At 38.0% G+C, this 57671-nt stretch carries 55 protein-coding genes, 6 tRNA genes and 1 pseudogene (1 of these 62 running past the window's edge); 20 read left to right on the forward strand and 42 right to left on the reverse strand.

Annotation, left to right across the window (positions count from 1 at the left end; all coding sequences use genetic code 11):
- Positions 1-172 precede the first annotated feature (172 nt).
- From EXE09_RS07145 to EXE09_RS07230, 18 genes are all read right to left on the reverse strand, one after another.
- A tRNA-Thr gene (locus EXE09_RS07145) sits at positions 173-247 on the reverse strand.
- A gap of 14 nt (positions 248-261) precedes the next feature.
- Positions 262-337: transfer RNA gene (locus EXE09_RS07150), tRNA-Gly, on the reverse strand.
- 37 nt (positions 338-374) lie between these two features.
- Positions 375-458, reverse strand: a tRNA-Tyr gene (locus EXE09_RS07155).
- A 53-nt stretch (positions 459-511) separates the two neighbouring features.
- Positions 512-587: transfer RNA gene (locus EXE09_RS07160), tRNA-Thr, on the reverse strand.
- Between the two features lie 97 nt (positions 588-684).
- Positions 685-2178, reverse strand: a complete 1494-nt coding sequence (gene trpE / locus EXE09_RS07165; RefSeq protein ID WP_130116821.1) for an anthranilate synthase component I — start codon at positions 2176-2178, stop codon at positions 685-687.
- Positions 2179-2331: 153 nt separating this feature from the next.
- Positions 2332-3000, reverse strand: coding sequence for an HAD-IA family hydrolase (locus tag EXE09_RS07170; RefSeq protein WP_068972940.1), 669 nt, complete (start codon positions 2998-3000; stop codon positions 2332-2334).
- A gap of 94 nt (positions 3001-3094) precedes the next feature.
- Complete coding sequence (locus EXE09_RS07175; RefSeq protein WP_130116822.1) at positions 3095-3814, reverse strand: FHA domain-containing protein; 720 nt, start codon at positions 3812-3814, stop codon at positions 3095-3097.
- Positions 3815-3957: 143 nt separating this feature from the next.
- The gene (gene gspD / locus EXE09_RS07180; RefSeq protein ID WP_130116823.1) at positions 3958-6231 is read right to left on the reverse strand and encodes a type II secretion system secretin GspD; all 2274 of its coding nucleotides are present in this window, start codon (positions 6229-6231) and stop codon (positions 3958-3960) included.
- Positions 6232-6272: 41 nt separating this feature from the next.
- Complete coding sequence (locus EXE09_RS07185) at positions 6273-7136, reverse strand: type II secretion system protein N (RefSeq protein ID WP_068972943.1); 864 nt, start codon at positions 7134-7136, stop codon at positions 6273-6275.
- Positions 7136-7879 (reverse strand): type II secretion system protein N, encoded by a 744-nt coding sequence (gene gspN, locus EXE09_RS07190; protein WP_130116824.1) that lies wholly within the window; start codon positions 7877-7879, stop codon positions 7136-7138. The genes EXE09_RS07185 and gspN overlap by 1 nt, the downstream gene beginning before the upstream one ends.
- 164 nt (positions 7880-8043) lie before the next feature.
- A complete protein-coding gene (locus tag EXE09_RS07195) occupies positions 8044-8370 on the reverse strand; it encodes an H-NS family nucleoid-associated regulatory protein (protein WP_130116825.1) in 327 nt (108 codons plus the stop codon).
- 214 nt (positions 8371-8584) lie between these two features.
- On the reverse strand, positions 8585-9019 hold the full coding sequence (locus EXE09_RS07200; RefSeq protein ID WP_130116826.1) for an acyl-CoA thioesterase: 435 nt from the start codon (positions 9017-9019) through the stop codon (positions 8585-8587).
- Positions 9020-9026: 7 nt separating this feature from the next.
- Complete coding sequence (locus EXE09_RS07205; RefSeq protein WP_130116827.1) at positions 9027-10220, reverse strand: heme biosynthesis protein HemY; 1194 nt, start codon at positions 10218-10220, stop codon at positions 9027-9029.
- Between the two features lie 4 nt (positions 10221-10224).
- Complete coding sequence (locus EXE09_RS07210) at positions 10225-11058, reverse strand: hypothetical protein (RefSeq protein WP_130116828.1); 834 nt, start codon at positions 11056-11058, stop codon at positions 10225-10227.
- Positions 11055-11834: a uroporphyrinogen-III synthase gene (locus EXE09_RS07215; RefSeq protein WP_130116829.1), complete on the reverse strand. Its 780-nt coding sequence runs from the start codon at positions 11832-11834 to the stop codon at positions 11055-11057. Before EXE09_RS07215 ends, EXE09_RS07210 begins: the two co-directional genes overlap by 4 nt.
- A gap of 13 nt (positions 11835-11847) precedes the next feature.
- Positions 11848-12771: a hydroxymethylbilane synthase gene (hemC, locus tag EXE09_RS07220; protein ID WP_213071529.1), complete on the reverse strand. Its 924-nt coding sequence runs from the start codon at positions 12769-12771 to the stop codon at positions 11848-11850.
- Positions 12772-12878: 107 nt separating this feature from the next.
- On the reverse strand, positions 12879-13616 hold the full coding sequence (locus EXE09_RS07225; protein ID WP_068972950.1) for a LytR/AlgR family response regulator transcription factor: 738 nt from the start codon (positions 13614-13616) through the stop codon (positions 12879-12881).
- Positions 13617-13665: 49 nt separating this feature from the next.
- Entirely contained in the window at positions 13666-14826 is a 1161-nt protein-coding gene (locus tag EXE09_RS07230; RefSeq protein WP_165382046.1) for a sensor histidine kinase, read from the reverse strand.
- Here EXE09_RS07230 and argH point away from each other — a divergent pair.
- Both argH and EXE09_RS07240 read left to right on the forward strand, forming a co-directional pair.
- Positions 14817-16247, forward strand: coding sequence for an argininosuccinate lyase (argH, locus tag EXE09_RS07235; protein ID WP_171478620.1), 1431 nt, complete (start codon positions 14817-14819; stop codon positions 16245-16247). The genes EXE09_RS07230 and argH overlap by 10 nt on opposite strands.
- Before the next feature lie 41 nt (positions 16248-16288).
- The gene (locus EXE09_RS07240; protein ID WP_068972953.1) at positions 16289-16558 is read left to right on the forward strand and encodes an oxidative damage protection protein; all 270 of its coding nucleotides are present in this window, start codon (positions 16289-16291) and stop codon (positions 16556-16558) included.
- 634 nt (positions 16559-17192) lie between these two features.
- On the opposite strand, the gene EXE09_RS07245 is transcribed toward EXE09_RS07240, so the two are convergent.
- The gene (locus tag EXE09_RS07245) at positions 17193-17831 is read right to left on the reverse strand and encodes a sterol desaturase family protein (protein WP_130116830.1); all 639 of its coding nucleotides are present in this window, start codon (positions 17829-17831) and stop codon (positions 17193-17195) included.
- Between the two features lie 231 nt (positions 17832-18062).
- Between EXE09_RS07245 and EXE09_RS07250 the strand changes: the two genes are divergently transcribed.
- Together EXE09_RS07250 and aqpZ are read left to right on the forward strand one after the other, a co-directional pair.
- Entirely contained in the window at positions 18063-19082 is a 1020-nt protein-coding gene (locus tag EXE09_RS07250; protein WP_130116831.1) for an AraC family transcriptional regulator, read from the forward strand.
- A 260-nt stretch (positions 19083-19342) separates the two neighbouring features.
- Entirely contained in the window at positions 19343-20035 is a 693-nt protein-coding gene (gene aqpZ / locus EXE09_RS07255) for an aquaporin Z (protein ID WP_130116832.1), read from the forward strand.
- A 132-nt stretch (positions 20036-20167) separates the two neighbouring features.
- On the opposite strand, the gene EXE09_RS07260 is transcribed toward aqpZ, so the two are convergent.
- The 3 genes from EXE09_RS07260 to EXE09_RS07270 form a co-directional block, all read right to left on the reverse strand.
- Positions 20168-20413, reverse strand: a complete 246-nt coding sequence (locus tag EXE09_RS07260) for a hypothetical protein (RefSeq protein ID WP_130116833.1) — start codon at positions 20411-20413, stop codon at positions 20168-20170.
- Between the two features lie 76 nt (positions 20414-20489).
- Positions 20490-21551 (reverse strand): DNA/RNA non-specific endonuclease, encoded by a 1062-nt coding sequence (locus tag EXE09_RS07265; protein WP_130116834.1) that lies wholly within the window; start codon positions 21549-21551, stop codon positions 20490-20492.
- A gap of 376 nt (positions 21552-21927) precedes the next feature.
- On the reverse strand, positions 21928-23808 hold the full coding sequence (locus tag EXE09_RS07270; protein WP_087553926.1) for a potassium transporter Kup: 1881 nt from the start codon (positions 23806-23808) through the stop codon (positions 21928-21930).
- A gap of 119 nt (positions 23809-23927) precedes the next feature.
- Here EXE09_RS07270 and EXE09_RS07275 point away from each other — a divergent pair.
- Positions 23928-24017: transfer RNA gene (locus EXE09_RS07275), tRNA-Ser, on the forward strand.
- 190 nt (positions 24018-24207) lie between these two features.
- Here EXE09_RS07275 and EXE09_RS07280 read toward each other — a convergent pair.
- Positions 24208-24561 (reverse strand): hypothetical protein, encoded by a 354-nt coding sequence (locus EXE09_RS07280; protein ID WP_228257181.1) that lies wholly within the window; start codon positions 24559-24561, stop codon positions 24208-24210.
- Positions 24562-24857: 296 nt separating this feature from the next.
- Here EXE09_RS07280 and EXE09_RS07285 point away from each other — a divergent pair, with 296 nt between their 5' ends.
- From EXE09_RS07285 to EXE09_RS07295, 3 genes are all read left to right on the forward strand, one after another.
- On the forward strand, positions 24858-25085 hold the full coding sequence (locus EXE09_RS07285) for a hypothetical protein (RefSeq protein WP_068972961.1): 228 nt from the start codon (positions 24858-24860) through the stop codon (positions 25083-25085).
- Positions 25086-25502: 417 nt separating this feature from the next.
- The gene (locus EXE09_RS07290; RefSeq protein ID WP_130116835.1) at positions 25503-26015 is read left to right on the forward strand and encodes a tetratricopeptide repeat protein; all 513 of its coding nucleotides are present in this window, start codon (positions 25503-25505) and stop codon (positions 26013-26015) included.
- Between the two features lie 345 nt (positions 26016-26360).
- Positions 26361-26436: transfer RNA gene (locus tag EXE09_RS07295), tRNA-Thr, on the forward strand.
- Between the two features lie 103 nt (positions 26437-26539).
- Here the strand turns inward: EXE09_RS07295 and EXE09_RS07300 are convergent.
- The 5 genes from EXE09_RS07300 to EXE09_RS07320 all read right to left on the reverse strand — a co-directional run bounded on the left by EXE09_RS07300 (position 26540) and on the right by EXE09_RS07320 (position 31822).
- On the reverse strand, positions 26540-27355 hold the full coding sequence (locus EXE09_RS07300) for an SAM-dependent methyltransferase (RefSeq protein WP_130116836.1): 816 nt from the start codon (positions 27353-27355) through the stop codon (positions 26540-26542).
- Between the two features lie 31 nt (positions 27356-27386).
- Positions 27387-28685, reverse strand: a complete 1299-nt coding sequence (locus EXE09_RS07305; protein ID WP_130116837.1) for an FAD-dependent oxidoreductase — start codon at positions 28683-28685, stop codon at positions 27387-27389.
- A gap of 718 nt (positions 28686-29403) precedes the next feature.
- Entirely contained in the window at positions 29404-30282 is an 879-nt protein-coding gene (locus tag EXE09_RS07310) for a pirin family protein (protein ID WP_130116838.1), read from the reverse strand.
- Between the two features lie 188 nt (positions 30283-30470).
- A complete protein-coding gene (gene ahpC, locus EXE09_RS07315) occupies positions 30471-31034 on the reverse strand; it encodes an alkyl hydroperoxide reductase subunit C (RefSeq protein WP_130116839.1) in 564 nt (187 codons plus the stop codon).
- A 155-nt stretch (positions 31035-31189) separates the two neighbouring features.
- Positions 31190-31822, reverse strand: a complete 633-nt coding sequence (locus EXE09_RS07320) for a TetR/AcrR family transcriptional regulator (protein ID WP_171478621.1) — start codon at positions 31820-31822, stop codon at positions 31190-31192.
- A 132-nt stretch (positions 31823-31954) separates the two neighbouring features.
- On the opposite strand from EXE09_RS07320, the gene EXE09_RS07325 reads away from it, so the two are divergent.
- Positions 31955-32425 (forward strand): hotdog fold domain-containing protein, encoded by a 471-nt coding sequence (locus EXE09_RS07325; protein ID WP_068972968.1) that lies wholly within the window; start codon positions 31955-31957, stop codon positions 32423-32425.
- Positions 32426-32495: 70 nt separating this feature from the next.
- Here EXE09_RS07325 and EXE09_RS07330 read toward each other — a convergent pair whose 3' ends face one another.
- Positions 32496-32945 carry a hypothetical protein gene (locus EXE09_RS07330; protein WP_130116841.1) on the reverse strand — a complete coding sequence of 150 codons (450 nt, stop codon included), beginning with the start codon at positions 32943-32945 and terminating at the stop codon, positions 32496-32498.
- A 436-nt stretch (positions 32946-33381) separates the two neighbouring features.
- Between EXE09_RS07330 and EXE09_RS19040 the strand changes: the two genes are divergently transcribed.
- The 4 genes from EXE09_RS19040 to EXE09_RS07345 all read left to right on the forward strand — a co-directional run bounded on the left by EXE09_RS19040 (position 33382) and on the right by EXE09_RS07345 (position 38124).
- On the forward strand, positions 33382-33768 hold the full coding sequence (locus EXE09_RS19040; protein WP_228257182.1) for a hypothetical protein: 387 nt from the start codon (positions 33382-33384) through the stop codon (positions 33766-33768).
- Positions 33769-34632: a hypothetical protein gene (locus EXE09_RS07335; RefSeq protein ID WP_228257183.1), complete on the forward strand. Its 864-nt coding sequence runs from the start codon at positions 33769-33771 to the stop codon at positions 34630-34632. It abuts the gene before it with no gap.
- Positions 34633-34694: 62 nt separating this feature from the next.
- Positions 34695-37424 carry a type VI secretion system Vgr family protein gene (locus EXE09_RS07340; RefSeq protein WP_130116842.1) on the forward strand — a complete coding sequence of 910 codons (2730 nt, stop codon included), beginning with the start codon at positions 34695-34697 and terminating at the stop codon, positions 37422-37424.
- Between the two features lie 4 nt (positions 37425-37428).
- Entirely contained in the window at positions 37429-38124 is a 696-nt protein-coding gene (locus tag EXE09_RS07345; protein ID WP_130116843.1) for a hypothetical protein, read from the forward strand.
- On the opposite strand, the gene EXE09_RS07350 is transcribed toward EXE09_RS07345, so the two are convergent.
- From EXE09_RS07350 to EXE09_RS07370, 5 genes and pseudogenes are all read right to left on the reverse strand, one after another.
- Complete coding sequence (locus tag EXE09_RS07350) at positions 38075-39241, reverse strand: IS3 family transposase (protein ID WP_130116844.1); 1167 nt, start codon at positions 39239-39241, stop codon at positions 38075-38077. The genes EXE09_RS07345 and EXE09_RS07350 overlap by 50 nt on opposite strands.
- 69 nt (positions 39242-39310) lie before the next feature.
- Positions 39311-39535: pseudogene (locus tag EXE09_RS07355) on the reverse strand (site-specific integrase); the annotation flags it as partial.
- 151 nt (positions 39536-39686) lie between these two features.
- Positions 39687-40250: a single-stranded DNA-binding protein gene (gene ssb / locus EXE09_RS07360; protein WP_130116845.1), complete on the reverse strand. Its 564-nt coding sequence runs from the start codon at positions 40248-40250 to the stop codon at positions 39687-39689.
- Positions 40251-40301: 51 nt separating this feature from the next.
- Entirely contained in the window at positions 40302-41666 is a 1365-nt protein-coding gene (locus EXE09_RS07365; RefSeq protein WP_130116846.1) for an MFS transporter, read from the reverse strand.
- A gap of 172 nt (positions 41667-41838) precedes the next feature.
- The gene (locus tag EXE09_RS07370) at positions 41839-42924 is read right to left on the reverse strand and encodes a DUF475 domain-containing protein (RefSeq protein ID WP_068972972.1); all 1086 of its coding nucleotides are present in this window, start codon (positions 42922-42924) and stop codon (positions 41839-41841) included.
- A gap of 220 nt (positions 42925-43144) precedes the next feature.
- On the opposite strand from EXE09_RS07370, the gene tenA reads away from it, so the two are divergent.
- The gene (gene tenA, locus EXE09_RS07375) at positions 43145-43816 is read left to right on the forward strand and encodes a thiaminase II (protein WP_087554238.1); all 672 of its coding nucleotides are present in this window, start codon (positions 43145-43147) and stop codon (positions 43814-43816) included.
- 61 nt (positions 43817-43877) lie between these two features.
- Here tenA and EXE09_RS07380 read toward each other — a convergent pair whose 3' ends face one another.
- From EXE09_RS07380 to EXE09_RS07390, 3 genes are all read right to left on the reverse strand, one after another.
- The gene (locus EXE09_RS07380) at positions 43878-44231 is read right to left on the reverse strand and encodes a DUF1304 domain-containing protein (protein ID WP_068972974.1); all 354 of its coding nucleotides are present in this window, start codon (positions 44229-44231) and stop codon (positions 43878-43880) included.
- Positions 44232-44378: 147 nt separating this feature from the next.
- The gene (locus tag EXE09_RS07385) at positions 44379-45344 is read right to left on the reverse strand and encodes a hypothetical protein (RefSeq protein WP_068972975.1); all 966 of its coding nucleotides are present in this window, start codon (positions 45342-45344) and stop codon (positions 44379-44381) included.
- A 203-nt stretch (positions 45345-45547) separates the two neighbouring features.
- Positions 45548-47389 (reverse strand): choice-of-anchor I family protein, encoded by a 1842-nt coding sequence (locus tag EXE09_RS07390; RefSeq protein ID WP_130116847.1) that lies wholly within the window; start codon positions 47387-47389, stop codon positions 45548-45550.
- Between the two features lie 176 nt (positions 47390-47565).
- Here EXE09_RS07390 and mdtD point away from each other — a divergent pair, with 176 nt between their 5' ends.
- The 5 genes from mdtD (at position 47566) to dinB (ending at position 53000) form a co-directional block, all read left to right on the forward strand.
- Positions 47566-48957 (forward strand): multidrug transporter subunit MdtD, encoded by a 1392-nt coding sequence (gene mdtD / locus EXE09_RS07395; protein ID WP_130116848.1) that lies wholly within the window; start codon positions 47566-47568, stop codon positions 48955-48957.
- A 68-nt stretch (positions 48958-49025) separates the two neighbouring features.
- Positions 49026-49994 carry a hypothetical protein gene (locus EXE09_RS07400; protein ID WP_130116849.1) on the forward strand — a complete coding sequence of 323 codons (969 nt, stop codon included), beginning with the start codon at positions 49026-49028 and terminating at the stop codon, positions 49992-49994.
- Positions 49995-50014: 20 nt separating this feature from the next.
- On the forward strand, positions 50015-50779 hold the full coding sequence (locus EXE09_RS07405; protein ID WP_416332363.1) for a GH25 family lysozyme: 765 nt from the start codon (positions 50015-50017) through the stop codon (positions 50777-50779).
- A gap of 59 nt (positions 50780-50838) precedes the next feature.
- Positions 50839-51876: an MBL fold metallo-hydrolase gene (locus tag EXE09_RS07410; protein ID WP_130116850.1), complete on the forward strand. Its 1038-nt coding sequence runs from the start codon at positions 50839-50841 to the stop codon at positions 51874-51876.
- A 68-nt stretch (positions 51877-51944) separates the two neighbouring features.
- The gene (gene dinB / locus EXE09_RS07415; protein ID WP_130116851.1) at positions 51945-53000 is read left to right on the forward strand and encodes a DNA polymerase IV; all 1056 of its coding nucleotides are present in this window, start codon (positions 51945-51947) and stop codon (positions 52998-53000) included.
- A 35-nt stretch (positions 53001-53035) separates the two neighbouring features.
- Here the strand turns inward: dinB and EXE09_RS07420 are convergent, their stop codons facing one another.
- Complete coding sequence (locus tag EXE09_RS07420) at positions 53036-53950, reverse strand: DMT family transporter (RefSeq protein WP_068972981.1); 915 nt, start codon at positions 53948-53950, stop codon at positions 53036-53038.
- Between the two features lie 186 nt (positions 53951-54136).
- Between EXE09_RS07420 and EXE09_RS07425 the strand changes: the two genes are divergently transcribed.
- A complete protein-coding gene (locus tag EXE09_RS07425; RefSeq protein WP_130116852.1) occupies positions 54137-54994 on the forward strand; it encodes a helix-turn-helix domain-containing protein in 858 nt (285 codons plus the stop codon).
- A gap of 19 nt (positions 54995-55013) precedes the next feature.
- Here the strand turns inward: EXE09_RS07425 and EXE09_RS07430 are convergent, their stop codons facing one another.
- The 4 genes from EXE09_RS07430 to EXE09_RS07445 form a co-directional block, all read right to left on the reverse strand.
- Complete coding sequence (locus tag EXE09_RS07430) at positions 55014-55622, reverse strand: alpha/beta fold hydrolase (protein ID WP_087552586.1); 609 nt, start codon at positions 55620-55622, stop codon at positions 55014-55016.
- 6 nt (positions 55623-55628) lie between these two features.
- Positions 55629-56270 (reverse strand): glutathione S-transferase family protein, encoded by a 642-nt coding sequence (locus EXE09_RS07435; RefSeq protein ID WP_130116853.1) that lies wholly within the window; start codon positions 56268-56270, stop codon positions 55629-55631.
- Between the two features lie 96 nt (positions 56271-56366).
- On the reverse strand, positions 56367-56765 hold the full coding sequence (locus tag EXE09_RS07440) for an OsmC family protein (protein ID WP_130116854.1): 399 nt from the start codon (positions 56763-56765) through the stop codon (positions 56367-56369).
- 49 nt (positions 56766-56814) lie between these two features.
- Positions 56815-57671 carry the 3' portion of a pirin family protein gene (locus EXE09_RS07445; RefSeq protein ID WP_130116855.1) on the reverse strand. It continues 91 nt past the right edge of the window, so only the last 857 of its 948 coding nucleotides appear in the window; the start codon falls outside the window, past its right edge; it ends in the stop codon at positions 56815-56817.

A 57671-nucleotide genomic window follows, 5' to 3' on the forward strand; every position in this document is an offset into this window, starting at 1 on the left:
CTTATTACGTTCAAACTTAGCCTTAGCCATTTGTTCTTCCTCGTTTATGTCGAACACGAGTTAAACAACTCAGCATCGACAGTCGTCTAAAAAACTAGACACCTAATACTTGAAAAGCAGACTAATAAGCCTGCTTTTGGAATCTTTTGCGAATAATCGCTAAACTGTAATCTGGAGCTCTTATCGAGATTTGAACTCGAGACCTCTCCCTTACCAAGGGAGTGCTCTACCACTGAGCTATAAGAGCAAAATCATCTTCGATGGAGCGGGAGACGAGGGTCGAACTCGCGACATGTAGCTTGGAAGGCTACCGCTCTACCAACTGAGCTACTCCCGCTTAATGTTGGTAATTACCACTTATCGAAGTGAAGTAATGGTGGTGAGAGAAGGATTCGAACCTTCGAAACTTTCGTGGCAGAGTTACAGTCTGCTCCCTTTGACCGCTCGGGAATCTCACCATTTACACTTACTTTCAGTGTTGTTCTTTTACTACATGCTTGAAACTTTAAGATGGTGCCGGCACACGGATTCGAACTGTGGACCTACTGATTACAAGTCAGTTGCTCTACCAACTGAGCTATGCCGGCGTTTCTTTTGTTTCGTACGTTTCGTATCGGAACGGTGTGCAGTTTAGCAAAACTCAGAATCCTTGCAAGTGTTTTTTTTAAAAAAACTGTCAAAAACTCATAAAATCAATCCGTTTGACGATAATTCAACCGCTTTGATCACTGCGCGAGCTTTTATTTGGGTTTCATTCCACTCAGATTCAGGATTAGAGTCAGCAACAAGCCCTGCACCAGCCTGTACATAGACTTTATTTTCACGAATGACACAGGTACGAATCGCAATCGACATGTCCATTTCACCATGCCAGCCTAAATAACCGACAGCCCCACCAAAAATACCACGTTTTACAGGCTCGACTTCATCAATAATTTCCATCGCACGAATTTTTGGTGCGCCAGAAAGCGTTCCTGCTGGGAATGTTGCTTTAAAAACATCCAAAGCATCGACATCATCACGAACCTCACCTTGCACATTGGACACAATATGCATGACATGTGAATAACGTTCGATCACCATTTGATCAGTCACTTGCACTTTACCAACTTTTGAGATGCGACCAACATCATTTCGACCTAAGTCAATCAACATTAAATGCTCTGCAATTTCTTTTTCATCAGAAAGCAAATCTTTTTCGAGCGCCAAATCTTCTTCTTTGGTTTTCCCACGCGGGCGCGTACCTGCAAGCGGACGCACAGTTGCAATGCCATTTTCCAGACGTGAAAGAATCTCTGGTGATGAGCCTACAATGTGAAATGGCTTTTGATCTGAAATGGTTTGACCTTGCACCAAGAATAAATAAGGCGATGGATTGAGGTGACGTAAGGCACGATAGACTTGCAATGGCTCACCATCAAAATCAGATACCATACGATGCCCAGGCACGACTTGCATCACATCCCCTGCACGGATGTATTCTTTCACTGTTTCAATTGAAGCAAGGTAATTTTCTTTACCTGTCAAAGATTCGAAATGTGGTGCTGTGTGCTTCTGTGCCACCAAACTGATTGGTGTCGCCAACAGAGCTTCAATTTGATCTAATTGTTGCTGTGCTTTTGCATAAGCATCTGAATCTTGAATATCCGCATGTACGATAAGAAATAGCGTATCTTTTAAATTATCGAAAACGATCACTGTTTTAGACAGCATCATCCACAAATCCGGCAAGCCCACAGGATCGGCTTCAGGCACATTTTTTAAACGTGGCTCGATATAGCGTACTGAGTCATATCCAAAGTAACCGACTAGCCCACCTGTAAAGCTTGGTAATGCTGGTAAATCTGCTTGTGTAGGTACTTTAAACTGCGCTTGGAAATCACGAATGAACTGAAATGGGTCACTACAATCCTGTGTTGCAACCTGTCCATCTGGTGATTGAATGGTAAGCTGCCCAGCATTACACGAGAAAACCGTTGATTCGCCCAATCCAATAATAGAATAGCGCGCCCAATTTTCCCCACCTTCAACTGATTCAAATAAATAAGCTTGTTGATGTTCTTTCAATCGTGCAAATACAGATAATGGTGTATCTGTATCTGCCAATCGCTGGCGATAGACTGGGATTAAGTTATAGCCAGCAGATTTTAATTGTTCAAATTGCGCTAAAGTTGTCATGAGGAATTCTCTCTATTTTCGATATTACTAAGTTTGATTGCGATAGATCTAACTTAGTGACGCCATCGAAAAGCAGTTTTGCTGTTCATTCCTCTTTCCTTTTCTCACAACTTATTTAAAAACTTAATTCAAAAATCAATTTACACAGCCAATTTAAGCCAAAAGTTCAGTCAAATTATCGACCACTTGCTGCGGTTGGCATAAATGAATGTCTTCACCATGATTATAACCATAGCTGACCACAATACAATCAACCTCTGCACGGCGCGCTGCCTCAACATCATTACTTGAATCACCCACCATGAGGGTTTTTTCTTTGCTCGATTGATAATGCTCTACACAATAGTTCAACTGAATCGGGTCAGGTTTACGCTTTTCAAAACGATCACCACCAATCACATCGACAAAATAGTGATCCATGTTTAAAACTTCTAGAATTTTTCGAGCAGGCTGTTCTGGCTTATTGGTCACACAGATTAATTTTTTATTATTTTGAATTCCCCAATCCAAGAATTCTAAAATCCCATCAAATGGACGGGTATCTACACAAGGTTCAGCATTGTAAATTTCTAAAAAAGTATCTAAGAGCTGTTGATGTAAAACTGGATCAACCTCACCTTTTAAATACTTCAAGGTACTTTCACAAAATAATGAGGTGCCTTTACCAATCCAAACACGCACTTGTGCTTCTGTGACCAAAGGTAAATCTAAACGCGCTAGACTCAAATTCATCGCACGATATAAATCAAAAGCAGAATCGACCAATGTTCCATCCAAATCAAATAAAATTAAGTCGCGTTGGGCCAATTTTGCTACATTCATGATTTACACCCCGTATTTATTCACATTCAAAAAAATCAAAGTACAGACAACAAAGGCATGCGATTGCATGCCTTGAGTGTATCGCATTCAAAACTTATTTAAAGAATAGCCATGCAATAATTGCCAAAATAACCAAGGCAATAATGGTATATAAACCCAACATTGCATTTTTTTGGGTAGTCACTTCTTCTTTTGCACATTCATCTGAAGTTTTAATATCACATGCTTCTGGTACTGGCGCAGCATGAAAATCAACATTCGCAGGGATTGGTGCTGGTTTTGGCACCCCCATACCTGTTGGCATTCCGTCTTTTGAAACTTGCACATTAGCATCACGTGCAGAAAGTTCTGGCATACCTTGCTCATTCATTTGTTGAGCAGGTGTTTTTTCAACAGGTGCTTGTTGAACCTCAGCGGTTGCAATCGCTTCTGACGGCTGTTGAATTGACTGTTCAATTGGTGTCGAAACTGGCTCGACTTCAATCTCTGGTACTTCTGTTCCTACAATATTTTCAACAGGTTTTGCAGGATCAAGCACACTAAATTTAATACTGGCAAATTGAACAATATCACCATCCATCAACAGCTTATCTTGATCGATACGAATATCGTTCACAAAAGTACCATTGGATGATTTTAAATCTTGAACCCAAAGCGCCTTGTCTTTAAGCAAAAATGCAGCATGACGACGTGAAATTTCAGCAGCTTGTAATTGAAGATCGGCATCTTGGTGACGTCCAACCAACATATCACGGTCAACCGTAACTTCCTGCCCTTCAAGTTCACCTGTAATTGCTTGTAGTTTCCAAGTCATGATATTTTCTCATTTCCAATTCATTTCTAGTTTAGCACGACGCATTCATCCGTCCACTGTCTAGGGTCAAATAATACGCATCACATAGTCTGGAACTTTATTTGTAAATAGTAAAAAGCTACACCGCTTGAGAGTTAAGCCCACTATGAACCTTTTGATTGTTGCCTAATAATATTGCTCGATTCTTCAGCAACAGGTGTGGTGATAGCCCCTTGAGGTGTTGATTTTGTCACACCACCTGATGGTACTTTCTGATACTGGCTTGGTTGCTGTGCAGGTTGCGTAGGTGTTTGAATGATAGGTTGTGATCTTTTAGGGCTTTCGATGGGTAGCCGCTGTTGGAATACGTCATCGACATTAGCTGGAAGTTTGGCAAAGTTACCCTCTTTATCGAGCGCCAATTGCAAACTATACAATTGATCATAACGCCCTTGAGAAAGACGACGCATTTCGTTGTTATCCGTCACAATCGTTGGGTGAATAAATACAAGTAAATTGCGCTTTTTGTTCGACTTTCCATCAGCTCTAAATAAGCGACCAAGACCTGGAATATCACCCAATAATGGTACTGACTGGCGCGTATGCTCAGAATCATCCGAAATCAATCCACCTAAGACCACAGTCTGCCCATGATCAGCCAACACCGATGTTTTAATCGAACGTTTTTTAGTAACTAAATCCTGCGCCTGCCCCTTATTGTCAGTTACCGCAGAAACTTCTTGTTCCACTTCTAGACGAATCGAACCACCCTCACCAATATGTGGAACAACTTTTAAGGTCACACCGACATCTTTACGCTCAATCGAGGTGTAAGGATTAACCGTCCCACCTGTACCCGTACTGACTGAACCCGTAACAAAAGGAACGTTCTGACCCACCACGATATAGGCTTCTTCATTGTCCATCGTCAAAATCGACGGTGTAGACAATAGATTCGACTTAGTACGTTCTTTGAGTGCTTGAATCAAAGCACCATACAAGCGTCTTGAACCATTTGCACCTTCTTTATAATCACCTAAAACCAGTGATGTACCTGAAGGTGTCAATTTAGATGCCGCACCTGCCGCACCACCTGTTAAATAGCCTGCTGCGATACTCGCCAAACTTGACCCGACATTATCAAAACTCATCAAGCCGACACCACTGCTCAAATCACCCATTGCCCATTGCACACCAAGTTGATCTGCATCATTTCCTTCAACTTCAATAATGGTGGCTTCAATCAACACTTGCTGACGACGGATGTCTAGTTGCTGAACTGCTGCATCAATTTCTCGCATCAACTGTGGTTCAGCTTTGACGATCAATGCATTCTGAGTACTGTCCGCAATAATGCTGACCCCGTTAGCATTAAAACTAGAAACATTGTTTTGATTGTTGTTATTTGAGTTTCCACCAAGATTAATACCCGGTGTTGAAATACTACTGCCTAAACTTGATGAACTGCTGTTATTTGAATTATTTGAGTTATTAAAATTATTGAGGCTACTTGAGCTATTGCTTGATGAACCATTCGATGAATTATTAGCACTTGAATTCACCGCTTGTCCTGTAACTAGGCCTTGTAAAATTTCAGATAAGTTTTTCGCACTGGCATATTTAAGTTTAAATACTTTTAATCCACCCAAACGATCTGCCGATGGCACATCCAACATTTCAATCATGTTGCGAATGCGCTTACGAGAACCCGTATCACCTTTGATGAGAATACGATTGGTACGTGCATCAGCAACGATACGCACTCGTGCACCTGCATAATCTTTTGAAGCACCTGTTGCACTCATCGCTTCAAGTTGTTTAATAATTTCTTCAGCTTGGCTTTGTTGTAATGGCACAGCTTCAATATCATTCTGACCTGTACCATCCAAATTACGGATAATAGTTTCAAGCTGATAAATGTTGGCAGCACGATCAGACACAATTAAAGCATTTGTCCCTTGGATTGCAGCAAGGTGTGCAAATTGTGGCATCAAAGGACGTAAAGCAGGGATCAAATCATTTGGATTGGTATTTTCCAACCAAATCACACGAGTGACGACCTGATCACCTCGTGCATTGTTACGCGGATCATATGGCACACCTGAGTTTTTCACATTGCTGTCAGGTACAAGGCGAATGGTATTCCCTGATGGCACAGCCACCACACCATTGACATTTAAAACCCCTAAGAACAAATCATAAACTTCATTTTTATTAAGCGGTTTATTTGAAATAACCGTAACGTTGCCACGTACACGTGGATCAACCGCAAAGTTTTTACCTGTAATGTCTGCAACTTCATTAATAAAAGCAGTGAGATCAGCATCGCGTAAGTTGATTTTCCACGTTTGTGCATGTGATGCAGTGCTCACCGCCATCATCATCGGTGTAGCAGCGACTAAAGCCCAAAGTGGTCGATTGTGATTCAAAAAAGCCATAACTTATTATCTATCCTAATTTTATTTGTAGTCCTAGCCACTTACAAACTTTGCTGTATGGTCATCACCTGATCACCACGCTTAATTTCAATTTTAACTTTGCCTTCACGTTTGGCTTGTTCTAAGAGTTGAACATCACTCTGTCCTTGCCCAACAGCCTGACCATTCAGCGAAAGAATACGATCGCCTGAGCGAAGCCCCAATTTATTCCGAAGCGCTGCGGGGGTTTGATCTGTCACTTCGTAGCCTTGACCGCCACTGGTGCTTACCCCCATGTTCTTTAGGTATTGTTCCCTATTTTCATTCATTCGATCAATAGCCTGCCCTAAAGCATTTTGACTCGAATTTTGCGGTACTTGTGGCGTTGATTCAGGATTACTGGATGGTGAAGGCATAGATGAATTTTGATTCTGTCCATCGGCATTCTGCGGTATGGGTTGATACAAACTATCTAATTTATTAAAACGTAATTCCTTAGAGTTATTACCATTCTGACTTAAAACAACATGATCCCAATAGACTTCTGATAGTTGATAACTTGTTCCCTCAAGCGTATCCCCCACCGCATAACGGTCTGCAACCTCTTTAACTTTAATCACTGCCGAAGAAGCGCGCGAAGGATAAGCAACCATAACACCTTGCAACTGCATCGGAATACTGTCATCAGCCGCAGCATTAGAACCCACTTCATTAAACAATGAAAATCCTGAAATATTCGGCACCTGAACTTGTTGTGACCCCAAACTCACTTGTTCAGGCTGCATCACTTGTGGCGGGGCAACCACCCACCAGAAAATAGATGCCAACTTCCAACACAGCGCCAAAATTAATATGAATAATACAACTGGAGCAAGTTGATCCGTTTTCTTCCACGAGATATTTTCAAATTGTTGTCTTAAATTCATTAGAAACCACCTTGAATCAGGGGTTGTCTAGTACTGATCACGTAAGTGTCTAGTCCTGCTTTTCCATCATAAGATGGTACATTCAATAACATGCGCTGTGTTAACTGCACATCAAGCATCATGCTCGGGTCTAGGCTAATATTTGCCATCTTCTGACTACGTTGATCTTGAATGTCAAAAATCAATTTACCTGCTTCATCTTTGAGCTGACCATTCAAGGATGGGATATTCATCTGATCTTGACGTTGCCCAAAGGTATAGCGAAGTTCACCACCACCCCATTGTAACTTACCTTCAGTATCACTAAAGCCCGTATCTTTTTTAAATCGAAGTGTCATATCTGAAATTTGAATTGAATTGGCTGGCCACTGCCAATTGGCAACATTTTTTAATGTCTCTGGTGCAATTTGTCCCTGCATCTTATTGATAATAATCTTTTTCCCAAAGCCATAACCAACTACCCCATTCAGTTGAGTTTGACCGCTATGTACTTCAACATTGGCACCGACACGTAGTAAAAGCAAATCCCAAGGACGTGTTCGCCAAGAGACTGAACCTCGTAAATTACCTTTATGCCAATCTGCTTGACCCTGCCAAATATTGCCACTGACATTCTGTAATGTCTGATTATTTTTATAAAATTTAGAAATTAGCCATGTTGCAGGGACTTGTAAAAGTATAAAAATTAAAAAAGTGATAACCCCAGTAATCCACCAAGTGATCTGTTTTGATTTTTTATTCATCCAGCTTTACCATAATTCATTTATTCTTCCGTGCGAGATGATGCCCTCTTTCTCTATACATTATGCATAATTTTTTCACGTCGCCAATTCACTCTTATAAAAAAACCAAGCTGTTTTGCTTGGTTCTTTCATTTTATGGGTCTTGAATGACACTTCGATGAAGATTAGATCAAGAAATCTTCTAATTTTGCACCTTTTTCAATTTCTGCAACTAACCAGCGTGGTTGTTTACCACGACCCGTCCAAGTATCTGCAGCGTTATTTTTATTACGGTAACGTGGCTCTACAACTTTACGCGTCGTTTTTTTGCGTTTTTGCGCGCCATACTCAATGAACTGCTCTAAAGTAAAACCTGCAGACTCTGCAATTTTAATAATTTGATTATATGCGTCTTCAACAGCTTGATCTTTTTTAGATTCAATTAATGCTTCTGCTTCAGCTGTTAATTTCCTTAACTCTTCGACCGATAAATTACTAATATCAGGCATCATTAACTCTCCACTTAAATTCATAATAATTATTTAAAATAATTTCTCAGCAATAGTATTTTTATTTAACTCAATTAGCAATAGATAGCTTTACTTATTAATACATAAAAAAACAAAAAATAGATTATTAGCTAAATCATTATATATCACCTTAAAGAATATATATGTGATTTAGCTACACTTCGCTATTTAAAATATATTTCAGTTTTCATTCCCATTAAGCAAGGTTATTTTCTACGGTCGCTTCTAAATCAATAATAACTTTACGTAAATGCTCAGGAATCAAAGTTTTTTTCATTTCATCTTTATCAACAAATACAATCACAGCATCGCCTTCAGCAACGATCTGCTGTTGTTGTTGACTAAATAAAACATAATACATGCGAATCGCGCTATTGCGCATTTCTTCAATACGTGCACCGACTTCTAATACATCGGGATAAAATACAGGCTTTAAATATTTACACTGACTCGAAGATACAACGGTTAAAACTTCTTGTTCAAATACATTTAGACGATCAAAATATGCGATACGTGCACTTTCGATATAGCGATAATACATTACATTATTTACATGACCAAAAGCATCCATATCTCCCCAAGCAACTTTTTGCTCATAAACTACAGGGAATTTCACTAAATCATTGTTCATAATTTTCTCAGATTTTAAATTGAATATAATTGCTGTCTTTTTCAACAATTGAATTCAATTGTTGAATTAATGCCTCATTACCATTCAATGTCGCTTTAATTCTCAAATAGTTCATCAAAATATCATTTGGATATAATGTTAAAAGTTGATCTGCTTCATTATCTCGTTGTGTCGCTGTATATATATGCCACATTGCAAAACTAAATACAGGAATATTCATATACTTGGTTTCTAGTTTTATAATTTGTTGCTCTAATTGCTCATAATCAGGGTTTTGACGCAAAAGTTGATGTTGGAACCACAAATAAAAGACATCTTGATCAAATTTTTCATCGAGTATTTGAATCGCCAGTTGTTGCTGTTGCTGTGCCAATTCAGGCAAACGCATAATGAGTTTTAACCATAAAATCTTGGTTTCATAAGGCATTTGATCTAATTGTGGTTGTATTTCAAAGAATTTTTGCTGTAACAATTCCAAGTCTTCGAAACTTGCTTGATCATAACAACCCAAAAGTTGCATGAGCCATTGTTGCTTTGTTGCTATTTCCAGTTGACCAAACTGAGTGCCATGTAAGTATTGCCATGGAAATTGAATTGCAAATTGCCCCCATAACTTTTGTAGACGCAATTTATAACTTTCTGCGAGTTCACCTAACCAAGGTGATAAATCATGTCCATTTAGAAACTCTAAATGAGTCAAAGCTTGTTGTTGATCTTGCTGTGCTAAATAAATTTCAATTCGCAAAATTTCTGCAAGTTCAAATGCTGAAGGTGGGCTATTCTCCAGTATCTGTAATGCTTCAACACACTGAGCTTTTTTGAATAATAACTGTGCGTGAATAATTGATTTGAGCAAACCAGATTGATCAAAGATATTACGAATGACCTGTTCTTGCTCTTCTTCACCATCCAATAACCACAATACCCCTAATTTTTCAAAGGGATGTAAATTATTAAAACTTAAAATCTGTTCTAATTTTCTTTTTTCACGATTTAAATAACATTTTATCAAATACCATGCAAGGTGCATGAAAAAACTTATCCACACACCAAAAAATAACAACACCCATAGATTGGTTTGGATCTGAATATTATGCCATAGCACATAAACATAGCCTGCGCCTGCGCTATAACTCAACACACTGAGAACGGCAAAAATAATCAGGCTAATCAGGGCATAGATTAAAAATATATGCTTCATTCAACTACCCCAAAACTGCCAAGCTACTGAGCTTGGGTATAGGTGCTTGTGTAATCTGCTTAAGCTTTAAAATCTGTTGCTTCAGTTTCTGACTCGTCGCATCAGGTAAGGTATCTAACAATTGCACAACTTGATTCAACATCTCTTGATATTCAGCGCTTTGCCCTTTGTTCAAAAGCTGTTGTGCAAGTAATAATCTGAGCTGTGCTTCTTTTAAAATAAATTTGCGATTTGCCAAAGCTGCTGAATCTGGTTCAACAATATCAACACTAAGCCACTTCTCCCAAAAATGCTTTGGATGGTCTTGAGGCACACTAAGTTGATTATTCTTTAACTCTTTTTGCAAACTTTGGTCAATTTGTTTGATGAGGATATTTAATTGATCTTGTTGCGCATTGCGATCAATCACAAACTGCTGAATGCTTTGCATATCTTGTGCAATGGCTTGGTGTAAACTTTGCTGTACTGCATCCGCTAAAGCATAATGATCCAAAGATTGGTTCAGCTCAGTTAAATGCTCAATTGCATAAACAAATTGCTGTTGCTGTAGAGCAAACTGTACCAATTCTAATTTTTGTTTAATCACCACACTCGGGCTAATACCCACAATTTGTTCAGGTACTGATACGACTTTTTGAGCTGTTTCTTTTTTTATAGGCTCATCACTTTGACGTTGAACAGCAACCAATTGATCATTCAAACTGGCATTTTTTTGCTCACTTTTATGCAAACTTTGCTGAATCTCTGTGAGCTGTTGCGAAACATGATAGAAGTCATAACTCAATTTAATGAGCCATCCTAAAGCGATCAACAATAAGATATAGATAAACTTCTTCATAACTTCCTTTGCAACTGCATAATACTTTGTAGAATTGTATTTGGCTCTAAATCTTGAACCTGAGTAATATTAAAACACTTTTGAGTGACATTTTTATCATGTTGCAATAATTGATACAAACGCTCACCCAAAACTAAATAATGGCAATCATTGACTATACTGGTATGAGTCTGAGTTAACGCCAACCAATTACGCCAGCTTGCTTCACTGCTTATACAGTTCCAATATGGTTTTGGTTGATCAACTTGATCAAGAAAATCAGAGAGTAATTGCGGTGTTTGTTCGGGGCAATGACGCTCATACAAAACAAAGTTTAACACTTGAATTTGGCGAGCTTGGCATTGTTGCATCATAAACTGACGCCCACCCTCACCTCGCCAAAAAGCAATTTTTTTTAAACCTGTGAATGTATTAAAAATAGGTAGACTAAGCATTCCTTCAGAAGTCTCCACTTCTGGAATGTCACTGTCAATGCCATACTGATTCAATACTTGAGCCGTCTTTCGCCCTACAGCAACCCAGTGGATATGTCGAATTTGCTCAAGAGAAAGCCCTGCTTTTTCCAAATACTGCATGCCGATTTCAACAGCAGTTGGGCTGACTACAACAATGACTTGTGTATCAATCAATTGTGAATAAAGTAACTCTAATTCTGAACTATAGGGACGTGCCGTGAGTTCCAACAAAGGTAGATTTACAACTTCAAAACCCGCAGTACTCAAGCACTGGGTCAGTGCTTGAGCTCGATCAATCGGGCGAGTATTGATAAAAAGCATGAAGACTGAGAAATTAATCTTGATACAGTGCTTTGAGAAGTTCTCCAGCACCTTGTTTTAATAGTTCTTGAGCCAACTGTACGCCTAGTTGTTCCGCATCTTCTGCTGAACCAGTCACTTGACTACGCAACAGTGTTTGCCCATCAGGACTCCCCACACGCCCTTCAATCGACAAAGTTTGACCATCCAATGTTGCAAAACCTGCAATTGGAACCTGACAACCACCTTCCAAATAAGCATTAAATGCGCGTTCTGCACGAACACATGCATTTGTTTCAGCATGCATCAAAGGCAAGATCAAATCTAAAATTTCTTGATCATTTGCACGACACTCTAAACCCAAAGCACCTTGACCGACCGCAGGTAAGCTCACTTCTGCTGGTAAAGTGTGACGAATGCGCTCTGAAAGCTCTAAACGCTTTAGACCTGCACTGGCAAGAATAATGGCATCGTACTGCCCCGCATCAAGTTTCGATAAACGTGTCCCCACATTGCCACGTAAATCAATCACATCAAGATCAGGACGCTGTTTTAAAATCTGACTTTTACGGCGTAAGCTCGAAGTTCCCAATTTTGCACCTTGTGGCAAATCTTCAAACTTTTCATATTGATTGGATACGAATGCATCGAAAGGATCTTCACGCTCGCAAATCACAGCAAGCTCTAAACCTTCTGGCAGTTGCATCGGTACATCTTTCATCGAATGAACCGCTAAATCGGCGCGACCATCAAGCAAGGCTGCTTCTAGTTCTTTAACAAATAAACCTTTACCACCGATTTTCGCCAAAGGCGTATCTAAAATTTTGTCGCCTTGAGTCACGAAAGTTACCAACTCCACTTTTACATGCGTGTGTAGTTGCTCTAGTCGGTCACGAATATGCTCAGCTTGCCACATTGCAAGCGGGCTTTGACGAGTTGCTATTTTCAAGGTTTTGATCATGTCAGCTTAGCCAAATTTTTAAACACCCTAAACTTACCCTGCAATCATAAAATTGCAAGTAAATTATCAAATGATTTAAAGGCAAACGTTAATTTCCTACAAAATTATAAATTTTGCATGCGCTCTCTTAGCAATGGTAAATGACGACGACTCACAGCGAGTCGCTCTTCGAGTTCACGACAACGTGCTTGATACTGCCCTGACGCGACCATTTCCAGACCGTCCAAATAATCCAATGAAATGAGCGCATTGCGATGAATTCGAATAAAGCGATCAGAAAATTCCGTTTCCAAATCCTTTAATGTTTCATCTATCAATACACTGCCATTTTTATGACGTACCGTGACATATTTTTGATCTGCCAAAAAATAATAAATATTTTCAACAGGAATCAACTCCAAACCTCGATAGGTTTTTGCAGCAATTTGCTGTCTTTGCACTTTTTCTTCCATGAGTTCTTTTTGTTCTAAGTTAGTTAATTGAGCTTGCGTCAGTTTGGTCACATTCTCCAAAACTGTTTCTAACTCAGCTTTTGCAATTGGCTTCAACAAATATCCTTTTGCTTGAGACTGAATTGCTTGTAAAGCGTGCTCATCAAACGCTGTACAAAAAATAATAGCAGGCATGGGATTAAAATGTGCCAAATGCTGTGCACAAGTCAAGCCATCCATTTCTGGCATTTGAATATCTAACAAGACTACATCTGGCTCAAACTGCTGAACCATTTCCAAAGCTTGTTTGCCATGTTGTGCTGTCGCTACAACCTGATGCCCCAATTGCGCCACCAATCGTGATAGCCGTTCCACCGCAAGTGGTTCATCATCACAAATCAGGATGTCCATTACACCTCCTTGCCCAAATCCCTAATACTTATTTTAATAAATTTCTCAGTCATCTATTTTTATACTGATATTGAATAACAGTAGTAAATAATCCATTTCCCGCATAATTTCGAAAATAAACAGAATCACCAAAATGTGCTTTTAAACGCTGTTTTACATTTTCTAAAGCAATTCCATGCCCTTCTCTAACTTTTATTCTATCTTGTAAAAATGGGTTAGTAATGACTATATTGACTTGATTTTGCAATATTTCAACCAGTATTCCAATTTTAGCGTCGATGATCTTTTTCTCAACACCATGGAAAATACTATTTTCAATGAGTGGCTGCAAAGTGAGTAAAGGTATTTTTACTTGCCCTAATAATTCTGGATGCTGAATATTCCACTCCACTTTTAATCGTTCTCCTAAACGAATTTGTTCAATTGCAATATATTGCTTAGACAGTTCCACTTCTTCTTTTAAAGTCACCAGTTTTAATTCTTGTAAGCTTGCTCTAAATAACTTTGATAAATCAATCAGCATTTGTTCAGCTTTATCTGGATCTATGGCAATTAAACTCACCACACTATTTAAACTATTAAATAAAAAATGAGGGTGAATCCGTGCCTGCATCGCTTGAACCCGTGCATTCAACTCGCTGTTTTGTTGTAAAACAGATTGCTCTCGAATATACATATAACGCAAACAAAATGCGCCCAATAACACCCCATAACTCAGATGCAAAACCACATTATGAAAGATTTGATCGACGCTTATATTTTGTAATGAAATATGTGAACCGATAAATCCAAGAAGATTTAAAACAACACTGGTACAAAACACGATCGTTTGTAGCAAAATAAAACTAAATATCGCTGCTGAAAAATAGCTATATTCTGAGAGGCGTTTTTGGAAAATATCTTGAAAAGCAGCAAATGCCAGTAATATCCAATTAATATATAAAATATAAGCTAAAACGTGCCCAAAATTAAGATTCGACCAAGATTGTGCCTCTGCCAATGCCAATAAAAATGCCAATACATTACTGGCTATAAACAGTTCCAATAAATATTGCCCATGTCCCATTTTGCTAAAAAAATAAGATTGATGAAAATGTGTTCTCGATTTTATTGACGAATGATTACGCTTTCTTTCGGCAAGAGAGACTGAATTTGCTATACTAGCTTCAGTTTTACTGCTTTTTTTCTTATTGAGCCGATATGACCACATCTTCTAATTCCTCTAATCCGTCACAAGCCCAAACTTCAGGCATGTGGGGCGGTCGTTTCTCCGAAGCTACTGATGCCTTTGTTGCTGAATTTACTGCATCTGTTCAATTTGACCAACGCTTTTATAAACAAGATATTGCAGGCTCTATTGCACATGCAACCATGTTAGCAAAAGTTGGGGTCTTGACTGAACAAGAACGTGATGACATCGCCAACGGTTTGAACACAATTAAAGCTGAAATTGAAGCGGGTAACTTCGAGTGGCGCATCGACTTAGAAGATGTACACATGAACATCGAATCACGCCTCACTCAGCGTATCGGTATTACAGGTAAGAAATTACATACAGGTCGTAGCCGTAACGACCAAGTGGCAACAGACATCCGTTTATATGTGCGTGATGAAATTGATGCCATTTTAAAATTATTGGAAAAATTACAAAAAGGTATTTTGGGTCTTGCTGCTAAAAACACCACTACCATCATGCCAGGTTTTACCCATTTACAAACTGCACAGCCTGTGACTTTTGGTCACCACTTAATGGCGTGGTTTGAAATGTTGGTTCGTGACTCTGAGCGTCTGATCGACTGTCGTAAACGTGTGAATCGTATGCCTTTAGGTTCTGCAGCACTTGCAGGTACAACCTATCCGATTGATCGTGCATATACAGCTGAACTTTTAGGTTTTGAAGCTGTTGCTGAAAACTCACTTGATGCTGTATCTGATCGTGACTTTGGTATCGAATTCAATGCTGCTGCATCTTTAATCATGATGCATTTGTCGCGTATGTCAGAAGAAATGATTCTTTGGACATCTGCACAATTCAAATTTGTGAATATTCCAGACCGTTTCTGTACGGGTTCATCAATCATGCCACAAAAGAAAAACCCAGATGTTCCTGAGTTGATCCGTGGTAAAACAGGTCGTGTCTATGGCGACCTCATGAGTTTATTAACACTCATGAAAGGTCAACCGTTGGCATACAACAAAGACAACCAAGAAGACAAAGAACCTTTGTTTGATGCGATTGATACCGTTCGTGGTTCACTCATGGCATTTGCAGATATGATTCCTGCATTGGTTCCAAATATTGAGATCATGCGTGAAGCTGCACTTCGTGGCTTCTCTACAGCAACAGATTTAGCAGATTATCTTGTTAAAAATGGCGTAGCGTTCCGTGATGCACATGAAATCGTCGGTAAAGCGGTTGCTTTAGGTGTTGAAGAATCGAAAGATTTATCTGAACTCACACTTGAGCAACTTCAACAGTTCTCTGACTTGATTCAAGCAGATGTGTTTGAAAAAGCACTGACTTTAGAAGCATCAGTGAATGCACGTAACCATATCGGTGGTACTGCACCTGCTCAAGTTGAAGCTGCAATTCAACGTGCTTATGTACGCTTAGAAAAACTTTACGCTTAATTTTTTAAGTTTAATTATCAGATTAAATTTGGAGTATTGATATGTCTCGACAAGTTTTTTGCCGTAAATATCAAAAAGAAATGGATGCTTTAGACTTTGCACCTTTCCCTGGTGCAAAAGGTCAAGAATTATTTGACACGATCTCTAAGCAAGCTTGGCAAGAATGGCTCAAACACCAAACCACGTTGATCAATGAAAAACGATTGAATGTGTTTGAACCTGATGCGAAGAAGTTCCTTGAAGAACAACGTGAAAAATTCTTCAATAATGATGAGTCGTTGGAAAAAGCTGAAGGGCTAAAGCCTGAGTGAGGATCAGTGGAGCAACGCTCCACCCTGAGGAATATATTCCGCAAGAAGGCGAAGGCTATGCCTGAGTGCAAAGGATAAGCGGAGCACTGCTCCGCCCTTGCGCAAGACCCGAAGCTATGCTTCGAGTGTAATCTAGAAAGCAACGCTTTCTCTTTTACGCAAGACAAACATCGAAGATGTGTGTAGGCTTTAATTGAAAAGAATCTCCATACATCTAGAAATTCTTTTTTGCCTTATTTTTCTGCAAGTCAAGCGAAGCGCGTAGGCAAGCATTTGAAAAGCTCCTGAATAGGGGCTTTTCTTTTGTCTAGAACATTGCTCTGCCCTGAGGAATATATTCCGCAAGAAGACAAACCTCAAAGTTCCCATACGCTTTGATCACAAAAATCTCCATACATTTGGGGATTTTTTTACTTTCACTTTTCTACAGCCATAAAAAAAGGAGTCTTGGAGACTCCTATAAACTTCAGAAACCACAGCTTTTCCGAAACACTTTCGATGCTTAATGTATCCGAATTCATACTGTAGATATTGACAATATATACGTATTTTTTTGACAATTCACGACAATAGAATTTACTCATCAGTAATTCATGTCATTTTGATTGTTCAAACTTTCTGTGCAAATAGCACGTTAAGCCACAGAATCTATCGTATTTTCAGCATCATCACTGATCAATTTCGGTGTTTTTTCCACCCATTTTGCAGGAAAGAACTGTTCCACTTTGGTAGATAACCATCGTGCAACAGGTTCAGGCAATGCCACACCCAAAGGATTCTGTTCTTTTAAATCTGCTGATGAAACCACACGTGTCCCCATCAAATAATCAAACCACGGTTTTGTCACACACCAGTTTGCATCTTGGTTAGAATTCATATGATGATCATAATGCCAAGGAATTTTTTTCTTCGCCCAATCTGGCTCTAAATGCGCACGACGGTGAATATAGTAATAATTACATGCACTATATAAAGATGCTGCCACCATACCTTTTGAAATCGGATAAAAAATTAGACTCGCCGCACTTGCAACAACCGCCAAGGAAACGATTTCATTTTTTGTACGCCAGTTTGAGATCCCTTCAACATAACCATCGTCATGAAAACCTTGCTTACGTACCTCTCTATGATGCTCCCAATGAGATTTCATACTGTCTGGCACGGGGCTATAACGAGGCTGACCTTTACGATGAGTTCCATGTAAAATGAACTTATGTGCAACCCATTCAAAACCATTTGCAACAACTAATCCTACAACAAAGCCTTTTAGCATGGCTCTCTCCTATTCTTCTCATATTTTTAATATAAAGCGTAATAATCATTTAATATTGACAAGAAAAGTCTTTTGCATTGACAAATTACGACATATTTTCCAATCTCGTACTTCGTCTCAACTCATTTTCAATACGTCAGCGAACAGTTTTAACTTGTTTGTCTTACTTAATTCTGATTAGAATAAGCTCGTTTTTAAAATAATATTTTTGTAATAAAAAAGACGATACATATGCAACTACCCAAGGATTATGTAGGCTCAGTCTATGGTGGACTCGGACAATTATTACTCGCATACGCCGAAGCGAATCATCTAAATATTTCAGAGAAATTACGTCAAGTTCAAACACAAGAACGTTTTGACTTTAATCTATGGCGTGAACTTTTAGATGATATTCAAACGCAAGTACAAAGCCCTGCTTTAGGTGTAGAAATTGCAAAACATTTGCAGCCCAAGCATATTGGTATTATTGCGTATATCGCCCAATCTTGTGACACCATGGGTGAGGCATTAACGCGCTATTTTGACTTTCACCGCTTGGTTTATGATGGAAGCCCACTCAAAGTTGAACCCTTTGATAACGATAACATTATTATTCGTTGGGATACTTTACCGTCTCACTTAACCACACAAATCACAGATGAAATTGCGATTGCCATCATGGTGCAATTTTTAAGACATTTTTTATCTTCACACCACACCAAAATCCATCAAATCAATTTCACCCATGATAAGCCTAGCAATGTGGCAATTTATGAAGATTTTTTCCAATGCCCTGTGCTGTTTAAACAAGCCAATCCTGAATTGGTCTTTCCTCTTCAAGCATTAAACACCCCACTCAATCAAGGTGATCAAACCCTACAAAAACTATTAATGCAGCAAGCACAAGCTTTATTGGATGATTTGCCAAATTCAACACAATTAGATCAACGATTACAACAATATATCTTATTAGGTCTGCAGAAAAACCATTATCAAATTGAGCATATTGCACAACAGCTCAATATGTCTGTAAGACAGCTTCAACGCCATTTACAAAACCAAGGCACAACCTATCAACAGCGTGTTCAAGAAGTCCGAAAGATCTTAGCACTTCAATATTTGCAAGATCCATTCCTTGGTTTACATGAAATTGCTTTATTACTGAGTTATTCAGAACAAAGCGCCTTTCAGCGTGCATTTAAACAGTGGACTGGAATGACCCCACAACAATGGCGGATACAGCATAGAAATGCCGAAATTAAGGTATAAAATGAAATACCAAAATATCAGCAAAAGCTCATCAGTTCATCCAGACTCTGAATGATAGCAATCAATGTATGGACTATGTCATCTCTATTTTAGTGAACTAATTCAATAGTTTTTTGTGTAACAGAAATAGTTTTCTAGTTTTATTTTTCTATTTTAGCTTATTATTTAGGCGCCAGAATAAAGATTCACAAACTCTCACGGCTGACGCCAATTTAAATGTGGCACAGCTTCATTCCGCAATAAAAAAAATAGGAATACTCATGAATAGATATTTAGCAGAATTTCTCGGAACTTTTTGGCTTGTTTTTGGTGGATGTGGTAGCGCAGTCTTAGCTGCCGCATTCCCTGAACTCGGCATTGGTTTTGCTGGAGTTGCTTTAGCATTTGGTTTAACTGTACTCACAGGTGCGTATGCTTTTGGACATATTTCAGGTGGGCACTTTAATCCCGCGGTAAGTGTAGGATTATGGGTTGGTGGTCGCTTTGACGCCAAAGATCTTGCCCCTTATATCATTGCACAAGTTGTCGGAGGTATTGTTGCTGCCTTTATTTTGTATTTGATTGTTCAAGGGCAAGCTGGATTTACAGGTACAGGGGGATTCGCTACCAATGGTTATGGTGATTTATCACCAGGAAAATATTCACTTGTTTCCGCGCTCATTATTGAAATTGTACTGACGGCTATATTTTTGATTGTAATTTTAGGTTCAACGGATAAGCGTGCTCCTGCTGGCTTTGCGCCGATTGCAATTGGTCTAGCACTTACATTGATTCATTTGATTAGTATTCCTGTCACCAATACATCTGTAAATCCTGCACGAAGTACTGCTGTTGCAATATTTGCTGAAACGTCGGCATTGGGACAATTGTGGCTGTTCTGGGTCGCACCGATTGTAGGTGCTGTGATTGGTGCTGTGATCTACAAAATTGTTGGTAGTGAATCACAAAATTAATTGTTAATAAGCTATCATTTATGTACAAAATCAAAAAACCTGCTTCGGCAGGTTTTTTATAGAAAATCTAAAGCGTGAACGATTTAACATCAACCACATACGATCATTTGCATCTTGAAGAACAATGAAATGCTACAGAAAAGGATTCTCTATTTCACCTTCAGTTTGACGTTCAATCTGTTCAGGTAAATTTGATTGCTTCTCTAGATGTGCAACGATGTCATTTAAATAAGCTTGCAATGCCTTGGCTGACTTCAATCCTTGTTGGTCTTTACTGATCTGTAAATTTCCAAAAATACTGACACAGTCTAACTGATTTTCTAAAGTTAAATCATGAATCGAATGTGACTCTGTTCCATTTTCAAATGGTTTAAACATTTTAATTATCTCGATTTTTCTATATTGAGACAGTATAAATCCTTTGTTGAAATATACTGCACGTCATCCACTGTATTTATTTCAAAAATTGTAAAATATATTGCAATAATGCTTCGACCAATTGTTTAACTAAAGCATCTTTGGTTTCTTCATCTACTTTCGGAATTTGCAAGCCCGTTGTCGATGATGAAGCATTTCCCTTTCCATCGGGTTGGAATTGCTTTTGTAGTGCCTTAATTTGTGCAGTAGGCACAGTTTCAGCACATTGGCTTTCTGCATCCCAATGTGCATATTCAATATCTTTATTCGCTTTAACTTGATTGGCAGTTAAAGGCAATTTATAGGTATTACGCTTTTGCTCCTCGGTCAGCTGTGGAAATAAATTGATTCCCAGCTGTTCTTCTAAATAACAAACGCTGACGACTTTTACCTTTAATGAATTGTCATTCGGTGCATAGTACGCCCCGATAATGCCATGTTTAGGAATATAGATCGCTTTAAATACAGCTGTTGGAACAATCACACCATTGCCAATGGTTTTTAACTTTTTCCCTGAAAATACAGGACCAGTAACGACATAAACGTCTTTTTTCTGTTTAGTCACCATTGCCCGAGTGGCTTCTTCTAACTCACGCCACACTTGTTGATTATTTTTGGGCGCTTGCGGCACCATATTGGCTAAAGAAAAGCTATCAAACTGTGATGCTGTATTTGACATATCTGCATTGGGCGACATGTGCCCACGATCATAACCTGAACCACGATAGTCAGATAACAATGCACGATGATTTGAACTTACACGCTCTTCCTCATGAAAATTGTCTTCACGTTTGATTTTTTGACTTAAACGACTTGGCGATAAATATTCTGCAGTCCACAAAGGTGTTTTTGAAACACCTGAGTACATCACATTAAAACCATTGAAACACAACGGATAACTATTTTTCTTTAAACTGTCTTTAGTGAGTATTGGGGGTTCATCACGATAGAACTGATTTAAACATTCTGAGTTATTGCTGCTACCTTGTGTAAAAGGGATTAGTTGAGATATTTTTTCTTGTCCAAATGCAATCGCAAAGCTACCTGTAGCTACCACACCTAATACTATTTTAACGATTGAATTTTTCAACGAAGACATTCCCAAGCTACATCAAACCATGCAGTACAACAAATAAGTATTCAAAATCATTTTTGAATATAAACAGCTTAACAAGCGAACACCTTGAAAGATATTGTGTGAATATTCAACTGAATAAAGCTTCTACAACTTCTGTGTAGTAAAACAACACTACAGCTCAAATTTAGGCATGAAACCTTAATTATTCAGAATAGAATGGCAATTTTCAAAATATCCCTTGTTAGAACTTCCTTGATTATGTCATTTAAAATAAAGCATCTCGACCCATGTACGACATATTTCGTCGTTCTAAACATGTTTTACACTGATCATTTCCAACAGACATAAAAAAGCCAGAATCAATTCTGGCTTTTTCACATATTCACATATTCACATCTTAAATTTCAATCTGACTACCCATTTCCACCACACGGTTTGGTGGGATTTGATAAAAATCACTGACGGGACTGGTATTGCGTTGCATAGATATAAATAGTTTTTCACGCCACGGTGCCATGCCATCACCAACGGTATGAATCAAGCGATCTCTGGAAATAAAGAAGCTGATATGCATCATGTCAAATTCAACATCAAGCTGTTTATATGCCAGTTCTAAGGCATTTGGAATATCAGGCTGATCTTTAAAGCCATAATAAACAAAGACACGTTGGAAGCGATCGTCTAGAATTTCAACCCGTATACGTTCTTGATCCGACACATAAGGAACATCACGGGTCACCACCGTCACCAGAATGTTACGCTCATGCAAAACCTTGTTATGTTTAATATTATGCAACATAGCATGCGGTACAATATTTGAGTTGCCTGTTAAGAATATCGCTTGTCCTGGAACGAATTGAGTTTCATCACTCAAGCTGACACTCTTAATGAATAAATCCAACGGCAATGCATCTTTTTCCAAACGATTGGATACAATTTCTCGCCCAGTACGCCATGTCATCAGCACCGTAAATGCAATGCCACCAATCAACATTGGTACCCAACCACCCGAGAAAATTTTAAGCGATGTAGATGCAATAAATACCAAGTCGATGAATAAGAACGGAATCGCGAAAAGTGCCAATTTCCATTTTGGCCAACGCCAGAAACCATATGCCAAAAAGGCAATCAAAATCGTGTCACAGAGCATAGTCATGGTGACGGCTACACCATAAGCATTGGCAAGATTAGCACTGTTTTGGAAAATCAAAATCAGCAGTAGAATCGAAACATACAAGATCCAGTTAATAAACGGGATATAGATCTGCCCTTGCTCCACGTCAGAAGTATGATGCACTGTTAAGCGTGGTAAATAGCGTAATTGAATGGCTTGATTCGCCATTGAAAATACGCCTGAAATCACCGCTTGCGAAGCAATCACCGCAGCCATGGTTGCCAATGCAATCACAGGATACAGCGCCCATTGTGGAACCAATAAAAAGAATGGGTTTTCGATGGCATTTGGGTCACGAAGTAATAAAGCACCTTGACCCGCATAGTTTAAAACCAAACTTGGCAATACGATGGTGAACCAAGCCAGACGGATTGGCGGTCGTCCAAAATGCCCCATATCTGCATAGAGTGCTTCCCCACCTGTAACTGTTAGAATCACCGCGCCCATGGTCAAAAAGGCAACTAAGGGTTGATGAAAAATAAAGTTAATCGCCCAGTGTGGACTCAGCATCATCAAGATATAAGGGGTCTGGCTAATACTATGAATACCAATCAAACCAATTGAAATAAACCACGTTAATGTAATTGGACCAAAGAGTTTCCCCATTGTTCCTGTTCCATGACGTTGTACGAGGAATAATGCTGTAAGTATCCCAATGGCTAAAGGAACAATCCATTTATTAAACATCGGCGTGGCAATGCTGAGACCTTCAATTGCCGAAAGAACTGAAATCGCTGGGGTAATGATTCCGTCACCAAAGAATAATGATGCACCTATGAAACCAATGGCGATCAGGAATATTTTTTTATTGTCTGCTATTCGTGTTGAACGGAGGTTCAATGCCAGCAATGACATGATCCCGCCTTCACCATTGTTATCTGCACGCATGATCATGGTGACGTATTTGAAGCTAATCGTCAGCATCATGCACCAAAAAATGAGCGACAGCACTCCAAGTACTGTCGCTTCTGTTATGGCAATATGTGCGGCGAGGAAGCATTGTCGAAGTGCGTACAATGGACTTGTACCAATATCTCCAAATACGACCCCGAGTGCTGCGAGCGTAATCGCAGGAAGCGCAGCTTTTTTTGCAGTACTTTGCATAAATTCGTCTTCAAATATTAGACATTATTTTGGCGAATCATATCACCGAAAAAAAAAATTTGCTTTAAATCAATTGTTGCTTGGCATAAATCCTTTTTTTGGTTATCATCCCACGCCTTGGTGAGGTGTCCGAGTGGCTGAAGGAGCACGCCTGGAAAGTGTGTAAACGTTTGCGCGTTTCGAGGGTTCGAATCCCTCTCTCACCGCCAGATATCATTATCATGTAGCCACATGATGTGTTAAAAGGTTTAAATCTAAAGGGTTTAAGCCTTTTTTTACGCCTACATGTTATGAAGCAATCTCATAATCTTCTCATATTTTTGGCGGCACATTTGACGGTATCTGCTCGCAGATGATGATCAAAATGACTCATTAAAAACACGATTATCAATTATATTTTCAATCATCCCATTCTTTTAAAATTGCCTTACTTTCCTTCTTCAAATCATGATTCTCAGATAAACAATTGCGTTGCCATTTCACTTTAAAATCTTCAATCGCTTTTTGTCGTGATAATGGAATCTTATAAATTGGAACACGCTTTGCATCTTCAATCATTGCTTTTAATAACTGAGCTTCTTGCTCAGTTAACGCTTCTGGATTGAGATCAATATCATCTAGAGATAAACCACTTTGTCTCAGCTGTATCAGTGTTTCAGAAGTATCATCAACCAACTGACATGCTTTCGGAGTTTCTGCATGGACGAAAGAAATCAACAAAAATAAAATACTCGTACTTATGATTCTCAACATTTGTCATTCTTCAATCTTGTTCTTTTCAGTTCATCTTTATACGACATTCCCAATATTTTTTGAAGTAAATAGATACATCTCCACAGATCATAAATTGCAAGTGACTATTTCAATTCAAACTTTCTTGAATTAGTATCAAGAGAAAAGAAACTTCCAGCCATCAGCAAGGAGGAAATTAAACATAAAATAATAATCAAATACATATAGATGAAATATTCACTCAACAAAATAATCAAGCAATATCAATTCGCGACTCAAGCAAGTTAAGAGCATAAAACTGCTATTCGGGAGTGACAATGAATAACAGCACCAATTATGTAAGACAAGTGAAAAATGCTAAACGTGGTGGATACACCCCTACAATTGCCAAGGATGTAAATAAACATAAAATTCAAAAAGCGATCCGGTTAATTGAGCAATGGAGAAAACTCGCAGATGAACTTAAACCCCAAATGCAAATTGATATGGCGATTACCTTAGAAGAATGCGCGCAAGATTTAGATCTTATTTTAAGGAGTAAATAGATTTTCTTCTGACGTGAAAAGTTCGCACTTCCTATAAACTCATACATTTAAAATACCAACACAAGGCTTACTTTTAGGTAAGCCTTTTTAATGAAAATACTGTTCAAACATTTTTAATATCGTCATGAAAATTTATTGCTGATCCAAAAGTAAACTCATATTTGTTTAAATTAAACTTAATCCTTATGTTAATAAATCTAAAACAAAGTGAATTGATTAAAATAAATTAATCTTGAATAGATTTTATTTAATATATATTAATAATACAAAATCAATATAAATCAGATGTTTAATTAATAACAAATAAAAATGAGAAAATAATCACATTTTTTAAAAATAATTTGAATTTATCTGTTTACACATCATTCCAACTTTGATAAAAATAATGCATACAAAGTCACATTAAGAAAAAATATTATGAAAAATTTACATAAAATACTATTCGGAGCTTTAATTTTTGCAAACGGTGCTTTTTTTTCAGTTTCAAGCTTTGCAGAAACTTCAACAGCGGCTCAAGCCAGTTCAGCAGACTGCCACACATTTGCATGGAATCTAGAAGCAGCTCAAAAAGGAAATATTGAAGCACAATATGATTTAGGCATGATGTACTTCAATGGTGACCAAGTTAAACAAGATCACGCTCTAGCGATGCAATGGCTAACTTCTGCTGCACAGCAAAATAATATCAAAGCACAATATCGTTTAGCGATGGTTGCAGAGATGGGGATTCACAGCACAAAGAATGCCACTGAAGCATTTAACTGGCACTTAAAAGCTGCGAATCAAGGCTATACCAAAGCACAGTACAAAGTTGCAGATGCGTACCAAACTGGCACAGGTGTTGCACAAGATCAAGTAAAAGCACAAGAATGGTTTAAACATGCAGCCAATCAAGGTAATACACTTGCTCAAGTGGCTTTGAAAAACTAATTTCATTTTTGTGAGTGATTAAAACCTCCAGTTAATCACTCACTTTTTATTCTGTAATTTTAATGATAGCAATGAATAACAGATGTTGTGCAATAATAAAATCACACTCTAAATCTTGAAGAATATGGATACGCGAAAAAGTCATCCGCAACAGTTTGCGGCACGAACCAGTCGTGGTGCAAGATATACAAGTTAATGTAAGACTCCACCTAGCAAGCTTCAAAACAATTTTAAAAGATACTTTTCTTTTTGAAGTGCATAACATCAATAAATAATAAAGAAAATTTAATTGCTTATTTTTTGGCTTGCAAACTTACAAAAATTCTGTAAAATTCTCGCCACGTTGCCGGCATAGCTCAGTTGGTAGAGCAACTGACTTGTAATCAGTAGGTCCACAGTTCGAATCCGTGTGCCGGCACCATTTTATACTTAGCCTCGCTTTTTAGTGAGGCTTTGTTGTATTTAATGCCTATGATTTGAATAATATAAAGTTTCAAAAACTGATTTAAAGAATAAAGATGAAGCTATATTTTCACTGCACTGATTTGGACATATTTCACCAAACCATCATCAATCAAGGCTTGACATAATTTTGCAGTCATTGCGATTTTGAATTGATCCAGTCCACGCTTCCCTTTTGGTTGCGAAGCAATATAACGACTAAAACCAGCCAAGACGTTTACTGAAAAATCCTGAATTTGTACTTGCTCAAAACCTAATTGCTCAATCCATTGTTGCAATTGAGTTTGGTTTTTTAAATTTTCAAATTTTACATCTGCGGCTTTTAGTAAGCCCCGATATTTTAACTTTTGTTTTGAATTTAAAACGTGATCTGACCACATTAGATAATGAAAACCCAAACGTCCTTTTGAATTTAAAACAGGGTGCACTGAATGTAGAAATGAATTTAAATCGCTGTGATATGCAGCATCTATACACATCACGACATCAAAAGGCTGCCTAAACAAAATTTCATTTAAATTTAAAAATGATTGATGATGAATTGCTGTGATTTGCGGAAGTATTTTTTGAATATTTGAAATACATTGTTGTTGTAATTCGACTGCTTCTAAATCTTGAATATGATAATGATCTAGCCAATAGCGTAGACTTGCACCCTGCCCACAACCTAAATCTAAAACACGATCGCTGCGCTTTAATTGTACAGACTGTGCCAAATGCTCTGCCAATTGCATACAGGCTTGCGGATAAGATGATGTTGCATCATCCCAATAACCTAAATTGGTCCAAGCACATTCAGCAGTATCACCCAATATTTTTGCATTGATTGCATATTTATGTTGTGGCAGTTTTTGCTGAAGTGCTCGAATCCATTTCATGGTGTTCAGAATAGATGATTAAGGAGTTCTCTTAATACCCTAACTGTGGTGCAACTTCAACATTTGGTTTCATTCCAACGAAAGGTAGTGGTGCACCAAAAATCTCAGCAATATGCATTGCAGAAGTTACTGCTGATTCAAGGATTGGTAAACCATCACACGACCATGAACCACAATAAAACACTTTACGATTTGGCGCTTTATGACGTTGCTGCAACTCTTTATTTAAAGCAACAGTTTCACGATCAACCACAGCACGAGTTAATGAAACAGTAGAAATCACTTTTTTCGGATCAATTTCAGTCACAGGGCGCCAAGTTTGGAAGACTGGTGATTTACCCACTAGACTTGGTTCGATCGAATTCAACCACACTGTAAATTGTTGCTTGGTAAATTTACGATCCATCATATAACTCAGTACTGCCCAATCCTTACGATTTGGTGGCATCACGGTTGAATCGGTATGCATCACCAATTCACCTTGCTCGAATTTGAACTTTTGCAATAACGTAATATCTTCAGCAAATTGATCTTTATTTAAAAACTGATCTAATTTATTGGTTGGTGTAGCAACAACCACACGGTCAAACTGAAATGTTTCACCTTGTGCATTTTCAACCAATACACCGTCACCTTGTTCTTCAACTTTAGTAATTTCCGAACCACTATGAATATCAATTCCTTCAACTAATTTATCGACAAATGCAGGTGTGCCACCGTGTAGACGTAATAGCGCATCACCATCTGTCAATTGTCTAAGGAAAATTAAAAGTGGTTTTGCAGGCCATTCACCGATAGTTTTTGGATCACAAGTACAGATTGTATAAAGTACAGGCATCACTGCACCATGCCAAAATACTTCTTCAATTTCATTATTATTTATAAAATCAGCAAGGGTAATATCTTGATTTTTTGACTTAAAATATTGATGAACGGCTGTTTTTAACTGCAACATCCCTTTCACTAAACGCCAACCGTATTGTTTAATCCCTTTACGGTTATTGATGATCGGAAAGTTTCCAATACGTGTACGAGAGGTCGTTAACCACGTTTCAGTTTTGTCTTCAAACAACCAACTACATGCCATGAAAGTACGCACTGGAAAGGTTTTGATTCCAAGATGAGTCGCTAGGCTTAAGGTATTTTTCCATAAATGTGGATTCATCACACGCAATGGCGCATCAATCAATCCACCTTCAAATGCGATACTATGACTATCCATACCACGACCAGGTAATGCTTCGAAGATGGTAATGTTATGACCCGCATCTTTCAAAATTCTTGCGGTCGCCAGTCCCGCCATACCACTACCAATCACTGCAATATTCAAAGTTATTATCCGTGCGTAACCATTTTTTTTATTATGAGCTATAGCCGAATAAATCACGGTATTAAAAAGTTCCAGTTTTAACTTTTTTTTGTTGAATTTTTTTGGTCAAAATTGCAAATTGGCTGTAACGTTTATATTTCCGAGCTTTTATTCTAATTAAGTGTTTTCTGTAGTTCCTATATTTCAGTTTTATTTCTATCTATATAAAAAATTCTGTTAAAAACAGCAGGATAAATTAACTATTTTTTAAAAAAGCTATTTACAAAGGTTAGTTTCTTATTTATTATTCAAACCATAAAAACGAGAATTAAATCACATAATAAACAAAAACATTAAATTATAACAATATGAACAATAACATTAACTACAGCATAAAAGGGATCTCTATTGTGTGGAATAGAGATCCCTTTTTTTACTTTGAAACTTCATTGAAACATAAAAAAATTACATATTTTTAAATGCATAATATTTAAAAAACTTTTTATAATTAATGTATATAAATTAACCATAAAAATAATTACGTGCTTTACATCACATTTCTAATTCACTATTATGCATCCACAAACGATAACTAGATCACAAGAATATCATCTATAAAACTAGAACTACAGCGAATAAAGAGCCTCTATCGTGTGGGATAGAGGCTCTTTTTTTTATGACCAAAACATTCACTGATGTTATTTAGCAAATAATACTGGACACTCTGTAATCAATAAAATTACTCAACCTCTACGGCAATTTCACCAAACTTTCCATTATTAAAATCATCAAAAGCTTGGATGATTTCATCTTTGCTATTCATCACAAATGGACCATAACCTTGGATCGGTTCATTTAGTGGTTTACCTGTAAGCACAAGGAACTTGGCATTTTGTACCGCTTCGACTTGTACATGTGCTTCACCATCTTTGCCAAAAATGACGACCGAATGATCTAGCACCTGTTGAGTACCGTTCAGCAATAATTCACCTTCCAATAAAACGATCAAACTGGTGTGATCAATTGGAACATGAAAATGAGCTTGATGACCTGCTTTGAGCACAACATCCCACACGTTGATTGGACTGAAAGTATTTGCTGGACCTTGCTGTTCAGCATATTTCCCTGCAATTACACGTAGATAACCAGCCTCATCATCAAATTTAATCACTGGGATTTGTATCGCTTCAATGGCTTGATACTTCGGTGCAGTCATTTTATCACTTGCAGGCAGGTTGACCCACAGCTGTACCATTTCAAACAATCCACCCTGTTCAGCAAATTCACTTGAATGGAATTCTTCATGAACTAAACCTGAACCTGCCGTCATCCATTGCACATCACCTGTTTTGATTGTGCCACCACCACCATGTGAGTCTTTGTGTGTCACTTCCCCTTTATAGGCAAGGGTCACTGTTTCAAAACCACGATGTGGATGTGAACCTACACCATGTTGTGCTGTGGTCGGATCAAAATGATACGGTGCTGCATAATCCAGCAATAAAAATGGACTAATGGTTTGCCCTAAACGATCATAAGAAAATAGATTTTTCACAGGAAAACCATCACCAACCCAGTGCATCTGTTGATTGCGATATACACCTACAACTTTTTTCATTATTTCTCTCCGATCACGAAGTTTTAACTTATTTATATCTTAGCTGTTTTAAGCTATTTAATAAGAGTCTAAGTTGATACTGTGCTTTCTATTAATAGGATAATGAGCGTTGAAATGTATGCTGAATTTAAACAAAAAAATCCAGAAACTGAGTTCTAGATTTTTCTTTTACATCTGTCAATCTAAACTTAGATTTTACCGATCAGGTCAATGGATGGTGCAAGTGTTGCATCGCCTTCTTTCCATTTTGCAGGGCAAACTTCACCAGGGTGCGCATAAACATATTGTGCAGCTTTCACTTTACGAAGAAGCTCTTGCGCATCACGACCAATACCACCTGCATTGATTTCAATGATCTGGATTTTACCTTCTGGGTCAATCACGAAAGTTCCACGATCAGCCAGACCGTCAGCTTCAATCAGCACTTCAAAGTTTTTCGCTAGCGTCCAAGTTGGATCGCCAACCATGGTGTACTGAATCTTTTTGATTTCTTCAGAACTATCATGCCATGCTTTATGAGTGAAATGAGTATCTGTGGACACTGAATAAATTTCTACACCCATTTTCTGAAATTCTGCATAGTTATCTGCAAGATCGCCTAATTCAGTTGGGCAAACAAATGTAAAATCAGCAGGATAGAAAAATACAACTGACCATTTACCTGTCATGTCTTTTTCAGACACTTCGATAAATTCACCATTTTTGTACGCTGTTGCATTAAACGGTTTGACTTCAGTATTGATTAAACTCATTTGGTATTCCTTCAATTGGTTTCAGGGATTGCTTATCTGTGAAACTAGAATACGAAACTCTTTAAAATAGGTAAAACAGTAGTTTTTTATAAAATTAATCGAAAAATTAGATTAATAAATTCTTTTAACTTTTACTTTTCAATTGATGATGCCGATCATTCCACACTCGAAAATTCCACCAAGCTTCTCCATGCCGAATCTGCCAATGCCGTTTTATAATGCTGTGGTGAAGTTTTAACCTGATGCGATAACCATGCGCGGCAATAACTTTCCGTTGCACCAATCACTAAGGACAGCAACAATTCATTGGGAATATTTTGCAGGTTTTGATGGTCATGAAATTTTTGAACCAAATTCATTAAATAATGATTACGTTGTTGATTCTTTTGCTTTAATTCAGCTGTATCGTCCTGACGTTTTACCATCGCACTCGATAGATATAAAAAGCGTGCAAAATCAGGGAAATCCGTCACCCAGTCAATATAACTATGCACAATGGCTTTAATCGCATCCTCTAAGGACTGGACTTCAAGTAAAGCCTGTTCACGGCGTTGCGCTTGATCATCTAAGGCAGAAAAATACAATGCCTGAACAATGCCTTCTTTATTTTTAAAATGGTGATAAATCGCACCGACACTGGTTTCTGCACGTTCACGGATCATTTCGATATTGGTCGTTTCAATGCCATGATTTAAAAAACAATCCAGTGCTTCATTCAAAATAATACGCTTTAATTCAGCACGGCGACCACTGTAGATTCGTTCTAACAACACCAAATTATTCATGATTCAACCCGTGTATTTTCATCCATAAATGCCTTCGATTGACTCTCAAGTACAAAGAACTCCATTTTTTCGCCATTAACAGAATATTATTCTGTATTAGAATTATATTCTGATTTATTCAAACAGGAAAGAACAATGAGCCAAGCACTAAAATTATGGAACAGTTTTAAAAATAAACCCGCAGGAAAATGGACATTTTCAAAATTAATTTGTTTTAAAGCGCCATACTTCAACAGTATTTCGCCTGTCTTTGAACAACTGAAAGAAAATTATTGTGAAATTAAAATCAAAAAGCATCGTGCTGTGCTGAATCACATTGGAACGGTGCATGCGATTGCAATGTGTAATATGGCAGAGCTTGCAGGTGGAACCATGACCGATGCAACCGTGCCATCATCGCATCGTTGGATTCCAAAAGGCATGACCGTGGAATATTTAAAGAAAGCAGAAACTGATTTGGTGGCGATTGCCACGCCTGTAAATGCTGATTTTCAATGGTCGGAAGGCAGTGATTATTTGGTCAATGTTGATGTCAAAGATACAGCCAATGAAACCGTGTTCAGAGCGGTGATCACGATGTGGGTGTCAGCGAAGCCAAAAAAATAAGAAAATAATAAGCACAATAAAAACAGATGCGCATACCGTTCCCGTATGCGCACCCATCATAAAAAATGATTTAAGATTTTGCTTCGCAGATGTATTGATACAGTGCCTCGTCTTCTGGAGTTTCTAAATTCATCGGCTCAAAATAAACAGGCATAGTTCCATCTTGATCAATGGCAATACCATTTGGCTTAAAGCGCTGACTCATCTCATAAGCACGGGTCTGCTCAGCGCAATTGATTAAATGTATAGCTTGAATATAACCTTTGGGTTCAATTTTCAAAGAGGGTACGCCATAGGTATAAACATATTTATAAGCAAACCTTTTCGCTTGCGGGTATTCAGCTGAAACTGCTTCTTTTCCAGTAAAGCGTTGTACCAATGTTTTGCCATATTCGCCTTGGTGAATCAGCACCCACGGTGATGATTTTTTCGGTGTCTGTGCCTGTTGCTTCGTTTTCGGCTCAGCTGCTGCATAGGCAGAAACACACAATAGTACAACGCCCATAGCTTGCTTCAACATGACTTATCCCCATTAAAATATTGTTATTTATTCGTTATATACTAAATCTTGAGTAACCGCTTGTTTTTCTTTTGGTTAATTGAACCAATAAAAAAACCTCTGCGTTCACAAAGAGTTTTGGATGACGATCTACCGTTTTAATTCAAATTAGAACGGATATAAAGACCATATTAGTGAAAAACTTTTTATTATCAAATATATAAATATATTTTGTTTATTTTCCATAATTTATACTGAAAGATCTCACCAAAAGTAAAATTTATCATTTTTGATTATTTCAATTTTTCCATGTGCTTTTAAGCTTTGTTGGCTATAATTTTGGATAAGGTTTAAATAAAAATGTAATTTACATAATTAATATTTTTCATTCTTCGTTGACTACATAATATTCAAATAATCTTAAAAAAAGTTGTTAGCGAATGGATGAAAACAACAAATGGGCAAATATAAAATTTTTAAAATAAAAATTATTAAAGATTGGGAAAGTGAAGACTGGGATGTCTATAATGAAAGAACGTCTCTGTCAAGACTTATGGTTTACAAAGGCTGGCCATATTCACTCACACCTAGAGATGGTATTGGTGGGCAGTTTTCATATATTTTGACTGCTGAAATTGTAGAGTTCTTAAAAACACATTCGATTACAGAGTCTGAGCTACAACTTGGCTTATCAAATAGTATTGTCGCAAAATTTAGGTGGACTATTGGCATTCAAAATAAATTCATATACCGCAATGATCAATGGCTGATTGAGCATCAAGATGAACTTCTGCATGATAGCCTTGAAACACTAAAAACAAAGTACGGCTTAAAACGTTCATAGGTGTATCAGCATAAAAAATGGTTAGCTGAATTGATTGATATACCTACCAAAAAAATAATGAGAAAAAGCCCAGCGGATGATCTGCAAGAACAATGGTATCAAAAACATAAGGCAGACATAACACAAATGAGTGTGATAGATATTTCTTCACAATTTAATATCAGTCCTTATCTCGCAAAAAAAGTCTATAACCGAATTCGAGAAGAACTCGGTGAGTCAACTTTTTCAGAACAATTTAAAAACGAAAAACAAAGTCAATTTCAATGGTTGCTTGATCATCAAGATGAATTACTCAATCAGAATAAATCTGTCAAAGAAATTGCTCAAGACTTTGAAAAGACCTCTGGGCAAATCTTACGGGCAAGAGCCAAATTACGAGAAATATTAAAAATACCCAAAGTAAAAGATCAAAATCAAACATGGCTGCTGGCAAATCAAGAAATTTTACTTAACTCAAAACTGAGTAAGGAAGCAACTGCTATAGGATTAGGTATTGAATCTAGCCAAGTTTATAGAAAAAGAGGTGAATTAAAAAAGCTGCTTAAAATTCCACACCATAATGATCTAGTTCAGGCATGGCGTTTAGACAATCAAGAAATACTGCTTTCTTTACATTTAACAATACCAGAAATTGCAAAAAGGCTTGATCGCAGCGAGAAATACATCATTAAAAACAGGATGATATTGAGACGTTTCTTAGAGATGACTAAGCAAGATCAAGTTAGGTCTTGGTTAGTAGAACATCAGGCTGAATTAGAAACATGGAGCACTGAAAAAATTCAAGAGAAATATAGCATTGGGCAACATATGATTCAAAGATATCGTAAACTTTTAATCCAGATGAAACAAAATGAAAACGAATAGCATTTGAGCATAACCACTCATTCTGTTAATGTTTTCTAATTAATAATAAGGTCATAATAACAATATTAGATAATATTTTTGGCATTTTAGATAAGTTAGGCTTCGGAACACAAAAACGTGCTATAAGCGCTCAATTTTCAAATTCACAGCTTAATTCTCAAATTATGTTACAACGTATTGATGGCTATCATGGCATCAATGAAGGCTTATCTGCTGAACTCATTTGTCTATCAACCAATCCATTCATAGAGTTGAAGCAATTTATTGGCTGCCAAGTAGTAGTAGACCAAGTGACTGATTCAGGTCAATTGTTTAGAACCACTGGGATTATTACAGGAGCATCACAAGGACAATCAGATGGTGCTTTGAGTCTATACCGTTTGACCATGCAAGATCCAACAAGCTTATGGCATAAACGACGTAATAGCCGTGTGTTTATGAATAAGAGCGTTCCTGAGATTTTTGAAGTGATCTTCAAAGAATGGCAGTCTAAATCTCCATTATTTGCTTCAAGTTTAAAATTAGATACCAGTGGTTTAACCAAGAATTATGATATTCGTCCATTCTCTATGCAATCCAACGAGAGTGACTATACATATTTAACTCGTATTTTGCGTGAAGAATCAATTAATTGGTTGGTTGATGAAGCTAATTATATTGTTTCGAGCAATAGTCAAAGTATTGAGCCACAAAAACTAAGACTTATAGATGACAATGCGCAATACAAAGCGATTGAACGCAGAACCATACGCTATCATAGATCGAATGCCGTAGAAAAATACGACAGCATCACCAGTTTTATTGCTCAACGTAGCCTTCAACCTACTGCCATTCACGTACAACGCTGGCAAGCAGACCAACTCAGCCAAGAAGATGGTAGTGGTTCGGTACTCAGTAAACATAAACATAGCTCAAATCGAGATAACGAAAGTTTAAGTTTAGAACAAGCTTGGAATGTGTCACCCGCTTGGATCAGTGATCTTAAAGGTGAAGACCAAGTAACAAAATCAGGCAATAGCCAACTCGAAAAACTCAACACACAACTAAATCAATACCAAGCATTACAAGCCAAATACTTCACTGCACAAAGCAGTGTCCGTGATACTCAAGTGGGTTATTGGTTTCAGCTTATCGATCATCCTGAACTTGAGAAAAATCATAGTTCGGGAGATAAAGAGTTTCTCATACTGAATAAGCACTTTTACAATCAGAATAATATTCCCAAAGATATGAAGGATCAATTGGAAAAGTTGCTCATACTCAGTCATTGGGATACCAGTAAGGACCGTGATCAAGAACGTCAAGCCAATGAATTAATGGTAGTACGAAGAAGTATTACTGTAGTTCCTGAATATGATCCTTTAGTACACCGCCCTGTTGCTCATGTGCAACGTGCTAAAGTCACAACGGATGGAGAGGAAATCCATGTGGATGAATGGGGGCGAATTAAAGTTCGTTTCTTATTTACCCGTACAGATGATCATAGTCATGATGGTGGTGCAGGCTCAAATGACAACGATACCGACTCCGCTTGGGTCGATGTACTCACTCCTTGGGCAGGTGAAGGTTATGGCGCACGATTCTTACCACGCAAAGATGAATTGGTTGTGATTGACTTCTTTGATGGCAATATTGACCGTCCATTCGTAACGGGACGTATTCATGAAGCACAACGCAATCCGACTAAGTTCGATATCAAAGGTCAACTTCCTGATACCAAAAAGCTCAGTGGTATCCGATCAAAAGAGGTGGATGGTGAAGGGTTTAACCAACTCCGCTTTGACGATACCACTGGACAAATCAGTACCCAACTTCATAGTAGTCATGGTGCAACACAGCTTAACCTTGGTAATTTAAGCCATCCTAAAGAAAAAGCTGAGAGCGATGGTCGTGGTGAAGGGTTTGAGTTAAGGACAGATCAGTGGGGTGGGATTCGTGCACCTAAAGGTATTTTAATTACGACTGAAATAGCATCAAATGCAAGTGGAAGTCACCTTGATCGAAAAAATTTACAAAAGAATATTGAAAAGTCTCTAGGCATAAATACTACGATTAAGAATGCAGCTAAAGGACACCAAACAACTGAGCCTGAATTAGAGCTTCAAGAGTCTTTAAAATCAGAATTGCCCAATTGGAATGAGTCTGACACAACACCATTTATTGCCATCGATGCTAAAGATTCTATTATCCTTGATGCAGATAAAGGGATTGTTGCTCAAGCTAAACAAAATATTGATATCAGCACTGAACGTAATGTTCAAATCTTTTCTGGAAAAGGTTTCCTTGCCAATGTTCTTGATAAGATTTCTTTGTTTGCTAAAGCAGCTGGTATCAAAATTAAAGCTGGGCAAGGTCCAGTAGAAATTGAAGCTCAAGCCGATTCAATGAAAATAGCCTCTCAGGAACTGATGCATGTTTATGCGATTAATGATTTTGTGAAAGTAGAAAGTGGCAAAGGAATTTTATTAGCTTCTGGTGGGGGCTATATCAAAATTGAAGGTGGCAATATAGATATCGTTTGTCCAGGTACAATTAGCCTCAAAGCTGGACAAGTAAAAGTAATGCCAGGTAGTAATTTAAGTACTGATCTAGCAGCAATGCCAAAACTTCAAATGGATTATGATGAGCAATTCGTTATTCGTAACAAAGTTGGTGCGACAATGCCTAATACTAAATATCGTATCAAGACAGGTGATGGGAAAATTATAGAGGGTGTAACAGATTCTGAAGGAAAGACTGAAAAAGTTACTGGTATGTCTATGACAAAGGCTATTTTGACAATATTAGGCTAAACTTATGATTGAAAAACTAAAATATACCATATTTACAATGGTTATAGCTGTGTCTAGTTGCTCATGGGCAGATTCTACAAATAAGGAAGGTAATGAAGTGATTAATATAAATAAAAAAAAGACTTGGTGTATAGGTCGTTACTCAGTTGAGCTTCCCTCAGAAGCAAATTTTTATGAACAACTTGATAATTATGACTCTTTTAAAATAGAAACATTAAGTAGGAAAGCTTCAAGATCTGATTTTGACCAAATTGTAGAAAAAACACTAAAAATATACACAATTGATGATGCCGAGATCCTCAAAAATTTTCCAGTAATACAAGAGTCAAATGGTTCAATTAGTAAAATTATTTTAGGAAACCTAGATAGTTCAATTTCTAAAGTAGTTCATGTTAGAGCTTTTGTTTTAGATAAAGGCTATTTATTTTCAATTGAAGGGCAATATTCACCAAAGTTTGAAAATGAAAGTAAAGAAGCAATCCAAAATTTAGTTAAAAATTTAAAAATGCGTCAAGATAATATCATTCCCAAAGAAAAGGGTTTTTGCATTAAAAATGGATTTATTCATGATAGTGGTCAAAAGTATCGTTATACGTCACAACGCTTAATGATGTGCGCTGCAAAAACAGAAGACTTCGACTTGGGAGATTCTATGCAGCTAACTTATAAAAGTCCTCTGCCATTTGATTCGGTGTCTTAAAATTTAGGCTTTTTTGAATTCTACTCTGATTATAAAATAGCTCTATATATTTTGTAATATCCGATTTGGCTTCTTCCCTTGTTTTATAGTGACGATGGTGAACCAACTCGTTTTTGAGTATGCCCCAGAAGCTCTCAATAGGTGCATTATCGTAGCAGTCTCCTTTTTTGCTCATTGAACCCTGAAATTCATATTTTTCAATCATATTTTGATATACATGACTGCAATATTGACTGCCTCTGTCCGAATGAACAATTAAGCCTTGAGATGGCTTATGATTGCGACTCGCCATACTTACTGCATCGCAAACGAGATCTGCTGTCATCCGTTCACTTAAGCTATAACCAACCACTTGTTTGCTATAAAGGTCTTTTAAAGCAGCTAAATATAGCCAACCTTCAGCCGTCCATATGTACGTAATATCACTTACCCATGCAACATTTGGAGCAGTTACTGCAAAGTTTTGATCTAATAAATTATTGTAAACAGAACGATTATGATCGCTATTTGTTGTCCTTTTAAAGCGCTTATGACGCTTACAGTACAACTGATTTAGCTTTTTAATACAACGGACTGCATACTCACTGATTTGAATGCCTTGTGACTGTAAGTGCCTTGTTAAGCGAATATGACCATAACTTTTTTGAGTTTCTTGATGGGCTATTTTGACTAGAATTGTCTGCTGGTTTCTTAAGACAACTCTTTTACTCATGCCTCGTTTCAGCCAGTCATAAAATCTTGAAACTGAAACTTTTAGCAGTCTAGCCATCATCGTTGTTGGATATGTGCTTTTGTGCTCTTTCATATAAGCGTACCTTACTGATTTTCCTTGGCAAAGTACGCTGCTGCTTTTTTTTAGGAATCCTCTTTCCATTTCAGCAGTTTTGAGTTGCTGTTTGAGTTTTTTATTTTCTTCGAGTAAAGCAACGAGATCAGGTGAATATTGCTGTGTGCCTGCTAATGTTCCAGCTTTTGCTTTGTTGTACCAATTTGACAAAGTTTGCATGGAAATACCTAGTTGTCTTGCAGTTTCCGAAACATTGCCTTTATTTTCTTCAATCTGTTTTATTGCTTCAGCTTTAAATTCTGCTGTATAAAATTTTTGCTTTTTGCTCATGGTAAACTCCTGATGAGTACATTTAGTTTACCAAGTTAAAGCCTCCGTTTTTATCAGCATACATCAGCTTTTATCTTTGATCCTTTGCTCTATATCAATTCCAAGCATATCTAATAATACATATAACAATTCGATATCTTCTAATATTGACGCTATTGAATTAACTTTTTGCCCAGAATTTCTTAAATGAATGATTGAGTAAAGATTTGGATAAGTTAAAGGGAAACCATCACTATTCACAAGAATAGCAAATCTTTCTCCAACATGACCTACAAATCGTTTAACAGTTATCATAATCTTAACAAAAACTCTAAGTATGAAATATAACAATATCATAATAAAAAAAGTTTACAGAATTATTTCTAACTCTATAAACTTTTCTTGTAACTAATTCTAAATAAATAATAATTTCATAAATTTTACAAAACTATATCTTTAGGGTGTGTCAAAACGGAAGGTCATCATCTAAATCTGCTGGTGCTGCCGCTGGTTTAGGCGACTGGAAACCTTGATTGACATTGTTTCCAGCATTGCCATAACCACCTTGGTTGTTATTTCCATAGCCGCCTTGGTTTCCACCCTGATTGCCATAACCACCTTGGTTGCCTTGATTATTGTTGTTGAAACGCGGTTGGTTATAACCACCGTTTTCACCACCCTCACCACCTTGCTGACGGTTAGAGTCTAACATTTGCATTTGCTCACCACGAATTTCTGTGGTGTAACGCTCTTGACCATTTTGGTCAGTCCATTGGCGAGTACGCAAAGAACCTTCAATATACACTTTCGAGCCTTTACGTAGATATTGCTGTGCAATTTCACCTAAACGGTTATGTAATACGATACGATGCCATTCTGTTTGTTCTTTTCTTTCGCCCGTATTTTTATCTGTCCAAGATTCACTTGTCGCAATTGAAAATTGAGTGAGAGAGCCCCCATTAGGGAAAGTTTTAGTCTCAGGATCACGACCTAAAGTACCAACCAAAATGACTTTATTTACACCACGCATTAGACGTTATCTTCCTATTCGATTCTATGTTTTACTTTATAAGAGTTATGTTTAAATGGCTACCTCTTTCCCGAACAAGTGCGTTAAATGTTGTCGCCCAGCATCATCAATCTGCTGTTTATCAACCTTTATATAAGCCACTTGTTGTTCAGACATCACCACGACCTCTTCAATACCATGAATTGCTAATAATTGAGAAGTCCAATCATCGGTTTGTTTATTCTCAGGTAATCGCAACACGATTGATGTTAAATATCGTGGTTGAGCCAGCCCAAAACTAATGAGCAGCCAAATTATAGCAATTGCTGATAAAACACTCCAACCCATTGTTGTATTATTAAGCAAAATTAATTGCCCACCGAGTGTTCCACCGAAAAAAGCACCTAAGAATTGAGCACTTGCATTGACACCCATTGCCGTAGCTTTCGATTGAATCGGTGCGGCTTTAGACAACCAAGATGGCAATAATGCTTCCATCACGTTAAAGGCAATGAAAAATAAACCTAGTCCTAACAATAAGATATATTTAGATTCAAAACCAAAAATCAAAATAATTAAACCGACAATGATCCCCGCAATCGCTGTCAGGAAAATACTGCGCATTTTGCGATATTTTTCAGCAAGAATAATACTTGGGAATGCAAAGAACAGACTGATCACTAATAAGGGCAAATACACAATACCGTGTTTTGATAGTGGAATACCTGCAAAATTAATCAATTGTGATGGGACATAGACAAACATCGCAGTCAGCAATAAATGCAATGAAAATACCGACACATGCAGACGATTTAGATCCCCCATTTTCAAAACTTGCTTGAGTTGGTTGAGATAACCTTGATTAAAATTCTTATGGTGACGTGTGGTTTTCGGCACGAGGAATAAGCTTACAATCGCCAATAAGCCCATAATGGTCGTTACCCAGAATAATCCTGAGATGCCTACTAAACTGGTGAGCCAAGGTCCTAAGCTAAAAGCAACAGTAAAAGATAAACCAATACTCATGCCCATGACTGCCATGGCTTTGGTTCGGTTTTCTTCACGGGTGACATCGGCAAGCAATGCCATCACAACTGCGGATACAGCCCCTGCCCCTGCAATTGCACGACCAATGATGACACCATAAATGGTTTCCGACATTGCCGCGATTGCACCACCTAAAGCAAATAGTAATAAACCAAAGACGATCAGCGGTTTTCGGCTAAAACGGTCTGCCCAAAGACTAAACGGAATTTGCAAAATAGCTTGGCTTAGACCATAAACACCGACAGCCAAACCGATTAAGGCAGGTGTAGCATATTGATACGACTGCCCTGCTACAGCAAAGACAGGAATAATCATGAACAACCCCAACATGCGTAAAGCAAAAATACTACTTAAAGCAAAGGTCGAGCGGCGTTCTAAAGGATTCATCATATCTACTGGCTTATCAAAACTGGCGAGCTAATCTTTAGCCACATCATCGCATATTGTGGCAACTTTGTGAAAACATTGAGCATAAAAAAGAGCACTTTCAAAGTGCTCTCTATTGTAATCATTTTTCTTAAAAATGGATGAATCCTATTTCTGAAAAATAATCGTGCTAATCCTAGCCTTTCTGTTCAATGCGTTTGTTATATTGAATCGAAGCAATCACTGCCCAAACAATAAATGCTACACCGATCAAACCTGTCACAACTTCTGGTACATGTAGACCAGTACCACTTGCAAGCATGATAAATGCCAAAGCACCAATCGCATAATGCGCACCATGTTCTAGATAGATATAAGCATCCAATGTACCTTTATCGACAAGATAAATCGTCATCGAACGAACAAACATCGCACCAATCGCTAAACCCAGCATGATGATCACAACATCGGAAGTAATCGCAAAAGCACCAATTACCCCATCAAAACTAAATGATGCATCGAGCACTTCGAGGTAAATAAAACCACCAATACCCGCTTTAATAATACCTGTCGGTGCGCCATTGGCATCATGCCCGACTGCATTACCATTTTCATCCACCTCAGGCTCACCACCCAACATGTGACTCAGTACTTGTACACCTACATAGACCACGATACCCCAGATTCCTGCCATCACGACAACCAAACGGCTTTCTTCTGCAATATTTGCAGCCATGATCAACAATCCAATCAAAGCAAGGAAGACTGACATCGCAGGAACGTTTGCAAGATTTGCCAAACGCTTTTCTAACCATCTAAACCAGTGTGTATCTTTACCTTCATCCAAGAAGAAGTTTAAGAATACCAATAGTAAGAATGAACCACCGAAAGCGGCGATTTCAGCATGGTGTGCCATTAACTTGGCTGAATATTCAATTGGATTATTCAATGCCATGCGCACAACGTCCATCATGCCCATGTCTGCTGTTACAGCCACGATCACGACAGGGAAAACCAAACGCATACCAAAAACAGCGATAAGAATACCCACTGTTAAAAAGATCATTTTCCAAAAATGATCCCAGTTACGTAGTACAGACGCATTCACAACAGCATTGTCAAAAGATAAAGACACTTCCATGACTGCGAGAATCGCTGTAATGGTAAGCGCTGTAATCATCGCTTGGATACCTGCTTCAGGATGATGTGCAAAGCCCCAATATGCGGCAAGCCCTAAGCATATGATTGAAAATATGATTGAGAAACCAAAATGTTTCATCATGAGAATTAACCTACGGAAAATAGTTTTTTAAATCGATCAAACTGAAATAAAAATTGAGTTTTTAATGCGCTCATTATGACGACTTTTTCACACTTTTCCAAAACACTTCGTATGATTTTTTGAATTATCATTTTTATCCAAATTTCTTTTCATATCTTGTGCCTCAATCTATTGCTATATTCTCTTCACGACAGAATTTTATTGTGATTGGATCTCTTCTATGTCTTTTTCTCAAGACGTTTGGCAACGTAATCTTGCCTTATACCAAAAAACCCTCGCCCTACCATTTAATCAGGAACTTGCCAGTGGTTCATTAAGCAAAGAAGCTTTTTGTCACTACGTGATTCAAGATGCACATTATTTGGTGGCTTATGGACGTGCTTTAGCCGTCTGTGGCGCAAAGGCCTTTGAAGCGGATGATATTATTCAATTCACCCAAGGTGCTAAAGAAGCCATTGTGGTTGAACGTAGTCTACATGATGGTTTCATGAAAGATTTTGGCATCAGTAAAGATGATTTTGAAAATACGCCTTTAACTTTGGCATGCCATCATTACACGTCATTTTTAACTGCAACAGCATGGTCTGAAAGTTACCCTGTGGTACTGGCTTCATTGCTTCCATGTTTTTGGATTTATGCAGAAGTGGGCAAAGATATTGTCAGCAAATCCGTTGCCAATAACCCTTACCAAGCATGGGTCGATACCTACTCAGGTGAAGAATTTAATGAAGCGGTGAAAAATGTTTTAGCGACGATTGATCGTATTGCGGAACGTTGTGATGCAGACACGATTGAGAAAATGCACAAGGCTTATACCAAAGGTGCTGAACTGGAATGGTTATTCTGGGATGGTGCGTATAATCAAAGACAATGGTTAGGTTTAGATCAATAATCTAAACCCTCTCAATCTTCTTATCAAACAGAAGATTGAGAGGGTAAGTAAAATGTAAGAATTACAATAAATTCACAACCAATAAGGCAACCAAAGCAGGTAATGCCTGAATATATAAAATCTTTTTACTCGCTGTCACAGCACCATAAATCCCAGCGACCAATACACAGCCTAAAAAGAAATTCGCCAATTGAATAGCAAACGGTGCAGATGCACATAAAGACCAAATTAAACCTGCTGCTAGAAAACCATTATATAAACCTTGGTTTTGTGCCAAGACTTTGGTCAATTTGGCTTTTTCCAAACTATTACCAAAAGCTTTCATTCCCATCGGTTTGTCCCACAGAAACATCTCTAGAACCAAGAAGTAAATGTGTAGCACTGCTATGAATCCGATTAGTATATTGCCAATCATACTCCGCTCACCTTTATCATTTTTGCATTATCTGGATAAGGCTAAAATTAGCATATAAATTTAACTTTTTAATTCTTAAATAATGACTTTAACGTTGTCAAAATAAAATATCACCAAACCCTTTTTGATGATATTTCATGAAAATAATTAACCCGAAATCAGTTGATATAACCAAGGTAAAGCTGTTGCAAGCAGAATACTGACTGCTAAACCGAACATCAATTTCATCGCGTCTTTACTAACATTACGAGAAGTTCGATATTTATTCACTTCATTCAAATGCATCGCCATGGCAAATTCACGCCCTGCCAATAAGCCTAAGAACACCCAAGTGGTACTCATCGGAATATTACTAAGCTCTTTAAAGACCAATAAAATCGTCGCATACATGAAGTCAATAATTGTGGCTGAGCGGACATCTTGCACCCCAGTTTTAGTGTCAATAATATTTTGAATCGCACCACCACGCTGATAAAACACCACACCCAATAAAATCACAAATACGCTGATCGCAAAAAGCATAAACCATAAAGGCACGGCGCGAGGAACATAGACAAAAATATTGGCAAGATCTTGAATCAGCCACTGACTCCATAAAAAACCTGTCGCCACCCATTGGATGGCAATCCATGCTTTCGGTGTCGGCTGATGCCGTGTTTCACTAAAATAAATCGTGACTTTTTTGACCACAAAACGATAAATAATGATCGCTGCGATAAATGCAACCGCGTAACCCATCATTGACTTGGTCAGCATTGCGCTCAAGCTACTCGGAGAGAAAATCGTGAGCACTAAGAACGTGGTACTGACAGGAATACCATAGCGTGTCAAAAACAGCAGAATCAGTGGCGGAATCACATACAACCATGTCATTCCTTCTTTGGGAAATGGAATGGTTTCTAGACGACCATAGGACGCGTCACCCACGCCTGATACCCACCAACCATACATTAAGACAACTGTTAAAATGGTACTGGTGTACAGCCAAAGCATCCACCAAGGGCGATGTGCATTGGAAGAAATAAACGTTCCTAAAGTCTGTGGAACATCATTACCCACAATAGAATAAGCAGCTAGACAGAAGCCAATGATCATTAAAACATCAATGCTCATGATGCCAAACCTCTATTTAGACACATAAAAAAGCCGTCTTTCATTAGATAAAGTGTGCGATATTATTCCACTTTTCATATTTTAAACATGCTTAATTATTCGTATCCTATAAAATTAAAAACAGGAGTCACATTGGACTCCTGTTAAATATTTGATAAATGAATAAAAATTATTCTTTAAGCGGATCTTTTTGCTTCAACCACTTATCTAATATTCACTTGATAGACTGCTGTTGTACCACTAACTTCATTTCCAACGATCAGCAATGGTTTCGCATTTGGCGAATCTTTGGCAGCAACAAAAGTTAAGCCTTCTGGACCCAAATCACTCTTTTCGATCAAGCGCTGCTTCCCATCTTTATCCAAAATCGGTTGCCCTTTGGCATCGGTATAGACCTGATCTTGCTTAAAAGTACGATCATTAAAATATTGAATAAACGCAGGTTTTTGAGGATTGCTAATATCATAAACCATGATGCCACTTTGACGTTCTAAGCCAATAAATACAAAAGTCTTTTTGCCAATTTTACCAATCGTGATTCCCTCAGGCTCAGGCCCTTTATTATCACTACGATCATCCAAAGCTGGCGCTTCATGGTCGCTGTTAAAATAATTTGGGAATAATTCAGCAACTTTACGTTCTAGTTCACTGCCAGAGTCCCAGACCAATTTTCCTTGCGCATCCCAAATGCTAAATGATCGTGCACCATAGGCATAAAGCTTGTTATATGTCAGTAAACCATTGGCATCCAGTTTAGGAGAACCATCTGCATTGGTCTCATACCCCATATTCCATGCAATATTTAAACGTCCAAGTTGCGCATCATCACGGCATAATGCTGGATCGGTTGCTGTCGCACCACAATATGCAAATACAGTTGGATCCAGTTTCGCACCTTTTGCACCGATGGCAATTTGTTGTAAATGTGCAGGATAATCACCCTTGCTATTAAAACCTTTGACGTTAAATAAGTGCTTCATACGAATGGCTTCGACATAGCCTTTACTGCTATTTCCTGCAAAATAAGCAGTTTCATCTGCCAGCCATTCACGCGAATCACCTTCATTGGCTGTGACTAAATACGTTGAACCATTGGCTTGATAATGTGAAATTGCATCAGGCTGATACATGCCCTGCACACCTTGCCATGCTTGGATATTGATTTTCTTATCTTTGTCACTCACATCTAAGGCATTATTTGCAAGACCATGATCTTTATAGCCTAATGCAAAAATATCGGTCACTTTTTTTGCGCCAATATCAATTTTAGCAATCGCATTATTTTCTTGTAAGCTTACCCATGCAGTCTTACCATCATCACTAATGGTAATGTATTCAGGCTCTAAATCTTGAGCAACTGTCGCATTTGGTCCAAAAATTCGCACACCTGATTGAATCAAAGCTGCCTTTTTATCATTCCACGCTTTAAAGTCTGCAACAACTGCGGTCGGTTTGGTGATGTCTGATACATTAATAATGCTGATTGAACCTTCTGGATCGACACTATAGTCATTATTGGGTTCAGCCTCGTTCGCAACCAAAACCGTCTTTGCATCTGGGCTGAACGTGAGCATGTCAGGCAATGCACCAACTTCTACTTTGCTGATAAATTTCAAATCTTTGGCACTAAAAAATGCCACGATACCTTTATCTGTTTTGGTTTTCGCTTGAACCGCTAAAGCAACAATACCGTTTTTCACTGCAACAGAATTTACTTCAGAATCAGCAAGTTGATCCCGTGCTGAGAGTTCACCGATATGTACGGGCGCTTCAGGTTTCGTGGCATCCAAGACATCGACCAAACCTTTTTTGGCATTGACTACAAAAATGCGTTTTGTCGATGCATCAAAAGCTGGAATTTCTGCTGCACTTTCCGCAAATATGCCTGTTTCATAACGACCAATACGACTTAGGCTGATACTTTCAGGTGTTGCCTCTTCAACCACTGGCGGCGTGATTACCGCTGTGTCATTGTTATCATCATTACATCCAACCAACCCCAGTGTAAGCATTGCAACACACAATGCAGAAATTTTGAATTTCATGTTTTACCTAATATTTGCTTAAATTTTGACTAATTTATTAAGCTTAGGTGTAAACTTAATGACATTCATATGTCAGTTTTATTGCAAAAAATTGACCATTACTGTGATCAAAGCGCAACACAAAGCATCAGACTTTTGTTTTAAAATATCACCAATCACCCAAAACTTTCGCCTATATGACTGCCGCACCCACGCATTTAAAGTTACAGCCTGAATTTTATTTATTGGTTTTTTTGGTGTCGATCGGCTTTTTTATGCAAGGTTTAGACACCACCATTATCAATACAGCATTACCTGCAATGGCAACGAGCTTGCAAGAAGACCCGCTCAAAATGCATGGTGTGGTGATTAGCTATGTTTTGGCTGTGGCTGCCTGTATTCCTTTAAGTGGATGGTTTTCAGATCGTTTTGGTGTCCGTAATACTTTTTTTGCTGCCATCGTCATTTTCACTACAGCATCTATCGGTTGTGCATTATCTAACAGTTTTAATACTTTAATCATATTTCGTGTCCTACAAGGGATTGGTGGTGCATTTCTCTTGCCTGTCGGGCGTTTGGCCATGCTGAGAATTATTCCCCGTGAACAGTTTTTATCAGCAATGAGTACCATGAGCCTTGCGGGCTTACTTGGTCCATTGGCGGGTCCTATTCTTGGTGGATGGTTAGTTGAATATGCCTCATGGCATTGGATTTTTTTAATTAATGTTCCGATCGGGCTACTTGGGATGTTGGTCACATTTAAAGCCATGCCAAATGTCACTGAATCTTCAGTAAAATCATTTGATTTAAGTGGTTTTGTGCTTTTAGCCATTGCAATGATTGGGATGGCTTTAGGGATTGAAAATATTGCCAGCACTGAAGTTTCAAAATCGCTGAGTATAGGTTTACTGATCTCAGGGTTCATTGCCGCTTTAATCTATGCTTATCATGCGCATACGCATCAAAATGCCTTATTTCGTAGTCGCTTATTTAAAAATAAAATCTATTCAATTGGTGTTTTAGGCAACTTTTTCGCGCGCTTTGGCAGTAATGCTGTACCTTTTCTTTTACCGCTGATGCTACAAGTTGCGTTTAATATGGAGCCCTTTATGACAGGTGTGATGTTGACACCAATCGTGATCGGTTCATTGGTTTCTAAACCGATTATTCGACCAATTTTGCAACGCACAGGCTATCGTTCAATTTTAATTGTAAATACCTTATTGATCGGGTTGTGTATTGCCAGTTTTGCTTTACACACAGCGGACACACCAACATGGCTCAGAACATTGCATTTCTTTGTCTTTGGGGTAATTAACTCACTTCAATTCGTCGCCATGAATACATTTACACTCAAAGATTTACCGCAACAAGATGCCAGTAGTGGCAATAGTTTCTTGTCGATGATCATGATGTTGTCAATGAGTATCGGGATTGCAGTTGCAGGGACTTTACTGAATGCTTTCACAAATTACTTCAATCAAGCACATATTACCCAAGCATTCCATTACACGCTGATTTGTTTAGGTTTAATGAATATCGTAACCATGATTATTTTTCTACAAATTCCCAAGAATTTTAAGGATTAAAGGCTTCAAAATAACTTAGATAAAATAAACTAAATAAAGTGACTAAATAAAGAATAAGGAAACACAACATGATCATTCCCAAATATTGGGCTGAAGCAAAAATAACAATTCAGCATGAAGAAAAACAAATAACCATTAAACGCTTTGGATGGTCAGATCTGAGTATGGAAGATGCTCAAATGCATGCTGAAGCTCGCAAAACTGAAGCCATTGAGAAGCTTAAGTCTCGCCAAGATGTCCGAAAATCTGATCATAAAATTCCTTACAATAGTAGTGAAGGACTTCCTATACGTGAAGAAATCATAGACCAACAAGATGATGTGATTATCACGCGTAATTCTTATGGTGCGCTTTGTCTAAATACACCTGATGTACTCTTTGCAGATATTGATTTTAATGATACACCAAGTCGACAATTATATTTTTCAGGCTTATTTGCACTCTTTTTGTTCTGCGCTGTGAGCGCATTATTATTCAAATCATGGATTGTACTTGGTATAGGTATACTGTTTTCTATCATGATCAGTCGACAAACCGCTGAAAAGTTATTAGAGATTCAACATCGATTTATTGCCAACCCTGAGCAACAGGGCTTAGCACTCATTCGTAGTTTCTCTCAAAGCCATCCAACATGGCATTTACGTGTCTATCGGACACCAAAAGGCTTTCGTGTTTTAGTGATGCATAAAATATTTGACCCAAGAGGTGAGGAAGCTCAACAGCTTTTCAACGCATTACAAGCCGATCCGAATTATGTGCGCATGTGTAAAAACCAAAATTGTTTCCGCGCAAGGATTAGCCCTAAACCGTGGAGAATCGGTGTCGAAGCATTGCGTTCAGGTGTTTGGCCTGTTCAAGAAGATCGTTTACTCGACCGAGAAATTTGGATCACAAAATATCAGTCACTTGCTCAGAAATATGCTTCATGTAAGTTTATAGAACAATTGGGTAGTCAATTGGCGCATCCCAAGGCAAAACACGTACAATCGATACATGACCAATACTGCAATGCGAACCTTAACTTAGAAATCGCATAACATGCGTACAGGATTATCTTGTGAAACATTCAGCCAAAACCGCCAAATTCACCCGTACTCGTTTCACGTTAATCATCACGGGACTGTGCAGTGTAATTGGTTTGGCAATGTTGTATGTTAATATTGCTTCTGCTGAACCTTATCCAATCAAAGGCTTCGATGTGTCACACCATCAGGGCGATATTGATTGGAAAAAAATCTCTCCGCAGCAATATCAATTTGTTTATCTCAAAGCCACAGAAGGTGGTGACTATCAAGATGATAAATTTCAAGACTATTGGTTAGAAGCACGTGAGCGTGGCATGCGCGTTGGTGCGTATCACTTCTTCCGTTTATGCCGTGATGGCGATATTCAAGCACAAAATTTTATCAAAACTGTCCCGATCAAAACCAATGCACTGCCCCCTGTCATCGACTTGGAATATGATAGCAATTGCATCAATACATTCACCAAAGAACAGTTGCTCAAACAGATCAAATCTATGCATGACCAATTGCAAACGCATTATGCCAAACAACCAATTTTCTATACTTCTAAAATGTTTTATAACATGGTGTTAATCGGTGAATTTAAAGACACCCCGATTTGGATTCGTGAATATAAAGAACAACCTGATTTAAAAGATGGACGTCCGTGGACTTTCTGGCAACGCACCAATCAAGGCAAAATTTCAGGTATCAATAAAAATGTCGATTTGAATGTGTTTCATGGTGATGAAAAACAATGGAAACAGTTTTTAGAAAATAATCATGTGATTCAAACAGAAAAATCTGCAAAGCCATAAAATCGTCGAATAAATATGCTACCGTGATAGCCAATAAAATAAAAAGATGCGAATCACGGATGAAGCTTAAAAAGATCGTCACCATTTCAATTTCACTGATTATATTTCTAGTGATTGCAACACTGACGTTTTTACTACAACCCTCAGGACATATCCAAAAAATTCAGAAATGGATTTATCAACCTGAGCTAAGCCCATCTGAAAATAATCAAAACAATAGTCAAAATCATCCAGATAAAAAACAACTCACAGTTAGATTCTTTGGAGTTTCTACCCTGTTATTTGATGATGGACAAACCCAGATTTTGATTGATGGATTCTTTACTCGTCCCTCACTCACACAAACCTTATTGAAACCCGTGCAAAGTGATCCAAAACTACTTACACAAACCATTAAAGACTACGATTTAAAACGCGTACAAGCCGTATTCACCTCACATTCTCACTATGATCATGCGCTCGATATCGCTGAACTCGGCAAGCAATTACCCATTAAAATCATCGGTTCAGAAAGCACAATGAATATTGCACGAGGTGGGAATGTTGCAGAACAACAGCTTCAACTCATTTCCCCTTTGCAAACAATGCTATTTGGTGAATTTAAGGTCACAGCTATTCCATCTCAACATACCCCACCTACTGCCGTAAATAATGATCTCGGCGAAGTCATTACACATCCATTAAAACAACCTGCGCGTTTTTCTGAATTTAAAGAAGGACACAGTTTTGATTATTTGATTGAACATCAAGGTTATAAAGTCTTGGTCAAAGCCAGCACAGGGGTCATACCAAACCAATTAAATAATATCCATATCGATACACTCTTTTTAGGCATTGCCCAACTATCACGCCAAACACCTGAATACCAACAGCAATATTTAAAACAGACCATTGGAACAATAAAACCCAAAACCGTCATTCCAATACATTGGGATAATTTCTGGGAACCGCTACCGCTGACTCAGCCTTTGGAATTTTTACCTTATCTTGCAGATAATACTCAAAAAAGTATGCAAACTTTGATCCACTACGCGGAACAACAACATGCCAAAGTGGTCATCTTGACACAACCTGTCGCTTACCCTTTGCAAAACTAGAATTTCTACAGGGAAAATGAGTGAGGTCTGTTAGAATCATCTTACAGCGCTATAACACTGTGTGATTCATGAGAAAAATCATTCATATTGATATGGACGCGTTCTATGCCTCAGTAGAACTGCGTGATCGCCCCGACTTAAAACATTTACCTGTGGTGATTTCCTCACATCACCCTCGGGCAGTGATTGCTGCTGCATCCTATCCTGCACGACAGTTTGGACTCCGTTCTGCTATGTCGATGGGACAAGCCAAGAAACTTTGCCCGCAAGTGGTGGTGATTGAACCTAATTTTGATAAATACCGTGAGGTATCACAGCAGATTCATGAGATTTTTCAACAATACACACCGCTGATTGAACCACTTTCTTTAGATGAAGCTTACTTAGACGTCACGGAAAATTTGAAGAATATCCCCAGTGCGACAGAAGTGGCTGAATGTATTCGTGCAGATATTTTCAAAGTGACAGGCTTAACCGCATCCGCAGGGGTTGCCCCAAATAAGTTTCTCGCCAAAGTTGCCTCAGATTGGAATAAACCGAATGGTATCTGCATCATTAAACCCAGTCAGGTTCAGCATTTTATTCATGATTTACCATTGAAAAAAATCCCTGGCGTGGGCAAAGTCACCCAAGAAAAATTAACCAGTTTAAATCTACAAACATTGGGGGATTTACAGCAGATTGATGAAAATGTACTGATTCACCATTTTGGAAAATACGGCAAACAATTGTTTCTATATGCGCAAGGGGTTGATGAACGACCTGTTCAAGCTGAACGACAACGTCAACAAATTTCTAAGGAAACCACTTTTGATGATGATCTGACCCTCGAACAATGCTCAGGCTATTGGGACACGCTAATTGAACGAGTCTGGCTCAGTTTAGATAAAAAACAAATGTCTGCACGTGGTGTCACGGTCAAACTGAAATTGAAGAACTTTCAAGTGTTACAACACAGTAAAAGCTTTAAAACGGCTTTGAAATCTCAACAAGAAATGGTGCAAGTCATTCAAATTTTGTTAAATGAAATGCAAATTCCCAGTCATTTTCAATTCCGTTTGATCGGCGTCGGTTTATACCAACTCGCAGAACAGCAAGATGAGTCACAACTGTCTTTGTGGTGATCCTACATTTATCTAAATTTTATTTTCATTATAAATCATACCTTTCTTGATTCGCCTTGATGAGAATTCAACTTACTTAGCCATTTAGGTTGTGCAAATAAAATGTAATTTCCAAATAAAATTAAAAATACGCCGATACATGACAATGTATACCAATGATAATTTTCCCAAATTGTTGAAATACTGAGTGCAACCAATGGAAATAATAATGTGCTATATGCTGCCTTGCCTGCCCCAATGCGTCCAATCAAAATAAAATACAGAGTAAAGCCAATGATGGTTCCAAAGATACTCAAATAACCTAAAGCAAATAAGCCTTGTAGCGTGATAGTCGGGAAAAAATCTTGCTGGGTTATCAAGCCAATCAAAAGCATCGTCACACTTCCATACAACATGCCATAAGCATTGGTACTCAAAACATCAAGCCCTCTTTTTTGGTGTCGAATACTGATCATATTCCCTAATGAAAATCCATAGGTTCCCAACATGCATAAACCAATTCCAAGCAGAATTTTTGAATTTAAATGAGCCGTAAAAAGATCATGCCAAAATAATGCAACAATTCCTGCAAGTCCCAAAATGGAGGCAGGTATAAAATAGAAAGATATTTTCTGTTGGAAAAATAATTTATTGTTAAATGCGTTAAATAAAATAGCCATAGAAAAAATGACGGATTCTAGCCCACTATTGATATATGCGACTGCGCTATAAAAACAAATAAAATTGAATCCAAAAATGCAAAGACCTTGCAATGCACAAAATAAATGATCCCAGAGATTCAAAGCCTTAAGTTTTTTAGTGAGCAATAAGCCGATAAAAATAATCATTGCAGCGATCAAGAAGCGCCAGAACACACCAATGACTGGGCTAAACTGACCATGTTGTAATTTAATCGCAATCCATGTGGTTCCCCAAATGATGACCACTGAAAAATACAACAAAACATTCATAAACTTTCTCGAAGATGCGCTAAGAGTTTTAGTTTGCTTGCTTGAGCAAAAACTCTCCATCATATTCTTGTGGTCACTTTCACAATCTTGCTATTTTCTTTGCTTATTTTTGTTTATTGTGAAAACAGTCGCTAAAATCTAACCAAACAGATTGTTGTCATAATCATTTTAAGACCATGTGATGATATGAAATACAAAACGCTTGAAATACTACAACTGCACAATGCCCAACTGATTGACACAGTTCATATCGGTTCAGGGATGCAAATGGCTGCATGGTCAAATCAAAAAGATAATGTCAGCGTTTGTAGTAATCATCACACCTTAAGCCTTTATATTCGAGGTGGCTATGAAAGTTATCGAAAGACTTCTACAGGTTGGAGAAATGGTGGTGCACCAGATCGATTTTGTCTAATGCCACAAGGCTTAGAATCGACTTGGGATGTCCGAGATCACTTAAGTTTTGTGCATTTATATTATACAGATCAGCACTTAAAAAATATTGCTGTGAAAATATGGGATAAAGAACCCTCTCAGATTCAACTAAACGAAAAAGACTTTATTCAGGACCCATTGGTCAGTGCGACTTATCGTCATTTTTTATTAAATGGACAGTGGCAAGATCAAGAAAATCAATTACAGTTTAGTTCAGCAGCCAATCTATTATTGAACCATTTAATTCAAAATTACAGTAGTGTTCAATGGAGACTTCCCTATGTTTCGGGTGGTTTAGCACCACACATTTTAAGGACTGTTTTGGAATGGATCGAACAACATTTACATCTATCAATCAGTATTGCAGATCTTGCTCATCAAGCAAATCTGAGTGAATACCATTTTGCTCATATGTTTAAGCAATCTACAGGACAATCACCACATCAATATGTATTACACACACGCCTAAAAAGAGCCCATGAATTGATTTTAAATAGTCATTTAGAACTAATCGAAATTGCTTTAAGTTGTGGATTTAGTTCAGCAAGTCACTTCAGCACACGATTTAAACAGCATTTTGGCTATATACCGTCTCAATTACGTAAATAAATTTAATGCGATATACCTTTTATTTTGCCTCTTCTATTTTTTCTAAAAATTTCTGAATGATTTGAGTTAATTGATTAGCATGAGTAAAAGCTAAATCATGTTGCCCATTTTCAATCACATGCAGTTCTGAAATCACAATCTTGCCATGTAAATATTGCCCCACTGCCACGGGGCTAATCGGATCAGCATCACCCCAAATCAATAACACAGGACAGTCAATTTTATAAAGCTGTTCATCTAAAAAGATGTGCGGACGAACGAACCAATCAGGCACAGAGAAGTTTAGTTGATAATCCTCTCTCCAATCCGCCACATCAAATGGGCTTAAGTCGATACCACCTGATGTCGCGACCAAGACTACAGCTTCAATCAATTCTGGCTTTTGCAATGCCGCTTGCACCGCAAAAATTCCACCCATTGATTGCGCAATGATGACTGAGGGTTGTTGAATTTGATCTAGAACATAACTCTGCAAATCTTTGAAATTGTGTACATCGACATGATCGGGATAACCACCAAAACTGGGATAAGCGATTACTGTCTTTTCTCCAGTCACAACGAGTTTTTCTGCAACAGGGCGCCAAAATTCAGTATTTCCAGATGCACCAGGTAAAAAGATCAAATTCATTGGGTACTAAAAACCACTTTTTGCTTTAGCATTTTGAAATGCGGGACGCTGTTGAATACGGTCAGCATATTCTTTTAATAAGGGATATTTCCCTGCCACACGCTCTTGCAAAGCGACGATCGGAAAACTCATTTGAATATCTGCAAAAGAAAAATCCCCTGCAAAATAATCATGTTTGGTTAAATGACTTTCTAAGAATGGAATGTGATCTGCCAAACGAGGATTAATAAATCCTGCTTTTAAGCCTTCAGTAATCTTCTTTGCAACAGGTTTAATAATAAAAGGCACATGCTTGGGTACATTGCTCAATACCAAGTTAAACACCAATAAAGGCATCAAAGAACCTTCTGCATAGTGCATCCAATAATTGTATTGCATCAGATCTTTGGGTTCGTGAGGTTTGAATTTATTTTCAGTGTCATAAGTGTTTTGTAAATAATCCAAAATCACCGCAGATTCAGCAATAACCAAATCACCATCGGTTAATACGGGCGCTTTACCTAAAGGATGAATCTGTTTGAGTTCAGGTGGCGCAGCAAAAGTCGGTAAGCGTTTATAATATTTGACTTGATATTCGACACCTAACTCTTCCAACGCCCACAAAATCCTCAGAGAACGTGACTGTTCCAAATGATGTAACGTAATCATTGTTATTGCCTCTATTATTTTGCATTGACTATAAGCGATTATGATAAAAAAAGGCATCTTGTTTTTACAAAATGCCTTTTCATTGAATATAGAAAATCAAATAATTGACGTATTAATTTCCACACTACGCAACAAAGTTTTGGTCACAGGTGTTTTCTGACAAATATCCAAAACCTTCTGATGTAATTCTTCAGTTAAAGGTTGAGCAAATGACAAACGACGTTCGATCCATTCCTGACCTTCTTTATTGGCATTAAAATCTGCTTTAACTTGAAACTCACCCAAATCAAAACCTTTGTGTTCCGCATACATACGCAAGGTAATCATGGTACAAGAAATCAAGCCTGAACAAATAAAATCATACGGTGCTAAACCTTTGTCCTGCCCACCAAAAGATTCAGGTTTATCGGTAATCAAATGATGCTTACCACTGCTTACCTCTCCAGACCACGGTTCAGGCAAGCTTTTTACTTGAGCTTGTGCAATAACAGCCATATTATTTTCCTTATCTGAATTCATTATTTAAATGAGCGATGTAAATGACTTACTTCGATGGACGCATTTTTTCAGGGAATGCTGGAGCTTCTAAACGTGCACCCTCATAATCAGGAATCGTGCCAAAACGTGCATCGTGATTGATCCATTGCTCAGTCGCAATTTTCAATTCTTCCTGAGTACGACCCACCAAATTCCACCATAGCAAAATTGGGGACTCAAACGGTTCACCACCGATCAACAATAGACGTGAGCCTTGCGGTAACTCCACCTCAATTTGAGAAACACCTGGCTCTAACACCACCATGTTATCGCTATTCAAAGTATGACCATTGACTATCGCATCACCTTCCAATGCAAGGAATCCATATTCATATTTAGGATTTAAAGGAATCACAGATTTGGTCGATTCTTTGGCAAAAAAATCGATCCCAAGTAATTCAGTATGGACTTTGACAGGTGAATGTTTACCCAAAAAATCACCGACTAATACGGTAAATTCAATATTGTCTTTTTCGACAATCGGCAATTCTTGGTAATGATCAAACTGCGGTGCCATATTGATTTTGTCGTCTGGTAAAGCAATCCATAATTGCGCAGCATGCATTTTGGTTTCAGTATTTGGCGCAACCTCAGTATGTGAAATACCATAACCTGCGGTCATTAAATTGACCTGTTTCGGGCGAATGAGTTGCTTAGAACCGATGCTATCGGTATGCATCAATGTGCCTTCAATCATCCATGTAAATGTTTGCAAACCGATATGCGGATGCGGTCCTACATCTAAGCCATCACCTTGTGAAAAGTCCACTGGACCTGCATGATCAAGAAAACACCAAGCGCCGATCATACGCTTTTGGCGACTCGGTAAAGCACGTTTAATGACGGTGCCTTTGCCTATTTCCG

The organism is Acinetobacter sp. WCHAc060025 (assembly GCF_004209355.1).
GTDB lineage: Bacteria > Pseudomonadota > Gammaproteobacteria > Pseudomonadales > Moraxellaceae > Acinetobacter > Acinetobacter wuhouensis.

Coding starts and splice junctions, on each gene's coding strand:
- ssb (WP_130116845.1), bottom strand. CDS start 40,250: ATGCGTGGTGTAAATAAAGTCATTTTGGTTGGTACTTTAGGTCGTGAT.
- EXE09_RS07200 (WP_130116826.1), bottom strand. CDS start 9,019: ATGAACAATGATTTAGTGAAATTCCCTGTAGTTTATGAGCAAAAAGTT.
- EXE09_RS07245 (WP_130116830.1), bottom strand. CDS start 17,831: ATGCTAAAAGGCTTTGTTGTAGGATTAGTTGTTGCAAATGGTTTTGAA.
- EXE09_RS07420 (WP_068972981.1), bottom strand. CDS start 53,950: ATGAATGTTTTGTTGTATTTTTCAGTGGTCATCATTTGGGGAACCACA.
- EXE09_RS07385 (WP_068972975.1), bottom strand. CDS start 45,344: ATGAGCATTGATGTTTTAATGATCATTGGCTTCTGTCTAGCTGCTTAT.
- EXE09_RS07325 (WP_068972968.1), top strand. CDS start 31,955: ATGAGCCAAGCACTAAAATTATGGAACAGTTTTAAAAATAAACCCGCA.
- EXE09_RS19040 (WP_228257182.1), top strand. CDS start 33,382: ATGGGCAAATATAAAATTTTTAAAATAAAAATTATTAAAGATTGGGAA.
- EXE09_RS07370 (WP_068972972.1), bottom strand. CDS start 42,924: ATGATGAAACATTTTGGTTTCTCAATCATATTTTCAATCATATGCTTA.
- EXE09_RS07400 (WP_130116849.1), top strand. CDS start 49,026: ATGATCATTCCCAAATATTGGGCTGAAGCAAAAATAACAATTCAGCAT.
- EXE09_RS07225 (WP_068972950.1), bottom strand. CDS start 13,616: ATGGACATCCTGATTTGTGATGATGAACCACTTGCGGTGGAACGGCTA.
- aqpZ (WP_130116832.1), top strand. CDS start 19,343: ATGAATAGATATTTAGCAGAATTTCTCGGAACTTTTTGGCTTGTTTTT.
- EXE09_RS07290 (WP_130116835.1), top strand. CDS start 25,503: ATGAAAAATTTACATAAAATACTATTCGGAGCTTTAATTTTTGCAAAC.
- EXE09_RS07330 (WP_130116841.1), bottom strand. CDS start 32,945: ATGTTGAAGCAAGCTATGGGCGTTGTACTATTGTGTGTTTCTGCCTAT.
- EXE09_RS07265 (WP_130116834.1), bottom strand. CDS start 21,551: ATGTCTTCGTTGAAAAATTCAATCGTTAAAATAGTATTAGGTGTGGTA.
- EXE09_RS07430 (WP_087552586.1), bottom strand. CDS start 55,622: ATGAATTTGATCTTTTTACCTGGTGCATCTGGAAATACTGAATTTTGG.
- EXE09_RS07270 (WP_087553926.1), bottom strand. CDS start 23,808: ATGCAAAGTACTGCAAAAAAAGCTGCGCTTCCTGCGATTACGCTCGCA.
- EXE09_RS07230 (WP_165382046.1), bottom strand. CDS start 14,826: ATGTGGTCATATCGGCTCAATAAGAAAAAAAGCAGTAAAACTGAAGCT.
- EXE09_RS07185 (WP_068972943.1), bottom strand. CDS start 7,136: ATGAATTTAAGACAACAATTTGAAAATATCTCGTGGAAGAAAACGGAT.
- EXE09_RS07365 (WP_130116846.1), bottom strand. CDS start 41,666: ATGATGAATCCTTTAGAACGCCGCTCGACCTTTGCTTTAAGTAGTATT.
- gspD (WP_130116823.1), bottom strand. CDS start 6,231: ATGGCTTTTTTGAATCACAATCGACCACTTTGGGCTTTAGTCGCTGCT.
- EXE09_RS07205 (WP_130116827.1), bottom strand. CDS start 10,220: ATGAAGCATATATTTTTAATCTATGCCCTGATTAGCCTGATTATTTTT.
- EXE09_RS07440 (WP_130116854.1), bottom strand. CDS start 56,765: ATGGCTGTTATTGCACAAGCTCAAGTAAAAAGCTTGCCTGAACCGTGG.
- argH (WP_171478620.1), top strand. CDS start 14,817: ATGACCACATCTTCTAATTCCTCTAATCCGTCACAAGCCCAAACTTCA.
- EXE09_RS07390 (WP_130116847.1), bottom strand. CDS start 47,389: ATGAAATTCAAAATTTCTGCATTGTGTGTTGCAATGCTTACACTGGGG.
- EXE09_RS07300 (WP_130116836.1), bottom strand. CDS start 27,355: ATGAAATGGATTCGAGCACTTCAGCAAAAACTGCCACAACATAAATAT.
- EXE09_RS07345 (WP_130116843.1), top strand. CDS start 37,429: ATGATTGAAAAACTAAAATATACCATATTTACAATGGTTATAGCTGTG.
- EXE09_RS07285 (WP_068972961.1), top strand. CDS start 24,858: ATGAATAACAGCACCAATTATGTAAGACAAGTGAAAAATGCTAAACGT.
- EXE09_RS07250 (WP_130116831.1), top strand. CDS start 18,063: ATGCAACTACCCAAGGATTATGTAGGCTCAGTCTATGGTGGACTCGGA.
- EXE09_RS07410 (WP_130116850.1), top strand. CDS start 50,839: ATGAAGCTTAAAAAGATCGTCACCATTTCAATTTCACTGATTATATTT.
- EXE09_RS07170 (WP_068972940.1), bottom strand. CDS start 3,000: ATGAATGTAGCAAAATTGGCCCAACGCGACTTAATTTTATTTGATTTG.
- ahpC (WP_130116839.1), bottom strand. CDS start 31,034: ATGAGTTTAATCAATACTGAAGTCAAACCGTTTAATGCAACAGCGTAC.
- gspN (WP_130116824.1), bottom strand. CDS start 7,879: ATGAATAAAAAATCAAAACAGATCACTTGGTGGATTACTGGGGTTATC.
- mdtD (WP_130116848.1), top strand. CDS start 47,566: ATGACTGCCGCACCCACGCATTTAAAGTTACAGCCTGAATTTTATTTA.
- EXE09_RS07215 (WP_130116829.1), bottom strand. CDS start 11,834: ATGCTTTTTATCAATACTCGCCCGATTGATCGAGCTCAAGCACTGACC.
- EXE09_RS07380 (WP_068972974.1), bottom strand. CDS start 44,231: ATGATTGGCAATATACTAATCGGATTCATAGCAGTGCTACACATTTAC.
- EXE09_RS07425 (WP_130116852.1), top strand. CDS start 54,137: ATGAAATACAAAACGCTTGAAATACTACAACTGCACAATGCCCAACTG.
- EXE09_RS07280 (WP_228257181.1), bottom strand. CDS start 24,561: ATGTTGAGAATCATAAGTACGAGTATTTTATTTTTGTTGATTTCTTTC.
- EXE09_RS07195 (WP_130116825.1), bottom strand. CDS start 8,370: ATGATGCCTGATATTAGTAATTTATCGGTCGAAGAGTTAAGGAAATTA.
- EXE09_RS07175 (WP_130116822.1), bottom strand. CDS start 3,814: ATGACTTGGAAACTACAAGCAATTACAGGTGAACTTGAAGGGCAGGAA.
- EXE09_RS07240 (WP_068972953.1), top strand. CDS start 16,289: ATGTCTCGACAAGTTTTTTGCCGTAAATATCAAAAAGAAATGGATGCT.
- trpE (WP_130116821.1), bottom strand. CDS start 2,178: ATGACAACTTTAGCGCAATTTGAACAATTAAAATCTGCTGGCTATAAC.
- EXE09_RS07350 (WP_130116844.1), bottom strand. CDS start 39,241: ATGAGCAAAAAGCAAAAATTTTATACAGCAGAATTTAAAGCTGAAGCA.
- dinB (WP_130116851.1), top strand. CDS start 51,945: ATGAGAAAAATCATTCATATTGATATGGACGCGTTCTATGCCTCAGTA.
- EXE09_RS07310 (WP_130116838.1), bottom strand. CDS start 30,282: ATGAAAAAAGTTGTAGGTGTATATCGCAATCAACAGATGCACTGGGTT.
- tenA (WP_087554238.1), top strand. CDS start 43,145: ATGTCTTTTTCTCAAGACGTTTGGCAACGTAATCTTGCCTTATACCAA.
- EXE09_RS07435 (WP_130116853.1), bottom strand. CDS start 56,270: ATGATTACGTTACATCATTTGGAACAGTCACGTTCTCTGAGGATTTTG.
- EXE09_RS07260 (WP_130116833.1), bottom strand. CDS start 20,413: ATGTTTAAACCATTTGAAAATGGAACAGAGTCACATTCGATTCATGAT.
- EXE09_RS07210 (WP_130116828.1), bottom strand. CDS start 11,058: ATGAAGAAGTTTATCTATATCTTATTGTTGATCGCTTTAGGATGGCTC.